Origin of the sequence: Seohaeicola nanhaiensis, from assembly GCF_042654245.1 — a bacterium.
Taxonomy (GTDB): domain Bacteria; phylum Pseudomonadota; class Alphaproteobacteria; order Rhodobacterales; family Rhodobacteraceae; genus Seohaeicola_A; species Seohaeicola_A nanhaiensis.
Genome location: NZ_JBHSGI010000028.1, coordinates 55009 through 109836 on the forward strand (window position 1 = coordinate 55009; position 54828 = coordinate 109836).

Consider the following 54828-nt stretch of genomic DNA (forward strand, 5'->3'; position numbering starts at 1 on the left):
GTCTCGAACTGCAAGAGTACGAGTACGATACGCCAGTTGCCTTGACGAGCAGCGACCCCCATGAGGGGCGCACCTTCTTCACTCGGATATCCAAGACGCTCAGCGAGGTTGATGACCGCTATGATGTGGTCGTAATCGATTGCCCTCCTCAGTTGGGCTACCTGACGCTCACCGCTTTAACGGCATCATCGTCAGTGATTGTGACGGTCCATCCTCAGATGCTGGACGTCATGTCGATGAGCCAGTTTCTCCTGATGCTGGGCGGGATCATGAAGACGATCCGTGATGCTGGAGCTGACATGCGTCTGAAGTGGTTCCGTTACCTCGTAACGCGTTTTGAACCAACGGACGGTCCCCAAAAGCAGATGGTCGGGTTCCTCCAGGCGATGTTCCCAAATCAGATGTTGTCGGCTCCTGTGCTGAAATCAACAGCGATCTCCGACGCTGGGATTACCAAGCAGACGCTCTACGAAGTTGAACGGTCTCAGTTTGTGCGGACTACTTACGACCGTGCGGTGACGTCTTTGAATGATGTGAATGACGAAATCGCCGAACTGATCCACAAGGCTTGGGGGCGAGAATGACTGTGGTTTTGACAGCCGTGCAGAACGCCAGTTTTGACAGCCGTGCAACTTTCGAAATGCGCGCCGCGCGTCGGTTGGATTCTGCCGAAAGGGAGATGGCTTGATGGCTCGCAAAGACCTCCTGAAGAGCGTTATGGCCGGCTCGCCGGAACAGCCCAAGGATTCCGGTCGCTCTGGATACGCAATGCGCGGTGCTTCGAAATCGATGAAGGTCTCGATTGATAGCCTTGCGGAGAACTCGAAGCGTCTCCTTGAAGGCGAAACCATTGTCGAGATCGATCCGGAATTAATCGATGTGTCATTCCTTTCGGATCGGCTTAGCGATGACGATGTTGCTTTCGACGAACTGAAAGCATCGATCGCAGCGGGTCGCCAGGACACACCAGTATTGCTTCGACCGCATCCGGAAGCGGATGGCCGCTATATGATTGTCTTCGGGCATCGCCGTGTGCGAGTTGCATCGGCGCTCGGCCGTAAGGTCCGCGCAGTTGTAAAACCAATGGACGATGTTGCTCACATTCTTGCTCAAGGGCAGGAAAACACTGCGCGCGCAGATCTCTCTTTTATTGAGAAGGCCCTGTTTGCGAAGAGCCTCTTGGATATGGGGCAAGCGAAGGACGTGATCCAGTCCGCCCTTACCATCGATGCGACGTTGCTTTCACGGATGCTGTCGGTGGCGCAGAACGTTCCGCGGCACGTCATCGAACAGATTGGTCCGGCCAAGCAGATTGGGCGTGATCGCTGGGAAGATTTCAAGAAGTTGGCTTCGGAGCCATCGAATGACAAGATCCTCAAGGAAGCTTTGGAGTTCGACGGGTTTCAGAACCTCGACAGTGATGCTCGCTTTGAGTTCCTGCACAGCAAGCTGGCAGAAGCGGGCAGGGCGCCGCAGCGCCGAAAAACGCGTGCCACACCCAAGAAACGAACCTGGACCGCCGGCAAAGGCCGCATCAAGGGCGTCATCGGTCGTTCCGGAAAGGCATTTAGCATTTCGCTTACGGCACAAGATTCAACCGAGTTCGGGGACTTTCTCTCGGGTCGGCTTGATCAGCTGTACAGCGAATTCCTCGCGACGAAAGAGGAGCAGTCAGAACAATGATCTAGGCAAAAGAAAAGCCCCCAAGCAGCGTGGCCTGAGAGCTAATCTGAAAAGTTTGGTCGCTTAGAAGATATCTCTCCCGCGAATCACTGTCAACAAGAACGCCACCGCGGCGAACGGCTTTCTTTTGCCTCCACATAACTGGAGGTGAGAAACAGGCATGAAACATACAGGTTGGCGCAAGCCGACACCGGGTCTTGGCATTGCAGAGCAGCTTGCCCAAGCCGGTGAACAGGTAGCTGTACCCAAAACTCGGGCGTTCGTGGCCGTGAAGCGGGTAGGAGCCTACATTGGCCTCAAGGCCGGAGACATGATGCTCCTCGACACGCTTGGGGCCTTTACTCAGGCGCAGGACTGGGAGGAAGGGCAGCGCCCGATCGTCTGGGCGTCCAACGCCTATCTGATGGAGCAGACCGGGTTCTCGCTTTCTGCGCTCAAGCGCCATGCACGGCGTCTGGCCGAGATCGGCGTGATCTCTTTCCAGGACAGCCCCAACGGCAAGCGCTGGGGCCGCAGGGATGCCGAGGGGCGCATCGTCGAGGCCTATGGCTTTGATTTGTCGCCGCTGTCGGCGCGTGTCGAGGAGTTCGAGGAGCTTCATGCCGATTTGCAGGCCGAGCGCGAGCTCTGTCAGCGCCTGAAGCGCCAGATCACGGTTGCACGCCGTATGATCCGCGCTCGGATCGAGGCGGCCGTCAGCAGCGCGCTGCGCGGCCCCTGGACGCAATTCACGGGTCTCTTCGAGGAGCTTCTGGACCGGCTTCCTCGCCGCCATGAAGCCTCCGAGCAGCTTGCTCGACTGCTCACCTGGTTCAAGGAGCTTCAGGAGCGCGTCGAGGCGGCCTATCTCAAGGCAACTGAGGTCATCCGACCTGTGGAAAACACGTTGGAAACCAAGGATCAAGTTTCTGAGAAGACTCAAGAAATGAACTCCAGGGAGGTCATTTCTGACCCTCATATACTAATTACAAACCAACTTGATCCTGTAACTCGTAATTCCTCAGAAAATGAGGAAGTCGCGGCCGTGGTCCCCAATGCTCAGCCCGAAGATCAGGTTGATAGGGAGCTGGAAGAGTGGGTTGCCGAGGTGCGTAAGAAGCGCGCGGCGCTGGATCTGCCCACTGTCATGCAGGCCTGTCCCGAATTCGCGTCCTGGGCCCGCAATATGGGCGGGTTCCTGAAAGATTGGGGCGATTTGCACCGGGTTGCCGGGCAGCTCAGGCCGATGATCGGGGTGTCCGAGCATGCCTGGAACTTGGCGCAGGACCGATTGGGCAAACAGGTGGCGACAGCGGCGCTGGCGCTTGTTTTCGAGAAGCATTGCGCGGGCGAAGTGTCCTCGCCGGGCGGCTATCTGCGAGGCATGGTCGAGAAGGCCGGGGCAGGGGAGCTGCATCTCGAGCGCAGCTTCTATGGCAGGCTCAGCGGACAGGCGGCATGATGAGGCAGGAGGTCAGAGTCCGGCGGCCTTCGTCAGGTTCACGCGGAACCGGTCGCGGCGGCGCTGGTAGCGGCGGGTCATCTCGGCCGAGGCATGCCCCAGCTGCTTCTGAACGTAGCGCTCATCGACTTCGGCGGAGCTGGCGAGACCGGCACGCAGCGAATGGCCGGAGAACAGCGCCAGGCGTTCCTTTTCGGGCAGCTCGGAACGGATGCCGGCGTCCAGGACTGTGCGCTTGATCAGACGCGCGACGTGCTTGTCGTTGAGCCTCGTTTCGGATGCCTTTTTGCCATCGCGCGAGGTGCCGACGAAGACCGGACCGAAGTCGATCTTCGCGAAGTGCAGCCATTGCTCCAGCGCATGTACAGGGCAGGTCTGATCCTTCGAGCCGCGCCCAACCTCAATCTCGCGCCAGCCGGTCTTGGCATTGAGCGTCAGCAGGGCGCCCTTGTCGAAGATCTCGATCCAACCGCCGGAGTCTGGGGTGTCGTCCTTGCCCACATCGAGGCTGACAATTTCCGAGCGGCGCAGACCTCCGGCATAGCCGAGCAGCAAGATTGCCCGATCCCGCAGTCCGCGCAGGTCGAAGGGAAGGGTGGCCACCATCGCGAGGATTTCTTCTGCCAGGATCGCTTCCTTCTGCACCGGCGGACGCGCATGCCTGCGCTTGATCCCCGCCAGCACCGTGGCGATGTGCCGGTTCTTGCGATCGAGGGTGAATCCCCGCTGCGTGAAGTTCCAGGCGAGGCCCGACAGGCGGCGGTCTATGGTCGAAACGGAGAGGGCAGGGGAGGGGCCCGACCCGGACGCCAGGTCGGCGAGATAAAGCCCGATCATCTCGGGTGACGGTGGCAGCGGCTCGGTGCCTTTCATCCGGCACCAGCGCGCGAAATGCGCCCAGTCATTGGCATAGGCGCGTCGCGTGTTGTCCGAGGCTGCGGCGCGGGCATAGTCTCGGGCCGTGTTCACCAGACGATCGAGCGTCCCGGACCCCGCGACATGGGAAGGCAGGGCGATGTCATCGCTTTCCTCTTGATCTCTCTCGTCGACGCGAGCATCATTCGGCTCATCAGAGGGCGTTGACGTCGATTTCTCGGTCTCTGAGGGCATCTTACCAGTGAATCCGGCGGTGAACTTGAACTGTTTTTCAGCATAGTTTTTTGTGTCCGATAATGCAAACTTATTGGACATCGATAAGACCAGCACAGCGGGGCGGTTATTGCGATATTTTCTCGCATTAAGCGCCGCGCACGTCTAGGCTTTGGGCATGACATTTGCCCGACCGGACCACCCCATCGACCCAGATACACTACCCCGGATCCCTGCCTGGGTCACCTCCGCACGGGCTGAAACCATTGAAGATGTTGCGTTTTTGTCGGGTGCCGCGCTGAACCACCTGCATGTTGTGTTAGGAAGCGCGGAGGTGACCCACGCCTTGTTGCGGGACCGGCTCGCGCTGCGCGCAGCAGAGGCCTGTGTCGCGTTTTCCGGACGATCGGAGCGGGCAAGGGAGCTGCGCGATGCGGTGCATCTGTTGCGGCCCGGCGATTTGCCCCAGCCCAGCCGGCGAAACCTGCCTCGCCTGGCGGCGTGCGGTGGAACTGCCGGTGTCGATCAAGGCGCTTGGTCGAGTCTTGCCGGCCTTCGAGCCGGGCCAGATCGGGACGTGGCTCGATGCCGGGAAAGGGGTGCCCGTGACTCGGGCCGCGATGGTGTTGGAGGCGGTGCGGCAGGCCTATGACCTCGCGCGTCGGGTGACGCACCTGAAGGCGATCGCTCCGAAGCTGCGGGCGGATCGCTCTGACCCTGAACTGGATCGCGAGTTGGCCGACCTGCCGCCCGAGCTGCGCTGGCGGGAATGGATGCGCCGGATTGAGGCGGTCCTGTTTGCCTCTGCCCCGCCGGTCCCGTGCGACGACCTGGCGCGCGTGGTGGGGCAGAGCGCCTCGGTCGATCTGCTGGTCGAGGACCTTGCCGCCGATCTGGAGGGGCGGGCCTTCGAGATCGCGCAGATCGCCGGCGGTTGGATATTCCGTAAGCGCCTCGGCGGTCCCCTACGCGGCGCGGCTTGACGCGGTTCGGAAGTTCCAAGGCATAAGGTCGTCGATGCGGCTCTTGGGGTGTCCGTCGAGCAATGCGCGCAAAGTGGCGGTCAGATAGCTGACCGGATCGGCGCCACACATCTTGCAATTGGCAATCAGGCTGGCGAGCAGTGCCCAGTTCTCCGCGCCGACCTCGTGCCCGGCGAAGAGGGCGTTTTTTCTTGTCAGAGCGATCTTCCTGATCTGGTTCTCGACCGGGTTGGTGTCCAATTCCAAGCGACCGTCTTCCAGGAACCGCGTCAGGCCTGGCCAGCGCGCCAGCGTATAGCGGATGTCCTCGGCCAGCTTCGATGATCGCGGAATGCGCGACAGCTGTGCCTCGAGCCAGGGGCGGAAGGCCCCGATGATCGGTGCGGACAACGCGCGCCGGGCGGCAAGCCGGGCGTCGGGGGCCTGGCCGCGCACGGATTTCTCGACGGCATAGAGCTCGGCGATCTGGCGCAGGGCCTCCTCGGCAATCGGCGAGCCGTCCTTTTCCAGCCGTTTGACGAAGCGCCGACGAGCGTGGGTCCAGCAATGGACAAGCGTCCATGGACCCTCAGGCCGGTCCACCCTGGTGAGCTTGTCATAGGCTTCATAGCCGTCGCATTGCACGAAGTGCCCGCGATAGTCTTCGAGGAAGCGGAGCGCATGCACTGCGCCGCGGCCGGGCGCGTAGTGGATCATCACGACCGGCGGACCGACGCCGCCATAGCCCCGGTCATCGGCCACAATGGCCCAGAAGTAGCCAGTCTTGGTCTTTCGCCGTCCGGGATCGAGCACCGGCGCACGGGTTTCGTCCATGAACACCCGATCCGCGCCTTTCAGCCGCTCCTTCAGGTGATCGGCGATCGGACGCAGGTGGAAACAGGCACGCCCCACCCAGTTGCCGAGCGTCGCCCGGTCCAATGTGAGCCCCTGCCGGGTGTAGATTTCTGCCTGGCGATAGAACGGAAGGTGGTCGCCGAACTTGGCCACCATGACCTGCGCGATCAAAGCCTCGGTCGGCAGACCGCCGGGCACCACATGTTCCGGCGCATGCGCCTGAACCACCGCACCGGAACAGCGCCGGCAGGCGTATTTCGGACGGCGGGTCACCAGCACGCGAAGCTGGGCCGGCACCACGTCCAGCCGCTCGGAGACATCCTCGCCGATCCTGGCCATCTCGCCGCACCCGCAGGGGCACAACGTGCTCTGCGGCTCGATGATCCGCTCGACACGGGGCAGATGCTTCGGGAGGTGCCCGCGGTTCCGGTGCGGCGTGCCGCTTTCGACACGGCCTTGTCCCTTCAGTGCGCGCCGCGCTTTCTCCTGCGCCGCTTCCAGCACGCCCTGCGCGAGTTCCACATCCTCGAGCGGCAGGTTGAACTGTTCCTGATCAAGCTTTTCGGATTTCCGCCCGAACTTTTCCCGTCGCAATTCGCTGACGATGCTCTCCAGCCGTTTCTGGGCCTCGACCGCATCCGCCAGCGCCGCCTCGGTCTCGGCGAGGCGAGCCTTCAGGCGTGCGTTTTCTTCGGCCAGGGCGGTATTCGACATGACCCGGACCAAGCACATGGGTGAAGTCGCCACCACCGACAAAACGATACTGAGTCACTCAGCCGCAGCTATCCCGCCAGTTCCGGTCGCCGCACGCGCTCGGGCCGCACAAGCCGCCAGTCGAGCCCCTCGAACAGCGCCGAGAATTGGGCGGGCGACATCTTCATCACGCCGTCCCGCGCCTTGGGCCAGACAAACTTCGCGCCCTCCAGGCGCTTGTGAACCAGGACGATGCCGGTCTGGTCCCAGACTAGGACCTTGATGCGGTCGGCCCGCTTGGCGCGGAACACAAAGGCCGCCCCGCTGAACGGATCGAGGCCCATCGTTTCCTGAACCAGCAGGGCCAGGCCGTCTATGCCCTTCCGGAAATCCGTCGGGCGCGTGGCCACGTAGACGCGCAACCCGCCGGTCGGCGAGATCATCGCGAGGCCGCCCGGATCGCGCGGATCATCCGGGTCAAGTGCGCTTCGTCGATGTCCGACGCCACCCGCAGGGTCACGCCATCGACCACCATCTCGATCCTGCCGGACCTGACCGCGCCGCCGCTCCGCTTCGGGCTGGGTGTGGGACCCGCCGGCTTCGCCTCAACGACAAGCGCCGCGAACATCGGGGCGTCAGCCGTCTCGGCGGGCAAAGCCAGCGCGCCAGCCATCAGCTTCTTGCGCCAATCGTAGACCTGCCAGCGGGTCACCGCGTGCCGCCGCGCGACGTCGGCGACCTTCGCTCCGGGCATCATGCTTTCCGCCGCGATCCGCGCCCGCTCCGCCTCGCTTCGAAACCGTCGGCCTGACCGGCCCTCGAGAACCTCGATCCTGCCCGCGTAGCCACCCGTCGAGCCGTCCAAAGAGACGTCCATTTTGCCGTCCTATCCTGTCTCACCTCGACAGCAGGACTCGCACAGCCAGCTTCAACGCGGCAGGAGGGGATCGGCGTGGCGCTTACGATATTCCGCACGCGTGCTACCTACGCCCCCGCGATCCGGGCCGCGGCGGATGTCGGGGACCAGTTGCTGGACCTGAGCGAGTTCGACTTCGCGGTCCTGGCAGCCATCGCCTATCACCAGCCGATTACGCGCGATGGGCTGAAGGATATCTTCGGCAAGGAGATCAGCCGCGACCTGATCGGCCGGCTGCATGCGCGCGACTTGATCGGGACCGGGCTAAGGTCGCCTCGGCGCGGCGCTCCCTATACCTTCGTCACCACCGAGCAGTTCCTTGTTGCCTTCGGGTTGGAGAGCCTTCGCGATCTTCCCGATCGGGAGCAGTTGGTGGATGCGGGATTATCCCACATGAGCAAGTAGCGATTGATGCTGTTTCGGATGAAGAGTTGGTTGAACTCTAGTCGCTTAGTTCAACACCCTTGTTCTTGTAGATGCGCCAAAGCCCCAGACGCTTGATGCGATACTCGACAAGTTCAGGGGAGGTGCCAAACCATGCCGCAATCTCAGCGGCAGACTTTCCCGCGGTGACCTGGGATCTCACCTCGACCTCCGGGAGCATGGTTGCTGAAGCGAGGTAGAACGCATCGTGCTCTTCAGTACTATCGTAAGTCCGACCGAACGCGTCGGCGACTTTTGCAATCCGGGTCAGCTTGTGACCAAGGAGGATATGCCAACACTCTTCAAGATATGTAACTTTCTGACGTTCCGGTGTGTGGCTGTCGTTCCTCAGGATTGCCCACCTATCCTCTGTAATGTCGAGAGGAACGCTCATGGCTGACCATTCGCGACCGCCTGCTCCGAGCAAGAACTTAGCGCACTCGGCACCAAGGCCGTGAACATCGGAGACGGTGTAAACATCCACGCCATCAATTCGAATGTTCAGCGCGTCGAGGGGCGCATCTAAGGCAACCTCCAAGTCGTCCCGCAGTCCATTCGCCATTTCTTCCATTTCGGATTTGGACAGTGCGACTGACCCGGCCAACTCAGAGTCGGTTTCGGCGAAGTCCTCGCTGACAGGGAACGCGTTGCTGTTGTTTCGTACGAGTTGTTGTGCCGCCTGCAAGAGGCAGTGTACCGTTTTTGACTGGACGTTCTTCGCTGCGCGGAAGTGAACCAATGCCACACTGTCGAAGGTTAGACCAGCATCTTGGGCATCCGGACCGAGCCACTCGATAATCCGAATCGTTGAATTGTTGTCGGGTTCACCCTCGCCGCGCTCAATCCGAGCCAGCGAGGAAAAGCTGATACCGACGCGCTCAGATAGAGCCCTGATGCTAAGCCCTTCAGATTCGCGCTTTTTCTTCAGCGCTTTGATCAAAGCCTGCTTGTCTGTTTTCATAAGTTAATGCCGTGCTAATGGCACGCCTTGACACGGCGCGCAGTCCTCCCGTAGTGTGCTTTTAACACAGAGTCGCACAACATCAAGTGTCCGGGCCTCGGTCCGAAGGCTTTGGAAAAAGGCGGTAGGAATGAGGAAGAGCATCGAGGACGACCTGAAAGCCATCGGCTTAGGCCTCGACGCCGGCATTCTGCCGACGGTGTTCAATCGGGGGGTCATCCGGCCCGACAACTCCTCGATTGTCTTGAAACCTTCGGGCCAGGAGAAAGCCGATGCACGGCACCAATCGACACGATCCGCAACCAGACCGTGGGAACGGCCCGCCAGATGGCAAGGGACGACCGGACAATCCCGGTCGCCCGCTTCCGGAGCACCGTTCGTCCAGTCAGGACTACGGTCTCGCTATGCGGACGGCATAGGGGAATGCCGGGACGCGTACCCGGGTCTCCTCGCGTTTCCTCAAGAAAGGCAGATGTGGCTCTTCGCTGAGAGCGATCTGATCGAAGGCCTAGGTAGAAGAGTCGCATTTGCCATTCAACTTCCCTACACCACCAGCAGGCCGGTTCGAGCCTGGGGCTTTTGGACCACGGCTGTCAGCAAGACTTGGATCGGGCCGAGGCATACGAATTTTCCCGATGGCTCGATTTGCGCATTCGAGCCACGAGACAAGACATGGCTTCCCGGCGGTTCGGTGACCGGACTGCTCGACCTATATAGCCTCTGGGCCGTGCGGCATCTCTACCTCGAGAAATACGGAAAATGGCCCGGCCGGCAATCTGTGCCGATTGCAGCTGAGAGACTGCTCGAACTCGGCGACGATGAGTTTTGCGGATGTGAACATCCATTCGGGAATTACGCCCAGTGCTGTCGGTCATCTGACCAGAAGAACACCTCCGGCTCTGAGCTACTGGATTTTGCAATGAAGACCCGCAGGCCTCCAGCGGAGGTTCTTCGGTTTGTTTGGAACCCAACCAGCCCTCCGCCTCGGAGGGACCCAATAACACGCCAGACTTGAGAAGGAGAATTCAGATGGCAGGCAAAGGCAACGGCGGGAGCTATCGCAGCGCGAAATCGGGGCGGTATGTGACAAAGGCTTATGGGAAGTCACATCCGCGCACCACGTTGAAAGAAGCGCCTGGCAAGAGCGGTTCTACCGGTGGCAGCTACCGGAGCGCAATTTCCGGGCGCTTCGTGATGGCAAAGCATGGCAAGGCGAACCCGGGTACGACCGTTCGAGAAAAGTGAGTTTACCGCTCGCCCAGAGAACGTGTTAGCCAGGCTTTGTCTTGACGTACGGAAATTCGCCGTACACTTGACATGTACGACGATATGCCGTACATAGCTACGTGTGAGCGGCGCCTTGCCGCTTGACGTCGTTTCGGATCAAGGAGGCAACCATGTTGGCGTTTGAGGATAGCACTATCGCTGTCGACGAGCCCAAGAGCGCTCGGCTGGAAGCGCGTACACAACCTTCGGTGAAGGATGCGATCAGTCGCGCAGCAACCTTGAGCGGTGTTGAGGTAAGCTCCTTTGTTGTGAGCGCTGCATACAAGGCCGCGCAGACGACGATTGAAGCTCACAAGTTGACGGCGTTGGAGAGCGAGGCGGATCGTGCCGCGTTCTTTGGCGCACTTGAGAACCCGCCGAAGCCGAATAATCGGCTGAAGCAGGCTTTTGCATTGCGCGAGACACTGATCGCGAATGCCGACTGACGCCGCCGTAGACACCAAGTTCACAATCGAGCCGTTCGAAGCCAAGAGCCAGGATCGAACGGCTTTTTCCTGTGGTGTTCCTCAAATCGACAATTACTTGAAGCTGACGGCCAAGAAGGGGTCGAAGGCTGATGTCGTCCGAATCTGGGTCGTGCTCGACGAAGACCGAAGCACCCTTGGGTTCTACGGAATCAACATGCACGCCGTCGTCGCGGAAGACATGCCGGAAGAATTGGCAAAGAAGGCGCCTAGGCACGGCATGCTGCCAGCCGCATTCATTTCTATGATAGGCGTCGATCAAACGATGCAGGGAAAGGGCTTGGGCAGCGCGCTGCTTGCTGATGCGCTCAGCCGAATTGGGCGCGTCTCGGACGAGATAGGGACCTGTGCTGTCCTTCTCGATGTGTTCGACTGCGGAAACCCCGGAACGGTGGCACGCCGAAAAGCATACTACGAGTCCTTCGGGTTTATTCCTTTGCCAGATCAGCCTTTGCGCCTTTTCATGCCGATACAAACCGTGCGGACATTGTCGGGCTAAAAGTTCACGGCATGAAGCCGCGATCTTATTTCGCAGTCATATCGGAACGGCGATAAGGAATCCCGTAGGGGAAGGATTAAACTACGTGTTTATTGAAAGACTCACTCTAACGAATTTTCGTTGCTACGGACCAGTTGAGACAAGCGTTGATCTGGGCCCTGGTCTCACTGCTTTTGTCGGCATCAATGGCGCAGGAAAGACTGCCATGATGCAGGCCCTGCAGCGCCTCTTTGGAGTGACGAACGATCAAAGACGACTGCGGCGTGAGGATTTTCACATCCCTACCTCCGAATTGGTCGTGCCGGCTCAGAGGAACCTCGTTCTCGAGGCAATTATTGCCTTCCCAGAGCTAGATGCTGACGGCGGCGATGGCGTGGCAATTCCGGAATTCTTTCACCAGATGGCCGCTGATGAAGCCGGAAAGTTAAAATGCCGCCTTCGACTTGAAGCGACATGGACCGATGATGGTACGCTCGATGGTGCAGTTGAACAGAAATATTGGGCGATCAGAACTTTCGGCGCGTTCACTGACGCTGACTGCATTGATCTGAAGGCAACCGACAGGGCGCGGATCCAAATGCTTTACGTGCCGGCGACGCGAGACGGCGCATCGCAGGTGACGGCATTTTTGCGGGGAAGGTTGTGGCGTGCTATTAACTGGTCGCAAGGGGTACGCGACGCATTCACGAACACCGGCGCAACCTTGAACGGCGCATTTGGGGTGGAGCCGGCCGTTGATGTCATTGCCGCCGCGGTGACTCGGCGGTGGCATGAAGTGCACACTGCGGGAACCGATACTACGCCGGTCTTCCGCCCGCTTGATCTCCGCTTTGAGCAATTCATCCGTAAGGTTGAAGTGGTCCTCCGCCCGGACGAGGCCGGACGGGAGCGAGCTCTTGATGACTTGAGCGACGGACAAAGGTCACTCTTTCACCTTGCTATGACCGCTGCGGCTCTGGATGTGGAAGCCGGTATCGCCGCAGCTCCTGAGGGCGCCGGGTTTCAGGCTGGCGGCGTTCCCCTGCCGGCGCTCACCCTCATCGCGATTGAAGAGCCTGAAAACAATCTTGCTCCCTTCTATCTCTCCCGCATCGTTCGTCAGGTAAAAGACCTGACGAAATCGACACAGGCGCAGGCCGTGGTATCCAGTCATTCTCCGAGCATCCTTGCCCGCGTCGACCCTACCGAGGTTCGACATTTTCGCCTTGATCCTCTTGATCGCACGGCTCACATCCGTCCGATTAAGCTGCCGACTGACGAGGAAGAGGCGTCGAAGTTCATTCGTGAAGCGGTCAGGACCTACCCCGAACTTTATTTTGCGCGCTTCGTCGTGCTTGGGGAAGGAGCATCCGAAGAAGTCGTTCTCCCGCGCCTCGCCGATGCAATGGGTCTCGACATTGATCGTTCCTTCGTCTCGGTTGTTCCATTGGGCGGGCGCCATGTGAACCATCTCTGGCGACTGCTGACCGACCTCGACATTCCATACGCGACGCTGCTGGATCTTGATTGGGGCCGAGCTGGTGGTGGATGGGGACGTATTAAGACTGCATGTACTCAGTTGCTCGCAAATAACGTCGCACCGCAGGACATTTTTGGAAAGCATCTTGACCCAAAGGGACCAGATGCCAACCTCGCGGCTTTCGATGCGTGGGCGGTCGAGGACACTGAGAATATCAATAACTGGATGAATTGGCTGCGCCAATTCAACGTCTTCTTCTGCACGCCCCTCGACCTCGATTATTCGATGCTGAAGGCCCTACCGCTCGCCTACCAGATTGTTGAGCCAGGTCGCAATGGGCCTTCGCCTGCAGGTGAGCCTCGCACGGCGGTGCTCGGCGACGACGGTTTGCCTCATCTCTATGCCACCGACCAGGATGTCTTGATGCGCTGGTATCGCTACTTGTTCTTGGGCCGCGGAAAGCCGAGCACCCACGTTCGGGTTCTGAGTGGACAAGATCCAGCTGCTCTCGCGGCCGCCGCTCCTGAAGAGTTGCGCGCGCTCCTTACCTCGATTGCAGCTCGGCTTGCCCCGCCACCTCCCCCCGCAGCCTGACCATGCGCCTTATTCGACCAGAAGACTGGCGCCCCAGTGGCATTGATGATCTCGAACCAGAGGCATGGAATGCCTTGCGTCACGAAGGCTCGGCTTGCGTCGTCGCTGGTCCTGGCGCTGGCAAGACCGAATTTCTGGCACAACGCGCCGACTATCTGCTTGAGACGGGCCTCTGCCGCGCACCGCATCGCGTGCTGGCGATTTCCTTCAAAACAGATGCGGCTAACAATCTCGCGGCGCGTGTCCGCCAAAGGTGCCCACCAGAGTTTGCCAACCGGTTCGTGTCGGTCACTTTTGATGCTTTCACCAAGAGTCTGGTGGATCGCTTTCTCAACGCTATCCCGGCGGACTGGCGCCCGACCCGGCCTTATGAAATCGCCTTTCCAAAGCACAAGGCGATTGAGGGCTTCCTCACCACCGCCCGACTCCATGCACCGCCAGAATGGCATTCGGAAATCGCTGGCTATGGCCCAAGCAACTTTGAACCCAAGGTCGTTGGTAGTTATCGCCTGCCAATGGGGCCCATCGCGCCTCAAAATGCCGCTGAATTCGCCGTCGCCCGCTGGTGGGCAGCGCAATTAAGGCCTGGGCAAACCTCTTCGCTCACATTCGTTGGCATCAATCGGCTCGCGGAGCTGCTGCTCCGTGCCAATCCCTACATCCGTCGGGCACTTGTCGCCACATATCCCTTCGTGTTTGTCGATGAATTCCAAGACACCACCTACGCGCAATACGACTTTCTGTTGTCGGCCTTCCATGGTGGACAGACTGTCGTCACTGGCGTCGGTGACGACAAGCAGCGGATCATGGTCTTCGCTGGCGCACGCCATGACGCTTTTCAGCGGTTGCAGACCGATTTCGGAGGCGCCCGCTTTCCCCTCCTCTTTAACTTCCGTTCCTCGCCCGACTTGGTCGCTATCCAGTACGTTGTCGCGCGCGCGCTGGATCCGGATGCTGCACCAACGGTCGCTCAAACTGTCTGCCAAGTCGATGGCGACGTGGCTCAGGTTTGGACCAGCCAGACCAAGGAGGCGGAAGCTGCCCACCTGGCTCAATGGATCGCCAACGATATGGTCTCACGCGGCCGAGCGCCGCGCGACTACGCCCTCCTCGTGAAGCAGAAATCCGATGAATACGAGCAAGAAGTCGCGGGAGCTTTTGCGGCTCATGGCCTGCAGATCCGCAATGAGAGCCATGCACTTGGGAAAACCTCTCTTCAGGATTTGCTTTCCGACGAGTTGACCCGCCTTGCGATCTCTATCTTTCGGCTTGGCGCGACCCGCCGTGCACCGGCTGCTTGGCAACTGGTCGCGACGTCTGTCTTGGCACTACGTGCCGTTGGAAACCATGAAGACGCGCGCGCAACCAGAGTCGAGGCTGAACTCACCGCATTTCTCGCTACATTGCGCACCGACATGGCGGCAACTGCCCCATCGAAGCAAAGCGCCCTCGACTTCATCACACGGATATTCGACTACCTGGACCTCGATGCGATCTCTCGCACGTATCCAGAGTATGGCGTTGGCGATCTGCTCAAGATCATACTTGAAGCGTTTTGTATTCATTTATTTGCATCTGTCGACGGTGCGCCGAATTGGACTGCATGCTTGGACGCGTTCGAGGGGGTCAATCAGATCCCGATGATGACAGTCCATAAGAGCAAGGGGCTCGAATTCGACACGATAATTTTCTTGGGCCTCGACGACCGAGCCTGGTGGGCCCATACCCCCGGCGACCCCGAAGGCGTTGCCGCTTTTTTTGTCGCCCTGTCCCGTGCGAAGCAACGCGCTATATTCGCTTTTTGCCAACAACGCGGCCAACGAAACAACGTCGCTGAGCTCTACCAACTCCTCACGGCAGCCGGAGTGCCAGAGATCGCGATATGATGGACACAGAGGTTGTTCAAATATGCGCCGTGCCTTTGATGCCAGCGCTGGCCGCTGTCAGTCTGCCATCTTAATGATTGCGTCCACAAGTGGGCTTTCGTCCCCTGCAAAGCTCGCTATCATTGCCTGCATGAACTCTTCTTCATCAATATTATCCTCGATCATCTCAAGCCCCGCGACCTGCATGAGGATATCGAGTAAAGTAAGTTGGCAACGCCCATTCCCCTCTCGGAACGGATGGACGGCGTTTATTTCGGCGATGTAGTGGGCGGCACGTAGGGCGAAGTCCTGCAAACTGGTCGTGTCGGCTAGGTGGTTCTCTTCGCTGAGTTCGCGAAAAACCCGGTTCATCTCGGTGTCGATGTACTCTGGATAGCAAAACCAATTTCCGCCCTTGGCTGTGCGAATTTGTCGGGGCTGTCCGGCCCAGCTGTAGACGTCTTGGAAGAAATGGTGGTGGATCGCCCGGTAGTGAGCATAGTCGAGCGCGCCTTCCGGCAAAGGCTCTTCGGACCTGGTCAGGAACATAAGTTGCTCGAATTGATCAAGTTCATCTTGATCTTTCAGGTCTGCCTTGTTTCGAAGAACGCCAGTGCCGGGATAACAGAGTGGATCTTCGGAGACGTCGTACCGGCTCATTTTCCTTTTTTCGTCGTAAAGGAGCCGGTAATCGCCGAACGAAGTGCATCGCCTGTGAGCCCGCGATCAGAATAAGACTTGAGTGTCATGGCCGATTTTGAACTGGTCGTAACACCCTCAACCTTGGCAAACTTCGCGGCCTTGCCCTTGCCCAGCGGCTTGGTCGTGAAGCGTCCTGTGGTCGCTGATCTTTTGAGTGCGGTGTTCTTGTTCATGGCATCAACTTATCACGCTCTGAATTGATTGTGTATGAAGATTCCGTCCGGGATCATGCCCGTTGCTTCAGGGATTGCAGGGTCGCGAGATCTGTGTTGAGGTGGTTCGTTCGGGTCGGTCGGGAGCGGAAAGCCTACGGCAAAACCGCTCAAGATAGTGGCCCCACCTTATCTTTTCTCAGACCCAACAATAATTGCGGTACCAGAGTGCGGCATCCGAAGGTTGAAGCAGGTTCATCCGGACCTTGCGTGAATATGCACTGCCTTTGGCCACGACTGATTTGTCGGATAGAATCCAATCCGCATCGCACGGCTTCGGGATGCCTGGCTCGGTGGGGGCCGGGAATTATTCTGCGGCAGCTTGGCCGACGGGTCCGTCGACGATCATCACGGGGCATCCCCGCGAACACCTTTCAACGCGGCTGTCGATACCGTAAAGGCGGCGGATCAGGGCAGGTGTCAGCACTTCGAGCGTTGGTCCCGAGGCGAGGATCCGTCCTTCGCCCAGGGCCAACGTGGCAGTGCAGCAGCGCATCACCTGGTTGATTTCGTGCAGGGCCAGGACCATCACGGCGCCGGTTTCCTCGGAATAAAGCCGAAGGGTCTCGAGCACTTCGTATTGGCGATTAAGGTCGAGCGCCGAGGTCGGTTCGTCCATCAACACGATCTTCGGACGGCTCACCAGCGTCTGGGAGATTGACACCGCTTGCCGTTGCCCGCCCGACAGCTCGTGCAATTGCTGGTCGGCAAGGTGAGTGATGTTGAAGCGGACGAGAATTCCGTCCACGGCGCGCAGTTCTTCGGCCGACAGACGCCAGCCGCCGTTGCCCTGCTTCAGCGCCAGAATGATCGACTCGTAAACTGTCAGCGCCGCGTTCATGCCGGTGTCCTGTGGCATGTAGCGCATCTCGTGGCGGGCAACGCCGTGAAGCTGGATGCGGCCGGCGCCGCGCAGATGCCCGGCGATGCGGCGGAACAGAGTGGACTTGCCGGCGGCATTCGCACCCACGAGCGCCGTCAACCCGCCACCTTGCAGCTCAGCCGAAGCGCCCGACAGGATTTCGCGCCGTCCATACCGCGCGCCGATGTTGTCCAGGCTCAGGCTCACCATGACTTGCGGCCCTTGGTGAGGATGAGTGCAGCGAAGAAGGGAACGCCGACCAATGCGGTGATGATCCCGATCGGCAGGACGGCGCCAGGCAGGATCGCCTTGGACAGCACCGAGGTCGCCGACAGGATCACGGCTCCCGACAGCATCGCGCCAGGCAGGAAGAAACGCTGATCTTCGCCCAGCAAGAGTCGGGCGACATGCGGCCCAACGATGCCGATGAACCCGATCGTGCCGACGAAGGATACCGGAACCGCTGCCAGGACCGAGACCAGCACCAATGCCTCGAGGCGGAGCCGTTTCACCGGCACGCCCATGGCCGAGGCACGGACCTCGCCCAAGCGGATCGCCGTCAGGGCCCAGGCACGGCGGGCGAAGAGCGGCGTGCATATCGCGAGGATGACGGCGGTTATGGCGACCTTGCCCCAGGTCGCCTTGGTCAGGCTGCCCATGGTCCAGAAGACCACCGCCGAAAGCGCCTGTTCGGAGGCGAAGTATTGCAGCAGCGCAAGCGCCGCGTTGAACGAAAAGACCAGTGCGATCCCCAGCAGCACGATGGTTTCCACCGTCACCCCGCGCAGGGTGCTCAACCCGAAGATCAGCAGCGACGCGGCCATCGCCATGGCAAAGGCGTTGATTGGTACCATCAGCGTGATCGCTGCCGGAAACAGGGCCACGCCCAGAACCATGGCCAGCGCCGCCCCGAAACTCGCCGCCGCCGACAGGCCCAGCGTGAAGGGGCTCGCCAGCGGGTTCGCCAGGACCGTCTGCATCTGCGCGCCGGCCAGAGACAGGCTTGCCCCTACCGTGATCGCCAGAAGCGCCATGGGCATGCGGATGTCCCAGACCACCACGCGCATCTGCACGTCGGCGGTTCCCGGCGCGAACAGCGTCTTCAGCACATCCCAGACCGCATAGCGCGCGGGCCCCAGCGACACGTCCATGGCCACTGAAACGACCAGCGCCGCCGTCAGGCCGGCAAGAATCGCGATCCGCCTGGCCACGAGCCCGCGATAGCTTTGCGCGCTCGCGGTTTCAGGGGCGTGAATTTCAACGCTGGTCATGGCCTCTCCGGCAGGGGAAGGCGGTCCGTCATGGCCCGCCCGGTTCTTTTGTGATCGCTCAGTTGGTCGTCGCGTCGCCCAGCGAGACCCAATAGCCGGGATGGTAGTCCACCGGCAGGAAGCGCACGTGAAGCTCCTTCAGCGTCGCTTCGGGATCGAGGTCGGGGAAAAGATCGGGGTGCAGCCAAGTCGCCAGCTTCTGAACTGCGACAATGCTGTAGGGTGAGTTGTAGAACTGGTGCCAGATGGCATGGACCTGGCCGGTCTCGACTGCCTTTACGCCGGTGAACGCGGGCCGTTCGGTCAGCGCGACCAGTTTGCGTTTCGCCTCGGTTACGTCCGACCCCGGGCCCATGCCGACCCAGGCTCCGCCGGGTACATAGGCTTCCCAATTGCCTCCGGTCACGACGATCTGGTCGGGATCCGAGGCGATGACCTGTTCGGCATTTACGGTGCCGAAGGTGCCGGGAATGAATGCGGTTCCCATGTTGGTCCCGCCGGCCAATTCCACGAAACGGCCGAAGTTGCCATCGCCGAAGGACATGCAGCAGTCTTCGGAATAGCCTCCGGCCCGCTCCACGAAGACCAGCGGACGCTGCAGGTTGGCCTGCGCCTCGATCACGTCAGTGACGCGGCCGATCTGCTCCTTGTAGAAGCTGTTGAATTCCTCGGCCTTTTCCTCTTCGCCGAAAAGCTGACCGATGAGTTCCATCGACCGCGAAGTGTTTTCGAAAGGCTTTTCGCGGAAGTCGACATAGACGATGGGAATGCCGACCTTGGCCAGTTTCTCCTCGTACCCCGCCTCTTCGGTAGCGGCCTTGGACTCGAGGTTCATGATCAGCACGTTGGGGTTCAGCGACACGGCCTGCTCGATGTCGAACGAGCCGTCCTTGAAGCCGCCGAAGGTCGGGATGCCCGCCAGTTGCGGGAACTTCTTGGCGTAAATCTCGTAGCTTTCGGGCGAAGCCTGGCGGAAGTCGTCGCGCCAGCCAACCACCCGCTCGAACGGGTTTTCCCTGTCCAGAACGGCGGCAAAGAAGATCTGTCGTCCCTCGCCGAGGATCACGCGCTCGACCGGGGTCTCGACCGTGACTTCTCGACCCGCGATGTCAGTCAGGGTTACGGGATCGGCTTGCACGAGGCTCGCTGCGAAGAGGCTCAGCGTGGAGGCGCAGAGCAGGGAACGAAAGAACATGATATTCTCCTTGGCGAGGGTCTACTGAGGCGGCGTATTATTCCTGACTACTATAGTCAATTATAAAGTTGACAAATTCCTTCAACAAAGCCAATCCGAGCCGAAAAGGCGGGAGTCCGAACCATGAGCATTAGCAACCGTGATCTGCGAGACGAGATCCGTGACTACTGGTCCGATCGCGCGGCAACGTTCGATAACGACCCTGGCCACCGCATCGACGACGGCGCGGAAATGGCTGCCTGGGAGGCACTGTTTCGGCGTCACCTCGGCGATGCCGACGGGCGCGCTCTGTTGGACCTGGCCTCGGGCACCGGCGAAATCTCGCGGCTCTGCCAGCGGCTCGGCTTCCAGGTCACGGGGCTCGACTGGGCGGAACCGATGCTGGCGCGGGCCCGTTCGAAATTGCCCGGAGTGACCTTTCTGCAAGCCGATGCCGAGCGCACGATGCTGCCTGACGCAAGAATGGACGTGATCGTGACACGGCACCTGGTCTGGACCCTTGTCGACCCCGCCGCTGCCTTTGCCGAGTGGTTCCGCGTGTTGCGGCCCGGCGGGACGTTGTTGCTGGTGGACGGCGATTTCGTGTCGCGGGGCTGGCTTGGCCGGATGCTTCAGCGTCTGGTGTTGCAGAATCCAAACGGCGCGGCGACTTCCCATGACGTCCGTCATCGCGACATTCTCGCCCGCGTACATTTCAACAACGGGGCTCGCGCAGAAGCCGTTGCCGAAATGCTTCAAGCCGCCGGTTTCGACCGGATCACCACCGACATGCGGCTGGCCCCGATCCACCGGGCGCAGGCCGCCCAACTTGGTTGGCGCAAGTCGCTCCTGCGCCGCTCGGAACACCGCTATGCCATCAGCGCGATCAAGCCGGCGATGTCCTAGCCAGCGGTTTCAAGAACGTCTCTTCTGCTCTTCCGTCGACGGATACCGCCAATTCACCGGTCCTCGGGCTGTCCGGTAGGGCCGCGCAGTCCGTCAGATGCGGATCCTGTTCCAGAACCCTGCCCGGGGACCGGTTTTGATGGCGCTTACCGGGTCTCGCGACGGCTCCGGAGCTGGCGAGCGTTAATGGCTTGGCGCAGTCGCTGTGGGCCCTGCGTGTTCGGGCTTCGGGATGTCGGATACGGTGATGTTGAGTGGCCCCGAAGTCAGGGGATTGGCCGGCTAGTCCAAAATTAGAGTCGCCATAGGGTAAGCGGTTGCGTGCCGAAGCCCACAGACAGCCACGCCGCGAGATGGGTCATGGGCCGCGTCTTGCTCCGAAAAATCATACCGCGATAGACCGTCAAAAATGGCCAACAGGGAGTTCGATGCGCCACAGGACACGTCCTACCAATTCCCGTCTTCGCGATCTTGGGCCCGCCCGCCACCGGTTATCCGGTCTTCCGTCGGACGCAGGTCGACAGAGCCGAGGTCTCTGACTTGAAAAAGTGAAAGCTGGCCTTTGGTCCTGACGGATCCGGAGAAGGCGGGAAAGGGGTCTGGCAGTGTCCAAGACGGGAACTGCCAGCGACCAGCACTTCTTCCCAAGAAAGACCTCCGATCCGCGCACGGCTGCCGTGCGTTCCCCCAGATATCGGAGACTACCCATGGCCAAGCCCAAGCCGAAATTCGACGCGGCCGCGTCGATCACGAACGAACTCATCGAGATCATCGACCGGGGCGTGCTGCCCTGGCGCAAACCCTGGACCGTCGGCGGCAGTTCCGTGCCACTGCGGCAGAACGGCGAGCCTTACCAGGGCATCAACAACTTCCTGCTGACCATGCGGACAATGGTGGCCGGGTATACCTCGCCCTATTGGATGACCCTCAGGCAGGCGAATGAGCTTGACGCAAAGGTCATCAAAGGCTCGAAGGCGTCGGTCGTCGTCTACTACGGCACCGCCGAGCGCGGACGTCATGAAGACGCACACGACGACGAAATGGACACCGAGGATTCCAAGACGATCCCCTTCATGAAGTCCTACCGTGTCTTCAATGCGGATCAGATTGAGGGTCTGGATGCTCGCTACTATCCGGCGCCAGTTGATCCGAAAGAGTATCCCGAACGCGCGCCAATTCCCCACATGCAGGCCTTTTTTGAAGCGATCGGTGCAAGTGTCAGCTTCTCCGGCCCCGAGGCCTGCTATGTCCCGACGCTCGACAAGATCTACATGCCGCGGATCGAGCTGTTCGAGAACCCGCTCAATTTCTACGCCGTCTGGGGGCACGAGCTGGGTCATTGGACGAAACCCCGGCACCGATTGAACCGCAGCTACGGCGAGGCGCGGTTTGGGAACACAGCATACGCGCGGGAAGAGATCGTGGCCGAGCTCTGCGCGGTGTTCCTGGGGCAGAAGCTCGGGTTTTCCGCGCATACGCTGGAGCAGAACGCGGCCTATCTCGACAACTGGTTGCGCGTGCTCCGATCGGACAAGCGGGCGATCTTCAAACATGCGGCGGACGCGCAGCGCGCCTGCGACTACCTCGTCGCGGCGTCGGCGGCGGGGCAGGAGGAGCAGGCCGCATAAGGCAGAACACGTCGCCACCGAAATCGTCCGAGAAAGGGAAAGCAGGCTTTGGGTCTGGCGGTTTTAACCCATCCGGAAAGGACAAACCCATGAGTAACCCCGAACCCGCCGAATTCTCCCCGCCCGACGCCGCCGCCATCGCCGCGCAGAACGACGCCTTCCGGAGGCTTGCCTGCCTCGGGGTGTCGCCGGATCAACCGATCCAGGGGCGCATGCATGTCACCCGCTCCTTGATGGAGGCCGGCGACGGCTTCATGGCCGACGCGGTGAAAGCTACCGGGGAGTTTGAGACCTTCGAGCCTGAGAACGATCCCGAGGGCTGGCACGATTTCGGGGCGGTCACGATCCGCGGCGAGACCGTGTTCTGGAAAGTGGATCTCTACGAGGCCGACTCTGACTTCCGCTATGGCGCGGAGGCGCCCGACAATCCTGAAACCACCATGCGTGTGCTGACCATCATGATGGCGCACGACTGGTAGGGTTGAGCGCCCAGCCCACTTCAACATCGACAGGCCCGCTGACCCTTCGAAAGGGAATGCGGGCCTTTTGTCCTGTTGGTTCCCGGATCCGGGGATCGGTCAGGCCGCCCGGGAAGTCCGGGTGGCGCAGAACCCAGAGAAGGACATCTCATGACCCAAGCGCTTGAACCCATCTTTGTCGCCATCGGCGATCTCGTCGCCCATCCCGCCAATGTGCGGAACAGGTCTCCGGAGAGCTATGCCTCCGAGAACATCGCGCATCTGAAGGCCAGCATTGCGGTGCTGGGGCTGCTGCAGCCGCTGCTCGTCCAGAAGCTCTCGGCCGGGTTCGGCGTCCTCGCCGGCGGCCGTCGCCACGCGGCGCTCCTGGAGCTGGTCGCGGACAAGGCCGCCAAGGGCTTCACCAAGAGCACTAAGATCGACTGCCGTCTGGTCCCGGACGATTGCGACCTGACCACCGCGCTGTCGCTCGCGGAGAACATCACACAGGCGCCGATGAATGCCATCGACGAGTTCGAAGCCTTCGCGCGGATGATGGAGGTCGACGGCCAGACGCCCGAGACCATCGCCAAGACCTTCGGCACCACGGTGGCTGCCGTGAAAGGCCGGCTGCGCTATGGGCTCATCCACCCCGACATCCGCGCCGCGGCGCGGGTCAAGTCGATCACCCTCGATGTGATGAAAGCCTTCGCGGACCATACGAGCCAGGAGGTGCAGCGCGAGGTCTTCGAGGCGCTGACCAAGGAGGACAACCATGTCCATGCCTATAGCGTCCGCAACGCGCTGAAGTCCCGTGGTGTTCAGGTCAGCGACGATATCGGTGCCTTCGTGCGGAAAGACTACGAGGCGCGGGGTGGCGCCATCGCAACCGATCTCCTGGACGAGCATTCCGTGCTCGAGGATTCCGCGCTGGTCGAAACGATCCTCCTCGAAAAACTCGCCGCTGCTGCTGAAGAAGCCCGCGCCGAGATCGGCTTTGCCTGGGCCGATGCGGTGATCCAGTATGACTATGCCGCCATGGCGGACTACGGCCGGGTCTATCCCGGTCCGGTCGAGCCCGACGAAGAGGGTTCGAAGCGCTTGGACGCGATTACCGCCGAACTCGAGAAACTCGAACATGAGATGGAGAACGAGGAGCTCGAAGACGAAGCCTACAGTGAACTCTACGAACGTGTGGATGAGTTGGAGGCCGAGGCACGGGATCTGCAGGAGGCCTACAGCGCCGAGGATCTCGCGCGATCCGGGGTGATCGCCACCTGGGCGCAGGGCAAGATCTCCCTGCATGTCGGGATGGTGCGTCCCGAAGACAGGGCCGAAAACGCCGGTAAGGCGTCCGGCACATCAAAGGACCCGGGCGCCGCGGACTCGGGCGAAATCACCTATCCCGCCTCGCTGACCGATGACTTGAAGACCGAGCGGGCGATGGCGCTTGGTGCGGCCATGGCCATGCACCCGGAAGCCACGCTCGACCTCACGCTTTTCAAGCTGGTCACCGACGTGTTGGGCCATGGCATGGGTGTCACCCAGGCGATCAAGGTCGATGCGCGCCAGGACTATCGCACGCACGCCAAGATGGACGAGATCGATGGCACCTCGCTCGAACAGGTGGCCGCAGCGCATGACGCGCTCGATCTCTCCTGGGCGGATGATGCGAAATCCCCCGCCGATCAGTTCGCTTTGTTTCGGGCGCTCGATGCGGGCGAGAAGGCAAAGCTCGTGGCCTACGCCACGGCGGCGACCACGCAGGCCTGTTTTGCGCGAGACCGGCAGCGCGACAGCCTGATGCATGATTTCGAGATCGAGGTGATGCCGGACATCCGCGCGCACTGGACGCCGAACGCGGCGCTTTTCAACCGGTTCAAGAAGGCATGGCTCCTCAAAATCCTCGGCGAGGAGCTGGGGCTCGCGCAGGAGGCGGTGACCCTGGCCTCCTCGACCAAGAAGCAAGTCGTCGAGTTCTGCGACAAGCTCTTCGCCGAACCCTTCGCCACCCTGACGGAGACGCAGCGGTCGGCGGTTGCGGCCTGGTGCCCGCCGATGATGCAGACCTCCGGGATTGAACCGGTCGAGGCCCTCGAGGCCGAGCCGCCTGAGACCGCAACGCCCGATGGCAACACAGAGGTCGCAGAAGCGGCCTGACCCTGCCGGCGGCCCGCGGCGCACGTCCGGCGCGGGTCGCACGCCTCCCTCTTACATACAGGTAATTCCCATGTCCCTTCTCAGCTTCACCGCCGCAAGCGTCGCGGCCCAGATCGCGCATGCGCGTGGCTGCTCCATCTTCCTGCCCAACTGGAACGGGCCGGTCGGCAAACCCGCCCTGATCCTGATTGTCGGCAACGGCGTCCATCTGCGTTCCAACGGGATCGACGGTACGACCACCCGGATCGTCACCACCGAACGCGCCGATCCATCTTTCGCCTTCGCGGACGGAATCGACCCGTTCCGGGACGTTGACTGGATGGCGGCCCGGCAGGCGGCGTTTCGCGATCTGACCGGCCAGTTCTACACCGACATTCTCGACGACGTTCAGATGCTCATCGATCGGGGCCATGACACCATCCGGCTGGCGACTGATGGCCACACGATCCGCGTCTTCGCGCGCCGCGCCGCCGACTACCTGATCGGCGGCACCTATGACGTGCCCTCCGGCCTCGGCGGGACCTTCCGGGTGGTCCTTCGGGATGCCACGGACACCCATGCCCTCGTCCAGAACCGCGGCAATTGCGAGGATTTCGATGAGATGCTGCCCTACCGGGTGCCGCTCGACGCGCTGATCGAACTCGATGACCGGAGGGCTGCATAGTGGCCTGGCTCTTCTACACCGATCGCCGCGTAAAAACCTACGCCGACGAAAAGGCCGAGATCGCCCGGCTCTGCACCTTCGAGAGCGATACCCGCAAGACATTGTTGCTCAAGGCCTGCAAGGTCGGCTCGACCTGGTATGCGGCAGCGAAGGTCACGAATGTCGACGGCTCGCCGGTCGAGGATGCGACCTACGTCACCGATGAAGACGGGTCGATCACCTTCGGGGCTGTGTTGCTGACGCGCTACGACGATGGCTGTTGGGGCTATAAGGACATGGAGGAGGCCACCGGGCCGGTGGAGTCGCGGGCACCGCTCGGCCTTCTTAACCTGCTGTCGGAACTGAAAGACTCTGACAGCTATGCCAATGCCTGGCGCCAGCGTTGCCGGGACTGGGCGGCGATCCCGGACTATGACGAGCGTGACAGGATCAGGCTCGCCAGTCCAGTGACGCTGACCGACGGCAGCTCCTGCCAGATCGTGACCGCCACCCATTACCGGCGCGGAGGGAAAAAGCGCCGATGCTACCGCATCGAGGAAACCGGCGGGCTCGTGCGCCTGTCGAAAGCCTCGCTTGCCGGGTCCGAGCTTCTCAGCTCCGCGAAGGGGGACGCGAGCCCCGTTCTGGTGGAGTTCTTCGCTGGGCGGGGCTCCGACGATACGCCCCCTTGAGATAGTGCCCTCGTATCCTGCCTCTTGTGGAGTATTAAGAAATTCTGTATATTCTTGCTAAGACAGAAAATCGGTGGAGAGCCAGGATGAAGCAATTTGCAGCAGGGGATCTGACCCGCAACACGGGCGATCTCTTCGAGGCGGCGACCGTCGCCCCGGTCGCGATCACGAAGCACCGTAAGCCGCGCTTCGTAGTCATGTCGATGGAGCGCTTCCAGGCCCTGACGGCCGGTCGCGCGTCGCAGGTGGCTCTCGATGTGGCCGACATGCCTGAAGAGCTGGGAAGCCTTCTCGACCAGGGCATCGAAGAACATTTCCGTGACCGCTGACTTCCCCGCCGCGGGGCAGGTCTTCGACTATCACTATCTCTGGAAGTGGCAGGCGGATCGCGGCGAGACGGAAGGTCGCAAGAAGCGGCCGAGTTGCGTGGTGATCGTCGTCACCAACCAAGCGGGTCAGCACGTCATGTTCATCGCGCCGATCACCAGCAAAGCTTCGGGTGAGGGGCGGACGGCCCTGGGGATACCCGAGACCGAGGCGCGCCGCGCCAGGCTCGATAGCGATGTGCCACTCTGGGTCATCCTGGACGAGTTGAACGCCGATATCCTCGAGAAGTCATATACGCTAGAAGAGCGGACACCGCGCGGATCGTTCAGCCCGGCCTTCACCGACGCGATCCTGCGCGAGGTGCAGCGCCTTCGCGCCGCAGGCAGACTCAAGCTGTCGCGCCGGACCTGATTCCCGAACGCCGGCAAAACGGATGCGCCGGTCTCGCCCCCCTTTGCGGCAGACCGGGGTCCAATCTCTCTGATCTGCCCACATTCCGAACGTCAAGCCGCCTCCACCTCCTGAAAGGGGAAAGGGGGCTTTCTGTCCTGTCAGACCCGCAACCTGACTGGAAGGACAGACGACATGGCCGATCAAAGACCGAAGCACGGACCGGAGATCCCATCACAAGCCCGCCTCCGGGAGGCCTTGTCACAGATCGCCAGGGAGATCGAAGACCAGCCTCTCAGAAGCTCGTCGCTAGCCCGCATCATGCGCGAGACGTTCGGAGGCAGCGACGCGGGCGGCGCATGGGACTGGCGCATCGCCTATGACGTGATGCAGGCCGCAGCCGTGATGAAGGTTTTGCAGGGCAGCGATCCGGACGCCGTCACATCCGCCAAAATGCTTGCCACGCGGCTCCTGACGGAGACGCGGCGCTCCGAGCAGCAGATCCGGCTCCAGCAATTTTCGACGCCGCTGCCCTATGCGGCCCTGGTTGCGCGTGCCGCGGCCATCCGTGCCGGCGAAACCGTGCTGGAGCCCTCGGCCGGCACCGGCGCGCTGGCCGCTTTCGCGGTTCTCGCGGGCGGCAAGCCCCTGCTCAACGAGATCGATCCCTTCCGCCGGGCGGTTCTCGAGGCGGTGTTCGGGGGCGAGATATCCGGCTTCGACGCCGAGCATATCGACGACCTGCTGACGGTGCCTGAGCTTCCGGGCGTCATTGTGATGAACCCGCCCTTCGCCTCCTCGGTCGATCGGTCGCGGGACAAGCATATCGCTGCCAAGCATCTGATCGGGGCCGCCAAACGCCTGGCTCCCGGTGGGCGTCTCGTGGCGATCATGCCCCTGGGCTTCGCGCCGGAGCGGGATGCGGCGCATTGGGCACGGGCCTCGGCCATCGCAAAGCCTCGGCTGGCACTGTCGATTCCGGGCCATGTCTACCGCAAACTCGGCACCACCGTCGAAACCCGGATCATGGTCTTCGACAAGGTGCAGGAGGAGGTCGAATGCGTCCGCGCGGTTGTCGATGATCTGGATGCGGCACGGCAAATCGTCGATGATGTCGCCGCGACCCGACCCGCCACTCCTACTATCCAGGCCACTGCACAGGCACGGCGTGGGTCGCGCCGGGTCGGTCTCCCTATTACACACGAGCGCCCAATCGCCCAGGCGGCGTCTGCCAAACCCAAATCGCATGCCGCCATCCCGCTGGCCTTCACCTGCCTCGCCACGCCCCGCGAGAACACGCCCGTCTCCGACATCTACGCCCGCTATCGCCCGCAGCGGATCGAAATCGCGGGCGCGCGGGAACATCCCACGCCACTCGTCGAGAGCATCGCCATGGCGTCGGTCGCCCCTCCGGCTCCGTCGCGCGAGGCCGTCGACGGCCTGCGCCTGCCCGGCCGCCTGATCGAGGAGGGCCATCTCTCCGAGGCCCAGCTCGAGACCATCCTGATGGCGAATGACGCGCACGCGCGCGACCTGCCGGGCCGGTTCACCATCGACGAGGACCAGACTCGGATGACGCGTGCCGACGACGATCCGGAGGCGCAGGCCTATCGCCTCGGCTATTTCCTCGGCGATGGCGCGGGCTGCGGCAAGGGGCGGGAATGTGCCGGACTTATCCTGGTGAACTGGCTCGCGGGGCGGCGGAAGGCTGTCTGGATCTCCAAATCCGCCACGCTCATCGAGGACGCGATCCGCGACTGGACCGACCTCGGCGGTTCGCCCGCAGACATCCAGCCGCTCTCCAAATGGAAACCCGATCAGCAGATAGCCATGCGCGACGGCATCCTCTTCGTCACCTATGCGACGCTGCGCTCCGCGGGTAAATGCGGGACGACCCGCCTCGGCCAGGTCCTCGACTGGATGGGCGACGGGTTCGACGGCGTGCTGGCCTTCGACGAGGCCCATGCCATGCAGAACGCCGCCGGGTCCGACGAGGGCAGGGGGGTGAGGCCCTCCCAGCAGGGTCTCGCCGGGCTGCGCCTGCAACTCGCCGCCCCGCGTGCCCGGGTCTTCTATGTCTCGGCGACCGGCGCCACCAGCGTTCACAATCTTGCCTATGCCTCCCGCCTCGGTCTCTGGGGCCAGGGAAAGGAATATCCTTTCCCGAGCCGCGAGAGCTTCGTCTCCGCGATGGAAGCCGGCGGGGTGGCGGCGATGGAGGTGGTGGCGCGCGATCTGAAGACGCTCGGCTTCTATACGGCACGGGCGCTCAGCTTCGATGGCGTCGAGTATGACGTGCTCGAACACGCGCTAACCCCGGCCCAGATCGAAATCTACGATGCCTATGCCGGCGCCTTCCGGACGATCCACCACAATCTCGAGGCGGCGCTCACCGCGACCGGCGTCAACGATGCCTCCGGTCAGACCAACGCCTCCGCCGCAAAGGCCTCGGCCAAGTCGCGCTTCGAGAGCACCAAGCAGCGGTTCTTCAACCACCTCCTGATGGGCATGAAAGCCCCGTCCGTCATCCGTGCCATCAAAGAAGACGTGGCGGATGGATATGCCTGCGTCATCCAGGTGGTCTCCACCGGCGAGAGCCTGCTGAAGCGGCGGCTCGAGGCGATGGACCCCGAAGACGAACTCGTGGAGGGCGCATTGACCCCCCGCGACTACGTGCTGAGTTACCTCGAACAGGCCTTCCCGATCCATGCCCAGAAGTTGGTCGAGATCGACGGAAACATGGTGGCCGAGCCGCTGAGGGATGCGAATGGCGCCCTGGTCGTGTCGCGCGAGGCCGAGGTCTTGCGCGATGCGGCGATGATGGCGCTGATGGCCCTCGCACCGATTCCCGCGGCCCTCGACCAGATACTCTGGGCCTTTGGCGACGAGGCCGTGGCGGAGGTGACCGGGCGCTCCATCCGTCCCCTGAAATCCCGGGACGGTGCGCTCTTCATCGAGAAGCGATCCGCCAGCAGCAATCCCTCGGAAACGTTGGCCTTCATGGATGGCGAGAAGGACATCCTGATCTTCTCCGACGCCGGCGGCACGGGCCGCTCCTATCACGCGGCCCAGACCGCGAAGAACCGGAAGCGGCGGCGGCACTATCTGCTGGAGCCCGGCTGGCGGGCAGACGCGGCAATCCAGGGGCTTGGCCGCACGCATCGCTCGGCCCAGGTCAGTGCCCCCTTCTTCCGGGTCTGCACCTCGGATGTTCATGGCGAGAAGCGCTTCACCTCCACGATCGCCCGGCGGCTCGATCAGCTGGGGGCGCTCACCAAGGGCCAGCGCGAGACCGGCTCGCAGGGCATGTTCCGCGAGGAGGACAATCTTGAAAGTCCGATCGCGCGGGCGGCGTTGCGCGGCTACTACGCCGATCTGGCCGCCGGGCGCGCCGGCGCGATGAGCTACGAGCGGTTCACGGACTGGACCGCCTTGCGGCTGATCGACCAGGACGGCGTGCTGCTGGAAGAGCTGCCGCCGATCCAGCGCTTCCTCAACCGTGTGTTGGCGCTGCCCATTCACATGCAGAACGCGCTCTTCGCCGAGTTCATGAGCCGGATCGCCGATCAGACCGAGCGGGTGCGGGCCGCGGGCACGCTCGATGTCGGCGTCGAGACGCTGCGCGGCGAGATGATCGAACAGGTCTCGGCGGAAGACCTCTGGACCTGTCCGCGCTCCGGGGCGGTGACACGCATCATCGGACTCGAGGTGACGGACCCCGTCCATGTGCTCTCCGCCGATGAGGTTTTGGACCGGAACTCCGACAAGCTGCCGATGATCAATCGCACCTCCGGGCGCGCGGCGCTGATCTCGGCCCGACCCATGCAGATCTATGACGAAGAGATCGTCACGCTCATGCGCAAGGTCTCCCGGCCGACTGGATCGATCTATGTCGAGGAAGGGAGGTTCGAAGGTTCGGCCTGGGAGGAGATCGAACCACCCGAATTCCGCCGCCTCTGGGACGAGGAGGCTCACAGCCTGCCGAAGGTGACCACGACGAAGCTCTATCTGCTGACCGGGCTCCTTTTGCCGATCTGGAAGGACATTCCCTCGGGCAACGAACGCATCTACCGCGTCACGCCGGAGGGGCAGGCAAGCATGATCGGCCGGACCGTCAGCGAGGATGGCGCCGCCGCGCTCAGAGCCCGGTTCATGGTCGGCACACCGAAAACCCCGCAGGAGATGCTGACGGCCGCGCTCGGGTCCACCGCGCCGGTCGATCTGGGCCGGGGTCTCACGCTCACCCGCCGTCGGGTCGCCGGCGCGGCCCGCCTCGAGATCGACGGGGCCGACCGGGGCACGATCGACGGGCTGAAGGCCATGGGGTGCTTCACGGAGATCATCGCCTTCCAGCTTCGGGTCTTCGTGCCGCACGGGGACGGTGTCGATACCGCCGCGATCCTGGGCCGGATCGTGGGGGACGGATCAGCCTCCAAGGCTGATCGCGCCGCCTAGGGCGTTTCGAGTTCCATAGATCGAATAAGTATCAGAATTTGAATGAGAAAGGTTCGAATTCTGATGCGATGCGAACTCGAAACGCCTGAAAGGAAAAGCGGGCTCTCGGTCAGGGGGGAACGCGGAAGGGTGCTTTGTCCCCTCGCGTTCCGCCGCTGTGTCGGGTCTGCGGACCGCTCGGCGCCTTCCCCATCTCAGACACGAGGACAAGACCCATGACCGATCCCCAGATGAACTTCGCCGAGACAATGGCGAGATGGCAAGCCGAGCGCGAAGCCGCGAACAAGGCCGCCAGGGGCGAATTGCTCCCGCAATTGCGCGGCCTCGGTATCACTGAGGTGACCGCCGAATACGAAGGCTACGGCGATTCCGGCAATATCGAGGACGTGACGGTGCAACCTGCGGGGATTGAGCTCCCCGACGATCTCTCCACGAAGCTCGGCGACTTCGCCTGGGCCGTCGCCTATCACCAGCATCCCGGCTTCGAGAACAACGAGGGTGGCTATGGCACGCTGACCTGGGATGTCACCGCCGACAGCATCTCGCTCGATCACGCCGACCGCTATGTCGAGACCTGCCATAGCCATGACGAGGGGCTCTAACATGGCCCATCCTCTGCATCATGCCGAAAGCTCCGCGCGGAAGTTCGGCGGAAAGCCGTCCGACTATCAATGCCTGCATGATTGGTTCGACTCATCCAAAGAGCACCTCGCGCTCTTTGTTCACAGAGCCCACCGTCATCATGCCCTCGGGATCTTCGAACTCGAGCGCCAGTTCGGCCGATCGCTGACAAACAGCGCGGGTCGCGTCATTCCGACCCGCTGGATCGGCGAACAGCATGTCCGCGAGGACTGCCAGGGCTGCATCCCCTCGCTTGGCGACTGGCTCAAACGGATTCAGCCGGAACCCTGGATGGCGAATGGGTATATCGACCGGCAGGCACAAGAGCCCGTCGGCGATCCACGGACGACATGGCTGGGCGAGGTGGCCACCGGCAAGACGATCCTGGGCCTCAAGGACTGGATGGAGGCGAGGGGTTCATGATGCGCAACGTCCGCAGGTTCTACGATTGCAGCACCGCACATCTGCCCGCGCAAACCGCGCAGGACATCGACAACGAGGTCTTCGCCAAGTCGCCGACCATGCGGAACGAGTATGGCTGGCTGTTCTCTGTCCCTGAGACGCTCGCCGATCTGCAGGAAGGCGTCGACTGCGACGCCTTCAAGACGGTCATGGCGTTGGCGATGGATGCAGGCTGCGACTACGTCCTCTTCGATCGGGACGTCCCGCCAGTCCCCTATCTCGTGGTCTTTGACTGGTAGATCGAATGCGGTTGCACAGTGGCCCGATCATCTGATCGGGCCTCCCGTGTTTTTGCCACGAACATTGGAAATGGAGATTCAGATGAACATCGCGGAGATCAAGGCCGCCGTGGATGTCGGCAAATTCGTCCACTGGGCGAATGAGGGATATCGGGTTCACCGGGATGGCCTCGGCCATTACCTCATCACCTTTGTGCGGAACGGCAGCACGATCGGTCTGACCGACCGGAGCGGCCGACGGCTGAACGGGGACGAGGCCGACTTCTTCATTTCAGAGCCGGACCATGGCGCCGCGGCAGAGCAGGGTAGGGAGGTGCGTGGGGCCACGCCGGAAACCTTTTCCAGCGTCGGGCCGGGCTGACGGTCAGGAGAGAAAGGAGAGAAGGCTTTCGGGTTTTGCGATCCCAAGGGGGGTCGAAAAGCAATCCCGCGTGCTCTGGCAGGAAGCCGGGCAGCGGCAAACCCAAGGAGAAGACCCATGTTCGCAGGAACCCTGACCAAAAACGCCGAGACCGCAGCCACCGCCTATTCCGGCATGATCCACTCCACCCGGTTCGATATCGCCATTCAGCTCGAAACCCGGACGAAAATGTCCGAGCGGAGCCCGGACTATGATGTGACGGCGGTGAACAAATCCGGCCGCAAGGTGCGTATCGGCACGGCCTGGAACGAGACCGGCAGTACCACCGGCAATCCCTACATCTCGATGCAGATCGATGTCGGCCTCGGGCCGTTTCGTGTCAACGCCGTGCAGACCAAGGAAGCTCGCGAGTCGATGACCGGCGCATTCGAGATCATCCCGCTCGTTTCGAACGGCACCATGAAATCCGGCTCGATCTCGGGTGAGCTGACCGCGATGGATGCCGACAACGCTTTCGCTGGCTACATCGCCAACATGATGTTCGACCTCGATTTCATGCTCATCGAGAACGAGTTCAAGACCGAGGAGACCCATCCCGATTACCGGATCGAGGTCAGCTCGCCGCGCGGCCACCCGATCCGCGTAGGCTCGGCCTGGATGGCGAAGAGCAACCGGACCGGCAACGACTACGTCTCGCTCCTGATCAACACGCCCGATGGCGATCTGCGGGTGAACGCAGTGCAGAACGAGGAGCAGCGCGGCGGCCAGACCTTCTCGATCATTCCCTTCGTCGAGGGCGCCGGCCAGGAGCGGTCGGACAACACCGGCCTCGCTCTGGTGGGCTGATACACAGCGGTACCGCAGCGAGAGGGCGTCCCGGGCAACCGGGGCGCTTTCGCCCGTGCAGGCCTGATCCTCCTCCCTGGAAACGGCCTGACGGGCAGTGCCGGTCCTGTCTCCGACCGGCCCGTGTCCCCTGCCCGCAAGAGGCAGGTCCCGTGAGGGGAGCCGCGGCAGCGCGGCTCCCCTCTTCTCGTTTCACCCCGACAGAAGGACGACAGCAATGTTCAATCTCTCCCATCCCAAGCTGGTCGCGCTCGCCGAGACCGAAGGTTATTCGCAAGTCGAGGACTTCCTGGAAGACTATGCGCTCGACAGTGTCGTGCCCGCGATCTGCATGGCGCCTGATTGCGATCACACTGCCGATCTCGAACCGGACCAGCGTGCGGGCTTCTGCGAGGCCTGCGGCCGCCCCTCCATGAAGTTGGGCCTCGTCATCGCTGGCATGATCTGAGCGGCAAGGATCGAGGGCTTCCCATGACACAGTGTAGATACACCACGCCCGGCACCCGGCTTACCTGGTCCGACGTCTCAGAATGGGTCGATGTGGCTCACCGGATCGGCAGGCGCCAGCTGAGTGCGGCGCGCAACCGGACCTACGCCGCCCATGCGGCGGCTCTGTCCCGCGACCTCATCGACCGCGAGGCGCATGTCCCATCGCTCGAAGCGGCGCTTCACCTCCTCAAATACGGACATCCCGGCCTCGCCCGACCGCAGCGAGGCCATCGGGCGGATCACCCGACGACGCCGGTCATCATGGATCTGATGAACCGTCTCGCCGCCCTGAAACGCCGGGACCAGTTGCCCGCCGGGGACAATTGGACCGCCATGTTCGGAGGCTCCGATGCGTATTCCGGTTGACATCAACGACATGATCGAGCGCGGCGCCCTCGTGGCGATCAACCATTCCGGCGGCAAGGACAGCCAGGCCATGACGATCAGGCTGGTCGAGGCCGGCATCCCGCGCGACCAGTTGCTCATCGTCCACGCCACTCTCGGCGACGTGGAACGGCCCGAGACCATCAGCCATATCCGGAAGACCACGTTCGGGCTGCCGCTGGTCATCGCAAGACCCCGCCGGTCGTTCTTCGAGATGGTCCGGGCGCGGGGCATGTTCCCATCTCCACGATACCGCCAATGCACCTCCGATCAGAAGCGCGGCCCGATCGAGCGCGAGCTGCGCCGCTATCTCGCGGCCAATCCCCGCTTTGCCGGGCGGATCGTCAGTGCGATGGGGGTGCGCGCCGAGGAGAGCGCCGTGCGTCGAAGCCGTCCCGTCGTCAACCGGAACGCGCGGGGCAGTGTCGCGGGCCGAACCTGGATCGACTGGCTGCCGATCCATGGCCTGACCCGGCGGGAGGTGTTCGACACCATCGCCGCCGCGGGGCAGGATCCGCATTGGGCCTATGGCCGCGGCATGTCGCGCATGTCCTGCAGCTTCTGCATCATGTCCTCGCTCGCGGATCTGCGATGCGCCGCTCGGCTGAGGCCAGATCTCCTTTCCACCTACATCGCGCTCGAAGACGAGATCGGCCACACCCTGCGTCCCGATGGGACGAGCCTCCGCGAAACCCTCAGCCGATTGGACGCAGCATGACCCATCGCAACCCCAATCAGATCACCGAACTGCGCGGGTCCGGTTTCTCCGAGGCCGAGATTGCGACCATCGACGCTGCACGAGATATCCTGCGCAGGCATGCCCGGTCCACCGCCGCGCTGCAGTCCTGGACCATGCTGACTGATTACCTGGCGCTCAATGCCGTCCGCGAACGGGTCGAAGTGTTCCGGGTGTTGCTGCTGGACCGGAAGAACAAGCTGATCCGCGACAGGATCATGACCCGCGGCAGCATCGATCACGTTCCGGTCTATGTCAGCGAGGTTCTCCGTTCTGCCATCGTTCTCGATGCCTCCGCCCTCATCCTCTGTCACAACCATCCATCCGGCGATCCATATCCGAGCCAGTCCGACATCGAGCTGACCCGGAAGATCGTTGAGGCCTGCAGGGTGATGGAGATCACCATCCACGATCACATCATCGTTGGCTTCGGACGGGAGGAAAACGCTTTCAGCATGCGGGCGGCCGGGATGATGTCCGACTAGAAATCCGGGAACATGTACCGGGTGGACGCCAGCCTCATCCAGTCCCGGCCACCGAAGGCCACGAGCGCGAGGTATATCTGGCCGACCTCGACATCCGGCCTAAAAACGATGGTCAGACGATGGCCGGACCCGCCATGTCGCACGAGCCACCCTTCGAGCCTTCCTTCAAGCCGCGTGCCAGTTGTCGGGTTGTCTGCAATCGATTGCAGCAAGGCATCGACCTCATCCAGGCGCCGAAGAGCTGCTCCGGTATCGCCTTGGGTGACTTCGACAATGTGATCGACGATGCCGATGAGGTCCCGCCCGAAGAACGGATGTCGGACAAAGCGCATCAGGTCTTGCGGACCCTCGCGGCCAGATGCGCCCGTGCACCGGCCGTGACATCGGAGGCGTCGCCGATCGGTTCCCATTGGTCGAGCGGCAGAGCCAGACGCCGTTCAAGTTCTGCTTCGAGCACCGCCCGTTCGCGCTCACGTTCTGCCTTGGCCTTTACCAGTTCCCCCGAAACCGCCGCGCTCACATTGGGATATTCTCCGGCTTCGACCAATTCCCGGGCGAAGGCGAAGGCGGTATCGGTGAAGCTGACGGATTGCTTTTGAACGCTCATGGCATACTCCTCGGTGCTCCAATAGAGTACTGGGCTTTGCGATGTATCGCAAGCCGGTCAGCCCGACCGAGGGAACCACCGCATGTGCCTTGCGGCCTCCCCCGCTCGGTACGCCAGGTCCCAGGGGAGATATCGGCCCTTGGCCGATCGCGCATTCGGCCATGCGGCCTCACCGCGGCGTTGCACCCGGCGTCCCGGTTTGCCCGTCTCGCGAGCACGTCGCTCCCCGGCCGCTCCGACGGATTGCGCTTTGGTCTGTTTTGCGCGGCAAAACGATCCCGCCGCTCCATCCGTCTCCCGCGTCCGGTCACGCCGTTTGCCTGCTCGTGTCGGGCAAACCTACCGTCAAAACACACACACATGAGTGCGGAAGCATATCCTCCGGATGGCCCCCAAATCAGCCCGCGTCAAGGATCGCAAAACTTTTCGGCGAGGGCGGGGTGCATGGACAGGTCAGTCCAGTGCGCGCCGTCGCGTTGGCGGCGGCGGTGCGCCTCGAAAACTTTTGCGCCCGGCAAGCCGGCGGCTGCGCCGTCCCTGACCCAGGCAGATTCGGAAGCCAGACGTACGGCCATGCCACCACACTCCCGTGGTGGTTCCCCGAACATCTGGAGACACCAACATGACTTACGACAACGCGAACGCCTATGAGACCATCGAACTTTTCGGCCTGACGGAGAAAGGCGCGGAGCTGCCGATCCCCGAGGATCACATCCTGACCGACAGCATCATCCGCGAAACCTTCGAGGCCCTGCTCGGTCAGCTGCGCGGCACCGGTCTCGAGACCGAGATCGAACCGCTCGCGCACGGGCTCGCCACCATCCTGCAGCGGCGCAAGGTCGCTCTCGGCAAGGAGCTCGACCGCACCGCCGACAAAATCGGTGCTCTGGCCAAATCCCATGACGGATCGGAGATCGCGGAGACGGCCCTCGAAGAAGCGCAGGCCCGCTTCCTGTACCTGCGGGAGATCGTCGCCGCCATCGAGGTGATGAGCGAGGCGGCGGCGGAATGCTACGAGGTAGAGACCGGACATGCCTTCATCCCCGCATCGGGATCGCGGGCGAGCGCTCGCGCGCAGGAGACCGGGGCGGTCTTCGAGGCCCGGCAGTTGCTCGAACAGCACGACCGGGAGACTGCCGCGAGGTCGAAGGTCGAGGGGGTTCCCCTGATCGTATCGGGCGCCACCGACTGGACCGATGTCGACGTCATCTTCTCGACGCTCGACAAGGTTCGGGAGCGGATCCGGCAGAACCGCAACCAGGAGATCTTCCTCTGCCACAAGGGCGGCAAGCATGGCGCCGAGATGATCGCGGCCCGGTGGGCGCGCGCACGCGGTGTCGCGCAGGCGCGGTTCGACCCGCGCTGGTCCGCGCATGGGCGGGCGGCACCCTTCAAGTGCAACGACGAGATGCTGGACGACAAATTCGCGGCGACGGGCGTCGTGCTCTTCGGCGGCAACGGGGTTGCGCTGAATCTCGGGCAGAAGGCGGAAGCCAAAGGCCTAACGGTGATGCGGGTCGCCGATCCGGCGAAGACGTCAGCAGACGAGTGAAGGAGAGAGGGTCGCGCGAAGCGCGGCCCTTTCGTCGTTCTTCATGGTCGTGGTGGTGCCCCCAAATCCTTTTGCCTAGCAGTTTCATGTTTTGATAGGTATATGTGTGCCAAGCAAAATATGGAAATGATTGGCATGACCTCACTCAGCAGCATCGCGATGAGCGCCTATACCGATCTGGTGCGGCTCCTGAAGGATGACGCCTTGTCCGGCGTTGAAGGCAAGCCGACGCTCAAGGAGCGCGGCGACAAGGCCTATTGGTACGCGGCTCGCCGTGTTGGAACCGCGATGCGCTTCCTCTATATCGGCGAAGACAGCGACGAGACACGAGCACGGATCGACCGTATCGAGGAACTGCGCGCGACCGCCAAGGACCGACAGGCCGAAAGGTCTCGGCTCGTTCGGCTTTTGCGCGCGGAAGGCATGACGCCCACCGACCGGGCGACCGGCTCCATCCTGTCTGCCATGGCCGCAGCGGGGACCTTCCGGCTGGGCGGTACCATCGTCGGGACGAATGCCTTCCGGCTCTATGAAGGCGAGCTTGGCATTCGACTCCCCCTGGGCGGTATGGCCAACACCGGTGATATCGATATCGCACAATTTGAGAAGCTCAGCGTCGCATTGCAGGATCAGGTCGATCCGGGTCTGGCCGAGACCTTCTCGGCTCTGAAGTTCGATCCGGTCCCCGGGCTCGACCGGGGGCGGACTTGGCGATGGGCGCAGGGCGGTAGCGGCCAGCTGGTCGAGTTCCTGACGCCGGCCTTTGGAGATGAGACCATCCGGGATCTGCCCGCTCTCGGCGTTTGCGCGCAGGGGCTGAACTACCTCAACTTCCTGATCGCCGAACCGGTCCACGCCGCCGTCATCTATCGGTCCGGCATTCTGGTGCAGGTCCCACGCCCGGAGCGCTACGCGATCCACAAACTGATCATCGCCGACCGGCGCCGCGACGGGGCAGGCAGCCTCAAGTCCGCCAAGGATCGCGAGCAGGCGGCGTTTCTAATCGAGGCGATGGCCGAGGACCGTCCCGATGATCTGTCACGGGCCGTTGCCACTGCCCTTGAGGTTGGCCCGCGCTGGCAGGAGCACATCGGTAACTCGCTGAAGCGTATGCCGGCGACGAAGGCGATCCTCGAGCGCCTCGGCGCGTGATTGCCGAGGCGGCGATGGCCGCCGTGTTTCGTGCCCCCAGCAGACCACTCTTGGAACCCTTGATCGTACTGCTATCCAACACCGCCTCCTCCTGGGGCCTGTGCTTTCAGATCCCCTGCCAGCTGCCCATCCTCGGCGGTTTGGCATTGGGTCTCGTGCCATGCGGACAGCCACACGCATTCATGCCCGAAGCTGGAAGCCGACCTTCGGGTTCAAGAACCCAGCCTCCCAGCAGGCAGAAATTCGGACCCCGTCCCCAGCGCGTGGCGGTGTGAACAAACCGGGCGCGTCATCTCGACATGAACAAGGCCAGTAGCGCCTGCGTGATGGCAGCGGTCATTTGGGTCTCTCCTCCTTGCTCATTGATGTGGATCGCACGGGGTCGGGCCGGCCGTTCCCTCCGCTCACGCTCCGGCAAGCACAAATACGGCTTCCACGCGCAAGCGCGCGGACCCTCCGAATTTGCACTTGCGGCCGGCCCTTGTCCCCCGTGCCGGTCGATCCCCATCGCAAAAAGGAGAGACCCAAATGACCAATCACTACGTCGCCACCGTTCCCGTCAAGTTCACCGACAGCGAAGGTGAGGTGCGCACCCGCTTCCAACGCGTCGGCGCGATGTTCCGCAACACCCGCAACGGAGATGGCTCGGAGTTCTTCAGCCTCAAGCTCGACTTCCCCGTCGCAGTCCAGGAGTTGGTGATGTTCCCGCCGAGCTCGAAGGAACCGCAGGAATGATCCTCTCACGAGGATGGGCCGCCCACGGGCGGCCCTTTCCCCGGTCCGGGGAAGGCTGCGCCGGGTCTGGAGACCCCGGCCTTCGACCGGTGTCCCCGGGAAGGTGTCAGGACCGCGTGCGGTCCTGACGGGGGATAGGAGAGATTGCCTGAAACAGGTCTGCCGGCCAGCCTCAAGGGGGCCATCCGGAATAACAGTCGGGCTGCGCCCGCCGGTTTTTTCGGCAGAGATTTGGCGCGCCAAATCTGGCCACCCTTGACCCTGTCCGTCAGCCCTGTCGGTGAGGTCATGCGCCGCCCCTCGCTTCCGTCCGAACACATGCGTGTTCGGCCAGACCCTCGGGCGCGGGCAGGCGAGAAGGCGGCTGGGTTGCGGTTGGAGATGGTTCGGTTCCTTCGGCCCTTCGGGCCGGTTCTCGCACCTGCGGTGCTCTGCCTGAAGCGGAATTCAAGGTCGCCTGGAGGCTCAATCCAATAATATAGCATTGACCTATATATATAGTTTCGTAAGATGGTGGCGACCTTGAATGAAGGTGGCAGGAAATAGGGGGGCTTTCTTCCGAATGACCCGGGCCAGGAGACTGACAGAAGCACAGCGTGCGGAGATCGTCCGTGAGGCCGCAGACGGAGTCGGGACGTCAGAATTGGCGGAGCGGTTCGGAGTGACGGCACGTGCCGTGCGCTACACGTTGAAGGCCGACGCAGATCGGCAATGCGATGCGGCCATGGCGACGGCCGCGGTAACGGTGAAGCTGACGCCAGATGAGCTTGCCGCTCTCGATGAGGTCCTTGCGTCGGCCGGCATCGGGAACCGCACGGAAGGGGTCAGGCGGCTGATCCAGGCGGCGGGGGGAACCTTTGTTCCGGACGCCGTGCTGGCGGGTGAGCTGGCGCGCTACCGGGCCTCCCTGCACGAGGTTGGCAACGGCGTCGTGCAGATCGCCAAACAGATGACCAAAGCCAACCGGGCAGTACGGTCAGGGGATGATGGCGCTATCGCCGAGTTGTCCGAACTGCGCCTTGCCCAGATGCGCGGGTTGGCGCGGTTCATTCTTGATTCCGCTGATGAGATCGACCTGCTTTTACGCCGCCGTCGGGGTTCTATGCAGCTTTCGGCGACGGCCGCATTGAGGGAGTTCGCCCATGCGGCTGAATGATGCCGTCCATGATGTCACCGGAGAGATTTTCCGGGATGGCTGGAGTCGGATCCGCGGCTCGATGCAGGGCCTGCAGGCCGGTCGGCAGAAGCAACTCGTGCGGGCAGCCGCAGGGCATCGTGCGGCTGTCTTCAAGGCGATCCGAGGAGGGGGCACGCATACGAAATCGCAGCTGATGAACCAGCTCGAATACCTGACCACCAAGTCTTCCCATATCGTCGACTCGAGTGGCTTCCTGGACGGGAAAACGAAGCTCGAGGCGCGCGAGATCAAGGACCTGACAGACCGCTTCGCCAAGCGCTGGAGTGCGGGGTTCAAGCCCAAGCTCGGACAGACGACGCATTTGCTCATGTCCTATCCGATCGGTACACGGGGCCAGGATGTGCGCGATATTACCGCCACTGTCGCGGAGAGGTTCTTCCAGTCCGAAGAGGGGCATTTCGACTACATCATCGCGGTGCATGAGGACCGAGATCACCCCCACGCCCATATAGTATTGAATCGCAGATCGCAGGAGGGAGAGTTCTTCTTTCTCGGCCGCGACCACCGGTTTAACTACGACGATTTCCGCCTCGCCATGGTCGAGGAGGCGGAGAGGTTCGGCGTGCGCCTGGAGGCCACGAGGCGCCTGGATCGCGGCGTTGTCGACTATCCGCCGCGGACCCGCGAGGTCTATTCGGCGAAGGACGAGGGGCGGGCCGCGGAACCGCGGCCACGGGTCGGGGCCGATCTCGACCGAGCCCTCGCAGAAATAGCCAACACGCGGATCGTCTATCACTCGCTCGCCGCGGAGGCCTCCTCCGACAATCGCGAGGACATCGCCAATGCGCTCTTCCGTGCCGGAGAGCTTCTGGCGAAGGGCGGCAAACTCACTCTGGAAGGGGGCGTCTACATGGCAGAGGACCAATCGTTCGAAGACTTGCGAAACCGCTACGGCGAGCAGGTCGAGCGCGTTCAGGACATGATCGCCCAGAAGCCGGAGGCGGAGCGACCGCGCCTCGAGCGCAGTCTCAATGAAATCCAGTCGCGGCTGGCGCATATGCAGCCGCTCGGGCGCAGATCCATGACGCTTACCGAGAAGCCCTCGGATGGCGGGGTCTATTCTGAGACCAATATCGATGCGGCCCGGCTCGACCGGTTGCGCGACCCCGAGGTGCGGGCGCAGGTCGACACCGCGCTGCGCGGAACCGGCATCAGTTCGTCCGTCGTCGTCGCGCGGATGGAGACCGGCGCGCAGAACGCGGCACTCGAGCGGCAATGGATCGCCGACGATCTGGCGAGAGTGGCCGAGAGGGACGGTCTCAACCTCGAGCGCCGCGCGGATCTGGAGACGGCGCGCGAGACCCTCAACCGGGCCCATGTCCAGCTCGGCGTCGCACTGGAGCGGGCAGGGGTCCTGCGCGAAGACGGTGTCGTGGAAGATCGCACCGTCATGGAGAGGGTCCATTATCATCGGGACGCCACTGAGGACATGGAACGCGCGATCCGCCAGGACATGCGCGCGGAAGGCCTGACCGGAGACCAGATCGAGGCCCGGGAGTGGGAGATCGCCTCTCGGGCGGAGCGGCGTATCGAGGAGGAGCAACGGAGCTATCTTGATGCGCATCCCGAACTGCTCGCGCGCCCGGGCGACGTGATCGACCGGTCTGAACCCTACCGGGAGCGGATCACCGACGAGGCCCGCGCGCGCGAGATCGCCCGCGAGGTCGACCGGATCATGGACGGGCGAGATACGAGGACGCCCGTCGCGGACGCCGTCACGGAAGAGTTCCGCCACCGCTATCCCGATATGCCGTCGCATCTCGCCCGCGGGCTTGGCGCGACCTATGCGGCCGTCACCGAGCTGCGCGACACCGAAGCCATCGACCAGGTCCGCCGCGAACACGAGTTGCGGGAGGTTGCGCTCGACCTGCGCGACGGGCGGCTTTCGGGCGAGCGCGAGGGGGAAGCCGTCGAGGGCGCGCCGATTGCCGATCCGGAAATTCGGCGGGTCGTCGACCATGAACGGGCCGGCAATCTGCATTCGCCGTTCCAGGATGACGGTCAACGTCTGAGCTACCGTGACGCGGTCGAGCGCGAGCTGGACGCGGCGCAGATCGACCGGCTGCGGGACGGGGACGCGGATGTGTTGAGGACCCAAATCGAGGATCGCCTCGACCGGCTTTATGCCGCCAAGACCTACCTGCAGTCTGACGCGGCCACCGCCAACAGCGAGGCGACCCGCGCCGTGGTCGAGGAGATTGCCGATCGCGAATACGAGCTCCACCGCGCCGGTCATGTTGATGGCGAGAGCGAGCGCGGAGAGATCCACTGATGGGAGGGTTCGGAAAAGGCCGTCTGGCCATCGGCGTCGCGTTGGTCACGCTCATTGCCGTCGCCATCGGCTATGTCATCGCCTCGGCCGTGATCACCTTCCGCAATCTGGGCTTCCGGGCGGAGATCGACTTCTTCTATGTCGCGCAGAACTACCGGGCGATCGGTGCCACCCGTCCCGACGACTTTCGTCTGATCAACCTGATCATGGGCGGGGCAGGGGTGGCTGGCCTCCTGATGAGCCTGGCGATGTCCGGCTCGGCGCTCACCCGCTTCGGCTACACCCATTGGCAGACCCGCCGGGAGATGAAGCGGAACGGCTTCTTCGGCGAACCGGGCACCGGCTTTGTCATTGGCAAGCTGGGCAAGCCCGGATCGCGTGCACCGTTCCTCTGCTCCAGGACCTTCCCCCACGCGCTGATCGTGGCGCCGACGGGACGCGGCAAGACCACCGGCTTTGTCATTCCGAACCTGCTGACTTGGCAAGGCTCGGCGGTTGTGCTGGATGTGAAGGGAGAATGCTTCGAGGCTTCTGCACGTCATCGCGCGGCGCAAGGCGACGAGGTGTTCCGGTTTGCGCCGACGGATTGGGAGGGAATGCGGACGCATCGCTACAATCCGTTGCTGCGCATCTATGAGCTAGAAGACCCGGCGCGCCAGCAGATGGAACTGCAGCTCCTCGCGACCCTCTTCCTGCAGAATGACAACGACCGGGTGCAGGGACTCCTGAAGGGCGGGATCGATCTCTTCGTGGCGGCCGGGCTCCTGGCCTTCCAGCGCCGCCGGCCGACGCTCGGCGAAATTTACCGCATTGCCGCCTCGGGGGGGCAGAAGCAGAAAGAGTATCTCGCGCGCTCCCACGAAGCCCGCAACGCGGCGGCCCGGCTGATATTCACGCGGCTCGCTTCGACCAACAACGACACGTTGACGTCGTATGTTTCGCTCCTGATGACCTCGGGTCTCGACCAATGGCAGAACCCGGCAATCGATGATGCCACGGCGCTATCGGATTTCGACTTCCGGACGATCCGCAAGAAGCCGTTCAGCGTCTACCTTGTCGTCCAACCCCTCATGGTGAAACCACTCGCACCGCTGATCCGGCTGTTCTTCTCGGATTTGCTTGCCGCGCTTCAGGACAAGGAGCCGGGTCCGGACGAGCCCTGGCCGGTGATGATCATGCTCGACGAGTTCAACCGCCTCGGAAAGATGCCCATCGTTGCCGAGAGCATCGAGGTTCTGCGAGCCTATCGCGGGCACCTGGCGGTGGTCACCCAGACCATCCCGGCCATCGACGAAATCTACGGCGAGAATACGCGGCGGGCTCTGCAAGGGAACGCCGGGATCAAGCTCTACCTGACGCCCTCGGACGAAAAGACCGTCGAGGAACTGAGCAAGGCGGTGGGCAAAACCACCAAGACGGTCGTCACGCGCTCGCGCGTCGTGGGGAAGAACCCGTTTGAAGGCCGCAGTCAATCAGAGAGAACCGAGGAGGTGTCGCTCCTGCCGGAGGACGAGGCGCGCCGCCTGCCGCTCGATGAGATTGTTGTCGTTGTGGATGCGCAGATGCCGGTTCGGGCGAAACGGGTGGTGTATTTCGAGGACCCGTTCTTCAAGGGCATCCATGCCGCGCAGGAGGGGGAGTTGCCCTTCCCGAAGGGGCCGGTCCCTCCGATGGGGGAATTGCCTCTGAGTGTCCGGGCGATGCCGACGGCGCCGAGAGGGTCGGGCCTCTCGGAACGCGATTTCGAGGCCAGGATGGATATTACCGAACTCGGTGGAAACGTCCCCGTCAACCCTATTCCAACGAACGCGATTCGGCGTGTCCGCGCCTCGGTCTTGGCGGGCGATCAGAGACAGCTCGAGATGGATTTGAGCGGTCCGGTGGAACTACTGAACGTGAACCGGTCCGACGATGACGTCGAACAGATTGAGCGGGCACTCGGTGATCTAGAGCGATTGGAAGGGGAAATGACAGGATCGGCGGAAGCTGCTGGAGAGGCTGGCGAGAAACTCGAGGCCGGTTAAGCCATTGGTCTACTTGAGTGTAGAGTATGGCGGAGGAAAGCCCAAAATGACCCAGACGCACAGAGCCAATGTTGCACCTGCAGCGAGTGGAACTCCGTCGCAATCAGCCCATAGCCGCCATTCGAAAGGGTGCCGTGCTGCGTTGCGGCATTCACCAGACCGGCAGTTCGATACCCGGCGCAGCATTTTTGCCGGCCGGGCGGCAGCGACGCGGACTTAGCGGACCCCTGCCGAAGTTCTGTTATCCCGATGCTTGGCTCTTATTGTAAAGCCCGTCTAAGAACGGAGCCTTAGCTTCCAGATATTCCGCAATGCCCGTTCTGTTTTCCATTTCGAGGCGCAGTTTGAGCTCTGCGTATGCCTGGCGGTCAGAAGGGCTTTCTCGCAAGTGGTCGCGTATTCCCACCATTCTGCTTATCTGTGAGTGGCTCGAGCCTTGGCCATCTATTTCAAAAGGCATGACGGCTATATTCGCCAAAGCGAACTCGAGATCGCAGAAATTACTCTTCCGCCCTTGGAAGGATAAGAGACCAAATCAATCGTATGATCTCTGCTTGGTAACGGGCGTCGCTCAAGGCGTCGTGCGTTCCAGAAAGCGCGGGCTTCAGGTGTTCAGAAATTAAGCTGGAACGGGTATTGCGCCATGAGCAACCAGTCGCTCCCATGTACAGTGCCTTGATGTCCAACGCTGTGAACCCGAACGGGTTTTTACCCGCAAAGCGATGGAAATAGTAGTTCACGAAAGACCAGTCAAATGGCGCATTAAACCCCACGAAAACAAGCGTGTCGTTGGGACGAGCCAGAGTCGCCAACCAATCCGAGAACGCTTTCATCGCCACTTCAGGATCGCTTCCCCGATTGTGCAGGTCTCTCATCGAAAGCCCAGTCACTTCCAGCGCCTTCGGATCAAAATTATCGTTTATCGGCTTGAGTTCACAGCTGAAACCGTTGTCCGGGTCGAACACAGGGCAGGCCCCGATCGACAGCAAGCTGTATTCGCCGGGTATCGGCCCCGCTGTCTCCACATCGACCGAAACAAATATTTCACGCGGGCTGCTCATGAGATCAGAGGCTCCGCGGGAACGAGGGTCGGACGGTTACGGATCGCGTTCCAATGCTCGCGGAACGCCCGCCGGCGGTCATCGGCGCTGCCGTTCGCTTTCCAGTGATGACCGGCGAATGTCGTGATGTCGAACGGCAGGTTTGTACCCTCTCGCGCTGTGACCATGGTCGACAGACCGCGTCCCAACGCATAACCCAGTTCGAGAAAGCAGTTTGGCCGGGCACCAGTGATGTCGGCAAGGACAACACTGCTACGATGGAGCTTGGCGAATATTTCCTGATCGATCCGCGCATGGTCATAGGTCTGCCCTCCGTCGATAACGATCAGACGGTAGCCAAGCTCATCTTCGAGCACCGGCTTTGCCACCACGTCGAAGAAATCCTGCACGCTCGCGTAATCTTCATGGTCTGGGTTCAACAAGCGCACGGCGAAGGCCTTGGGGCGGTCAAGAGATTCGAGCAGATCAATCACGGCAGAAACCCGATCGGGAATGCTCTGCCGTTTCGGAAACCCGATGCGGTTGATCCAGTCATGCGCATCTCCGTCATCGGCAATCTGGAACAGGCGGCGCGTCTGGGCACTGGCGAGGCCAAAGGCGTAAAGCCGGCGCGCGCCCTTCGTTTCGGCGCCAGTCGGAAGGTTCAGGGGGACGATCGGCTTGCCGGCATCGTGATAGAGGTTCGCGAGATACAGAACCCCTTCATCGCCTCCGAGTGCAATCAGCACATCGCCGAAACGCGCCTGCGCCTCCATGCGCTTGCTGTTCATGTTCCAATAGGCGGCGTTCTCGATCTTGATCAGTTGCGAAGCACGAAGCTCGTCCCAAAGGTCGAGATACTCGTCGGGAATCTGCTCCTCGGTCTTGTGGTGTTGCACGGCGACGATGAACGGCCCCTGCACGTTCTGGGGGCGGTGGATGAGATTGTCTTTCACCGTCTTCCATACCAGCCAGTCGAAACACACAGGCAGCCCATCAACGTTGCGCTTGGGCTCGGCGTCGACGGGAATGACGAAGTTGACACCACGCTTGACCAGTTCCTTGACCAGCAGGGCAACCAGTTCGCGCGCCGCCTCAACGTCGGCCGTTGGCGCGACCGCCAGATCGTTCACGACGCTGCCGGAAATGTGGATGCGGCGGCCGAACAGAGGAGACCGAGCCATTACTTGTCCTCCATGATTGGAGACGCATGAAGGGTCGACGCCACCGCCGTCAGGTCCGCGAAGCTTAAGGGGCGGTCGGGATAGGCCTTGGCGAGGGCTGCAGGATAGAGACGTGTCCGAATATCCGAGTATGTCCAGGCCGGATGACGATCCCGCGCGCCGGTCAGCCGCGTCAATTCGGCAAGTTGAGGCTGAGCGAGCCCGAGACCGGAAAGGTCCATCTGGAAAAGCTGCTGGCGCTCGGCATCGCTGGGGCGGGCAAACGTCTCGATAATGGCAGCACGCCGGCGCAGGGCGGGATCGAGTACCGACAGGCGGTTGGTGCAGAGGATCACCACAATCCGCCCGCCATACTGCCTGAGATCGTCGATACCCTGGATCAGGGTGTTCACCGCCACCTTGTCCTCATGATGGCTATGATCCTGCGCGCGGGACGCCGCCAGGCTGTCGCCTTCGTCGATGATCAGGATCGCGCGCCGGCTTTTGCCGGCCGACTGCGTGACTTTGCGGAAGGCTTCGGCGATCAGGGTGCCCATTTCGCCGACCATGCCGTTGCCGCGCACCCGGTTCGACAGCTTGAACAGCATCGAATCCGAACTGCGCGCCTCGGCGACCAGACGATTGGCGATGCATTCGGCCATCGCCGTCTTACCGGTTCCGACGTCGCCGTGGAAAATCACAAAAGGATATTGCTCGGCGACCAGGTCGCACAGCGCGAGCTTGCCGCCGTGGTGTTTCCTGTTCCATTCGCCGAGTGCGCCGACGTTCAGCAAGAGACGAAGCTGGTCGTGAACACGGATGTAGCGTTGATCGAAGCCGAGCAGGCTCCTTTCACGCTTGGCCAGCGTATCGTTCGGGAGCGCCATCTCGCTGTCAAAAATGCTGGGCTGGCTCATGCGGCCCAGTCCCTTCTCTGCATCCCGTAGGTGCTGCTGACATAATTGCGGCCTCCAGACGAGCTGAGGCTGGAGTGGCTGGTGTCGGCGTAAGATGTGGTCCAGCCGATCTTGAGCTTGCTCCTCATCGCCTCTCGGGCCGCGTTCGTGTACGCCTTGGTGTAGCTGATCACGATCCGCAGCTCAGCGCCGGCGACGCGCGGCCACAGTACACCGCCGGGACGGCTGGTGCTCAGCGTTCCTGCGTCGGTATCGACATCGAAGCGAGCGGCTTTTAGTTCGATGCCATGCTGCAACAGAGTCACGTCCACCCACGCGAGGTAGCCCGCCTTGGCAAGCACTTCGACATCATGGGCGTAATCGGCAGCCTGCTGAGGCGTCCATGCCCCGGTGCTGTCGGCGATCATGGCCAAATCTGCCTTCACGCGCCGAACGACGTTTTCGATATCGGTTGTCGTATAGGTGGCCGAAGCCGTTCTCGTCTGGCTCATGTCAGTCCTCCACCTTGAAGCCCGGCCCGAAGACCTCTTTCCAGACCGCATCATCGTCTTCGACCGATGCGAAGTTCATCGTCTCCCAGGCTTCCTGCGCCGCTGCGACGATCTCCTGGCGCTCGGCCTCGGAAATCCGGCTGGTGACGTTGTTGAAGCTGTAAACCGGATCAAGGATCACGACCGCGTCGGAGAACGAGCCGAGAGGAAGCGTGTTCTCGGGGAAGCTGATCTGATCTTTTAGGCCGGATTGCGCGATGTAGAGCAGGAAGTTGCGGAAACGCTGTTCAATGCTGCCCTCCTTGCCCTGTGTGGCGAGCACATGCGCCATGATCAGCTCGATGGCGAAGGGCTTGAGCGGCTTGATCTCCGCATAATTGCGCCATTTCTTTGCCATCCGAACCAGCGTGCGGAAATCGCCGTCCTGGTTCTTACGGTCACGAACGAACTGAATCTGGCAGGGCGCGCAGGTCTGGATTTTCGAGCCGTCGTGGATATCGAACTGCCAGCCATAGCCCGGACGGTCCTCGTCCTCGATCACCGGAACGATGTCGACACTCAGGCCTGTCCCTACGAAGGTCACCTTGGCAGCTTTACGTTGAATTTCAAAATCTTCGACTGATTTGTTTGGGTAAATCTGGATCAGCAGATCATGGATCGTCGTGCTGAGGCTGTCGAGCGTCTCCTTGCTCGCGTCGCGGCCGGAAATGTAGAATACCACATCGACATCAACGGGATCGTGGGTCGTCTTGCGCAGGATCGTGAACTTGGCGAAGGAGCCAGCCTTTACAACCTTGGTGATCTTGATCTCGGTCTTGTCCTTGACGCTGATGCGCAATGCTTCGATCAAGCGATCTACTTGGGCGTGGTAGTCTTTGCGCTTGTCTGCAGGCAGGCGAAGTACATTGCTATCGTAGTAGCGGAGCTCGGTGTTGGTAAGCGCCATGGTCTTCTCCATTTAGTCTGTCACTGTTCGCCGCGACCAGAAGCCCCTCTACATCGGCTCAGCTCGGTTTACAAAAACGTCCTCATCGCCGGACGCAAGGCCAAGATGGCGGCCGATTTACGCAATTTCAAGAGGTATCAGTTTACAAAAACTCCAATACATAGTATCTATGTAAACCGATTACCGCAAGGAGGCAGCCATGATCGGAAGAAAGCTCAAGGTCGCACGTTCCGCGTCGGGTCTTTCGCTCCGCGCGCTCGCGGATGCGATGGGCGGGATTGTCTCCGCCCAAGCCATTGGGAAGTATGAGCGAAACGAGGATATGCCTAGTTCGCGTGTCCTGATCGCGCTCGCCAAGGCGCTCCACGTCTCCGAGGAGTACCTCTTGAGCGAGGACGAGCTTTCGCTCGAAGGCGTGGATTTCCGCAAGAAGGTGGGAACGTCGTCCAAGGAGGAAGCCGCGCTGGAGGCGCGTGCCGTTCATCTGCTCGAGCGCTATCTGGCCGTGGAGGACTTACTCCATATGCGAAGCGTCGAATGGGAGCAGCCGCGCAGTGCCCCCCACCCGGTCGCCGATGTCCGCGACGCGGAAGATGCCGCCCGCTCCGTTCGCGAGGATTGGGGCCTCGGAAACGACCCAATACCTCAACTTGCTGAGCTTCTGGAGGAGCGCGGGATCAAGGTGCTCTCGCTCGACCTCGATAGTGTCGATGGCCTCGCCGCCAAGGTGCGGCGCAAGGAGCGCGATGCCGCCCGTGTCATCGTCATCAAGCGGAGCACGTGGTCCGAACGCAAAAGGTTCAACCTGGCACATGAACTCGGCCACATGATCATCGCACCTTCAGGTGGGGTCGATGAGGAGAAGGCTGCACACCGGTTCGCCGGTGCCTTCCTGATGCCGGCCGACGTCCTGCGTGCGGAAATCGGTGCTCATCGGTCATCGATCAGCATTGGAGAACTGGTCGCCCTGAAAAAACGCTTCGGCGTGAGCATTCAGGCTCTCGCTTACCGCTGCAAGGATCTTGGCATTATTAGTCAGCCGGCATGTGCGCGGCTGTTCAAGATATTTGCCGAGCGCGGATGGCGCGCGGCGCCCTATGAGGAACCGGAGAGCTTGGCCCCTGATGTGGAGGAGCCGCGGCGTTTCGAGAGGCTTTGCTACCGCGCGCTCGCTGAAGGTGTCATTGGAGAATCTCGCGCCGCCGAACTTCTCGGCATTTCCGTGCGGGAACTCGACAAGCGACTGGATCAGGTGGCGGTTTGACCTGTGCCCATTCTCGTTTCGGATACATCGGTCCTGATTGACCTCGAAAGGGCGACCCTGCTTGAGGAGATGTTCCTTCTGCCGTTCGAGTTTGCCGTGCCTGACCTGCTCTATGACAGGGAACTTGCCGGTGAACTCGGCGACAGGCTGATCTAACTTGGCTTGCGGATAGAGGAGCTCACACCTGTCGAGTTGCGGCGCGCGACCGCCGTAAACCGCCAGCATAGGCGGCTCTCGGTTCCCGATACCTTCGCGTTTGCCATCGCTGAGTCGCGGGAATGGGGGTTATTGACTGGTGACGGCACGCTCCGCGAACTGGCTATCGCCGAGCAAATCGACATGCACGGTGTCATCTGGCTGTTCGATCAACTCGCCGACGGAAATCATGTAGCCTTCGATCGCTTGCATCGGGGCCTGAGCGACCTATTCGCTCATCCAAGGTGCCGACTGCCCGCAAATGAAGTTCGAAGACGTCTAATGCGGTTCGAAATGCAGTGCGACTGATAAAGGCATTCTTGGCCGAAGTTCTGAAACTCGCTGTCGGAACGCCTAAACCGGTCATTCGGGACGACCGCAGCGAATTCACACTTTCCGCCCATTCTTACCAATCGCCTTCGCAGGCGCGGCGCGCTTTGGGCAATTGCAAGGAGTGAATGGCTTTCTTTCTGCTCGCGCAACGTGTCGAGGAGTTCTAGAAATGTCCCAGACCTATCGTCGTCCCAGCCTGCTCAGCCGTGCCAGTTGCGCAAGCATACGGGCGCCGGTGCCGGATGAGTTGCCGGAACGTGCTGCCGGCGCGCCGCCCGCGGCGTTCGGGCGGGTCGGGAGCGCCTGGACGCCAAAAAACTGCCGCGCCCGAAGCGCGGCATACTCGGCGCCGGTCGCGCCTCCGATGGCATATCGGTTGTAAAGCTGCTGACTTCCTGCCAAGCCCCGGGCGAAAGCATAGCTCCCGCCAAAGCCCGCCGAAAGCGCCGGCATCATGATGTTTCCGGAGACCGACCGGACGATGAAGGGCGTGGCGATGATGAACCCCTTGGCCATGAGCACCATCATGAAGAAGGGCAGGAGGGCGCCGATGTTCGAAGCCCCCTCCGGGTCACCGAGTTCGGCGAGCAGCGCGCGCGAGACCCCGGTGATCGTCGCGAAGACGCCGGCGATGACGATGGGGTAGATCGCGAAGGAGATCAGGGCAGAAAGCCAGCGCGCGAAATAATCCTTGGTCACCTCGAAGAGCGTGAGGAAGATCATCACCGGCGCGATCCCGATCAGAAGCGTGATCATGAGCCTGGACGCGACGACGATGAAGGCTGCCAGCCCTCCGAGGATCGAGAGCAGGAGAACGCCGAGCGTGTCGAGAAGCGCGCCGGCCATCCAGTTGAGTTCGGACCCAGCGGCGTTCAGGTAATCCCCGAGCGCCGCAATGAGCTGATCGAACTCCTCGGCAAAGGTCCCCGACGGTCCGGGCGTGCCGCCGCCGACCGACGCGACCAGCGATCCTGCAATACTGTCGATCCCGCTCAGGATGGCCGATGCGAGGGCGTTGAACTGGACCCAGTTGGTCGCGAATACTCCGATCAGGCCGATTTTCACGGCGAGCCAGAAGGCGGTCCGGCCATCCATGGATCGGTACTGGTAGATCATGTTGAGACAGACGAGGATGACCACGAGCGTCGTTCCGAGAACCAGCAACGTACCGACCGTGGCGGCCACCGCGCCGAACTGGGTCTCGGCCGCCGAGTCCAGATAGCCTTCGGCCGTTTTCACGAAATACGTGACGACGCTCATGACCCGCTACCAGTTGCCGGCCGCTTCGCAAATCGGCATGGCCTGCTTCCGGAGTTCGTTTGCCTGTAGTCGGAAGTGTGACGTCGCCTCGACCACGCCCCAATAGTCCGCCGTGGAATACCGCTCAAAGTAGACCGCTTCTGCGGCCTCCCAGGACGGATACCGGGTGGCGCATGCGCAGCTCTGCGCGTCGACGATGCGTCCCATGCTCTGAAACCGGTAGATTTGCTGGACCAGGAGCCGCTTGTAGGCGTCGCGCGCCTCGGTGTTTCGCATCCACTCCGGCTCGGACGGCTGTTCAGGGCAGACATCGGGTTGATTGTCGAGCGTCGGGACCAGGTTGCGCTCGGCCGTTGCTATGGTGCCCGACAAAAGAAGGAATGAGCAGACGATAGCGGTCGCGCGTGTCATGTCGCCGCCTCCGTCGGCCGGTCCGCGACCTCACGCTTGAGGAATGCGGTATAGCCATAGTCGCCCGCCTCGGCGGAGATCACCTCCCAGCCTTCGGCGCCCCGTTCGTTCAGTGCGCGCCGCATCTCTTCATAGTCCTTCTGCTTCTTCACCTTGCAGAACAGGATGTCGTACTCAAACCGCTTCATGCCTTTTTCCTTTCCTGCAATTCTGTTCCGGGAAGATAGAATTCGGTGATGCCGCGGACGCCGTCCTCGCGGCCGGCCTGTATGATCACGTCGATTGAGCTCTCGATGTACTGGACCATGTCCTGGTAGGTCATGGGGATCTCTGTTTTGAGCGCGGCGATGGCGAGACGCTGGACGGCGAGTTGCGGGGTCTCGGCGTGGAGCGTTGTCATCGAGCCGCCATGGCCGGTGTTGATCGCCTCGAGGAAGGTCATGGCCTCCTTGCCGCGCACTTCGCCAAGGATGATGCGGTCGGGTCGCATGCGGAGCGTCGCGGTCAGGAGCACATCGGCGGATTGGAACTCCGCGTCCCGATTGGCGATCAGGGTGACGGCATTGGGTTGGGCGGGCAGCAGTTCGGCCGCCTCTTCGATGGTGACAATCCGCTCCTCGTCCGGAACGTAGGAAAGGATCTTGCGCGCCGCTACGGTCTTTCCGGTCGACGTGCCACCGGAGACGATCATGTTGAGCTTGTTCGCGACGCAGAAACGGACGGCCTCGGAGATATCACCGGCCGTCACGACCTCGCGCAAGGCACGGTTTTTCTCCTGGCGCAGCTCTTCGAGCTTGCGTTCCTCGCCGTAGAGGAAGCGGAGCTCGACCCGATCGAGCGGCAGGCTCGAGAAGAAGCGCAGCGAAATCGACATGCCTGAAAGGACGGCGGGCGGGGTCACGACCTGGGCACGGATGGGCCTGTTTCGATAGGTGATCGAGACCGAGACGATGGGCTTGTCCTTGCTCATCGCCGTATTTGCGGAGGAGGCGATCTGGTTGCCCAGGTCACGCACCTCGGTGATCGAGAGGCGCTGGTCCAATCCCCGCATGAAGTGATCGCCCTGGAATTCTCCCCAGCAGGTGCCATCCGGATTGATGCAGATCTCGATTACGTCGTCGCGGGCGGCGTCCGGAAGCTTGTCGAGCGAAGTCTGCAGATAGGACAGGGTCACCTCAGAAGATCTCCAGATCGCGGTCGACCATGACTGTGACGCGGGCGCCTTGGTCGACATAGATGACGGGGCCGATGGAGAGGTATTCGCCGATCACGGAATCGGTGGCATCCGCCAGGTCGTCGCCAACGTCTTCGAGCACGTCTGCCGCGGTTTCATCTTCGACCTGAGACGCCGCCGCGCTTGGCGCAGCCGAGATGATGGAAATCAGCGCGGCGGAGCCGAAGCGTTCATCGAAACGGGTATCGACGAAGCCGGTGACACCGGAACGACCCAACTCGTCTCCTCCCAAAGAACTGATCTGAACGGTCTGGTTGTTTGGCAGGATGATCCGATCCCAGGCGATGGTCACACGCTTCTGTGCGATCTCGATCCCGGAACGATACCGCCCTATGAGGCG

The 54828-nt window shown here is 62.0% G+C and carries 59 protein-coding genes and 3 pseudogenes (2 of these 62 cut by a window edge); 38 read left to right on the forward strand and 24 right to left on the reverse strand.

Annotated elements, in window-relative coordinates; all coding sequences use genetic code 11:
• From repA to repC, 3 genes are all read left to right on the forward strand, one after another.
• Nucleotides 1-584 carry the end of a plasmid partitioning protein RepA gene (repA, locus tag ACFO5X_RS19140; protein WP_380719929.1) on the forward strand. The gene continues 628 nt to the left of window position 1, outside the view, so the window shows 584 of its 1212 coding nt (coding positions 629-1212); the start codon falls outside the window, past its left edge; its stop codon occupies nt 582-584.
• Between the two features lie 103 nt (nt 585-687).
• On the forward strand, nt 688-1683 hold the full coding sequence (gene repB, locus ACFO5X_RS19145) for a plasmid partitioning protein RepB (RefSeq protein WP_380719931.1): 996 nt from the start codon (nt 688-690) through the stop codon (nt 1681-1683).
• A 160-nt stretch (nt 1684-1843) separates the two neighbouring features.
• A complete protein-coding gene (gene repC / locus ACFO5X_RS19150) occupies nt 1844-3124 on the forward strand; it encodes a plasmid replication protein RepC (protein WP_380719933.1) in 1281 nt (426 codons plus the stop codon).
• 12 nt (nt 3125-3136) lie between these two features.
• Here the strand turns inward: repC and ACFO5X_RS19155 are convergent, their stop codons facing one another.
• On the reverse strand, nt 3137-4234 hold the full coding sequence (locus ACFO5X_RS19155; RefSeq protein ID WP_380719935.1) for a tyrosine-type recombinase/integrase: 1098 nt from the start codon (nt 4232-4234) through the stop codon (nt 3137-3139).
• Nucleotides 4235-4391: 157 nt separating this feature from the next.
• Between ACFO5X_RS19155 and ACFO5X_RS19160 the strand changes: the two are divergent.
• Nucleotides 4392-4917: pseudogene (locus tag ACFO5X_RS19160) on the forward strand (DUF1403 family protein); the annotation flags it as partial.
• Nucleotides 4909-5166 (forward strand): annotated as a pseudogene (locus ACFO5X_RS19165) (SMC-Scp complex subunit ScpB); the annotation flags it as partial. The pseudogenes ACFO5X_RS19160 and ACFO5X_RS19165, both read left to right, overlap by 9 nt.
• 12 nt (nt 5167-5178) lie before the next feature.
• On the opposite strand, the gene tnpC reads toward ACFO5X_RS19165, so the two are convergent.
• The 3 genes from tnpC to tnpA all read right to left on the reverse strand — a co-directional run bounded on the left by tnpC (nt 5179) and on the right by tnpA (nt 7600).
• On the reverse strand, nt 5179-6744 hold the full coding sequence (tnpC, locus tag ACFO5X_RS19170; protein WP_380719937.1) for an IS66 family transposase: 1566 nt from the start codon (nt 6742-6744) through the stop codon (nt 5179-5181).
• A gap of 68 nt (nt 6745-6812) precedes the next feature.
• Nucleotides 6813-7166 (reverse strand): IS66 family insertion sequence element accessory protein TnpB, encoded by a 354-nt coding sequence (gene tnpB, locus ACFO5X_RS19175; RefSeq protein ID WP_380719939.1) that lies wholly within the window; start codon nt 7164-7166, stop codon nt 6813-6815.
• The gene (gene tnpA / locus ACFO5X_RS19180; protein WP_189683190.1) at nt 7163-7600 is read right to left on the reverse strand and encodes an IS66-like element accessory protein TnpA; all 438 of its coding nucleotides are present in this window, start codon (nt 7598-7600) and stop codon (nt 7163-7165) included. Before tnpA ends, tnpB begins: the two co-directional genes overlap by 4 nt.
• An 87-nt stretch (nt 7601-7687) precedes the next feature.
• On the opposite strand from tnpA, the pseudogene scpB reads away from it, so the two are divergent.
• Nucleotides 7688-8044: pseudogene (gene scpB / locus ACFO5X_RS19185) on the forward strand (SMC-Scp complex subunit ScpB); the annotation flags it as partial.
• Between the two features lie 37 nt (nt 8045-8081).
• Here scpB and ACFO5X_RS19190 read toward each other — a convergent pair.
• On the reverse strand, nt 8082-9023 hold the full coding sequence (locus tag ACFO5X_RS19190) for an ImmA/IrrE family metallo-endopeptidase (protein WP_152467642.1): 942 nt from the start codon (nt 9021-9023) through the stop codon (nt 8082-8084).
• A 1029-nt stretch (nt 9024-10052) separates the two neighbouring features.
• On the opposite strand from ACFO5X_RS19190, the gene ACFO5X_RS19195 reads away from it, so the two are divergent.
• From ACFO5X_RS19195 to ACFO5X_RS19215, 5 genes are all read left to right on the forward strand, one after another.
• Entirely contained in the window at nt 10053-10268 is a 216-nt protein-coding gene (locus tag ACFO5X_RS19195; RefSeq protein WP_380719942.1) for a hypothetical protein, read from the forward strand.
• A 152-nt stretch (nt 10269-10420) separates the two neighbouring features.
• Nucleotides 10421-10735, forward strand: a complete 315-nt coding sequence (locus ACFO5X_RS19200) for a type II toxin-antitoxin system TacA family antitoxin (RefSeq protein WP_380719945.1) — start codon at nt 10421-10423, stop codon at nt 10733-10735.
• Nucleotides 10725-11273, forward strand: a complete 549-nt coding sequence (locus tag ACFO5X_RS19205; protein ID WP_380719947.1) for a GNAT family N-acetyltransferase — start codon at nt 10725-10727, stop codon at nt 11271-11273. The genes ACFO5X_RS19200 and ACFO5X_RS19205 overlap by 11 nt, the downstream gene beginning before the upstream one ends.
• 85 nt (nt 11274-11358) lie before the next feature.
• The gene (locus ACFO5X_RS19210; protein WP_380719950.1) at nt 11359-13326 is read left to right on the forward strand and encodes an ATP-dependent nuclease; all 1968 of its coding nucleotides are present in this window, start codon (nt 11359-11361) and stop codon (nt 13324-13326) included.
• 2 nt (nt 13327-13328) lie between these two features.
• Complete coding sequence (locus tag ACFO5X_RS19215; RefSeq protein WP_380719952.1) at nt 13329-15212, forward strand: UvrD-helicase domain-containing protein; 1884 nt, start codon at nt 13329-13331, stop codon at nt 15210-15212.
• 57 nt (nt 15213-15269) lie between these two features.
• Here the strand turns inward: ACFO5X_RS19215 and ACFO5X_RS19220 are convergent, their stop codons facing one another.
• From ACFO5X_RS19220 to ACFO5X_RS19240, 5 genes are all read right to left on the reverse strand, one after another.
• Entirely contained in the window at nt 15270-15851 is a 582-nt protein-coding gene (locus tag ACFO5X_RS19220; protein WP_380719954.1) for a Fic/DOC family protein, read from the reverse strand.
• Nucleotides 15848-16066: a hypothetical protein gene (locus ACFO5X_RS19225; protein WP_380719957.1), complete on the reverse strand. Its 219-nt coding sequence runs from the start codon at nt 16064-16066 to the stop codon at nt 15848-15850. The genes ACFO5X_RS19220 and ACFO5X_RS19225 overlap by 4 nt, the downstream gene beginning before the upstream one ends.
• A gap of 346 nt (nt 16067-16412) precedes the next feature.
• Nucleotides 16413-17177, reverse strand: a complete 765-nt coding sequence (locus ACFO5X_RS19230) for an ABC transporter ATP-binding protein (protein ID WP_380719959.1) — start codon at nt 17175-17177, stop codon at nt 16413-16415.
• On the reverse strand, nt 17171-18238 hold the full coding sequence (locus ACFO5X_RS19235) for a FecCD family ABC transporter permease (protein WP_380719961.1): 1068 nt from the start codon (nt 18236-18238) through the stop codon (nt 17171-17173). Before ACFO5X_RS19235 ends, ACFO5X_RS19230 begins: the two co-directional genes overlap by 7 nt.
• Before the next feature lie 58 nt (nt 18239-18296).
• Complete coding sequence (locus ACFO5X_RS19240) at nt 18297-19433, reverse strand: ABC transporter substrate-binding protein (protein ID WP_380719963.1); 1137 nt, start codon at nt 19431-19433, stop codon at nt 18297-18299.
• A 123-nt stretch (nt 19434-19556) separates the two neighbouring features.
• Here ACFO5X_RS19240 and ACFO5X_RS19245 point away from each other — a divergent pair, with 123 nt between their 5' ends.
• The 18 genes from ACFO5X_RS19245 to ACFO5X_RS19330 all read left to right on the forward strand — a co-directional run bounded on the left by ACFO5X_RS19245 (nt 19557) and on the right by ACFO5X_RS19330 (nt 35694).
• On the forward strand, nt 19557-20318 hold the full coding sequence (locus ACFO5X_RS19245; RefSeq protein WP_380719965.1) for a class I SAM-dependent methyltransferase: 762 nt from the start codon (nt 19557-19559) through the stop codon (nt 20316-20318).
• A gap of 707 nt (nt 20319-21025) precedes the next feature.
• On the forward strand, nt 21026-21946 hold the full coding sequence (locus ACFO5X_RS19250; protein ID WP_380719967.1) for an ArdC family protein: 921 nt from the start codon (nt 21026-21028) through the stop codon (nt 21944-21946).
• An 89-nt stretch (nt 21947-22035) separates the two neighbouring features.
• Nucleotides 22036-22425 (forward strand): DUF3768 domain-containing protein, encoded by a 390-nt coding sequence (locus ACFO5X_RS19255; RefSeq protein WP_380719969.1) that lies wholly within the window; start codon nt 22036-22038, stop codon nt 22423-22425.
• Nucleotides 22426-22575: 150 nt separating this feature from the next.
• Nucleotides 22576-24564, forward strand: a complete 1989-nt coding sequence (locus tag ACFO5X_RS19260; RefSeq protein ID WP_380719971.1) for a ParB/RepB/Spo0J family partition protein — start codon at nt 22576-22578, stop codon at nt 24562-24564.
• 70 nt (nt 24565-24634) lie between these two features.
• Nucleotides 24635-25228, forward strand: coding sequence for a regulator (locus ACFO5X_RS19265; RefSeq protein ID WP_380719973.1), 594 nt, complete (start codon nt 24635-24637; stop codon nt 25226-25228).
• Nucleotides 25228-25899, forward strand: a complete 672-nt coding sequence (locus ACFO5X_RS19270; RefSeq protein ID WP_380719975.1) for a DUF6927 domain-containing protein — start codon at nt 25228-25230, stop codon at nt 25897-25899. Before ACFO5X_RS19265 ends, ACFO5X_RS19270 begins: the two co-directional genes overlap by 1 nt.
• 86 nt (nt 25900-25985) lie before the next feature.
• Nucleotides 25986-26228 (forward strand): type II toxin-antitoxin system prevent-host-death family antitoxin, encoded by a 243-nt coding sequence (locus tag ACFO5X_RS19275; protein ID WP_380719977.1) that lies wholly within the window; start codon nt 25986-25988, stop codon nt 26226-26228.
• Nucleotides 26218-26637, forward strand: a complete 420-nt coding sequence (locus tag ACFO5X_RS19280; RefSeq protein WP_380719980.1) for a hypothetical protein — start codon at nt 26218-26220, stop codon at nt 26635-26637. Before ACFO5X_RS19275 ends, ACFO5X_RS19280 begins: the two co-directional genes overlap by 11 nt.
• Before the next feature lie 174 nt (nt 26638-26811).
• Nucleotides 26812-31071, forward strand: coding sequence for a strawberry notch-like NTP hydrolase domain-containing protein (locus ACFO5X_RS19285; RefSeq protein WP_380719982.1), 4260 nt, complete (start codon nt 26812-26814; stop codon nt 31069-31071).
• 215 nt (nt 31072-31286) lie between these two features.
• A complete protein-coding gene (locus ACFO5X_RS19290; protein WP_380719984.1) occupies nt 31287-31673 on the forward strand; it encodes a DUF6878 family protein in 387 nt (128 codons plus the stop codon).
• Between the two features lies 1 nt (nt 31674).
• Complete coding sequence (locus tag ACFO5X_RS19295) at nt 31675-32115, forward strand: DUF6915 family protein (RefSeq protein WP_380719986.1); 441 nt, start codon at nt 31675-31677, stop codon at nt 32113-32115.
• Complete coding sequence (locus ACFO5X_RS19300; RefSeq protein WP_380719988.1) at nt 32112-32393, forward strand: DUF5983 family protein; 282 nt, start codon at nt 32112-32114, stop codon at nt 32391-32393. The genes ACFO5X_RS19295 and ACFO5X_RS19300 overlap by 4 nt, the downstream gene beginning before the upstream one ends.
• An 82-nt stretch (nt 32394-32475) precedes the next feature.
• On the forward strand, nt 32476-32754 hold the full coding sequence (locus tag ACFO5X_RS19305; protein WP_380719990.1) for a hypothetical protein: 279 nt from the start codon (nt 32476-32478) through the stop codon (nt 32752-32754).
• 117 nt (nt 32755-32871) lie between these two features.
• Entirely contained in the window at nt 32872-33600 is a 729-nt protein-coding gene (locus ACFO5X_RS19310) for a DUF736 family protein (protein WP_380719992.1), read from the forward strand.
• Between the two features lie 217 nt (nt 33601-33817).
• Nucleotides 33818-34048: a hypothetical protein gene (locus tag ACFO5X_RS19315; protein WP_380719994.1), complete on the forward strand. Its 231-nt coding sequence runs from the start codon at nt 33818-33820 to the stop codon at nt 34046-34048.
• Nucleotides 34049-34071: 23 nt separating this feature from the next.
• A complete protein-coding gene (locus ACFO5X_RS19320) occupies nt 34072-34455 on the forward strand; it encodes a hypothetical protein (RefSeq protein ID WP_380719996.1) in 384 nt (127 codons plus the stop codon).
• Nucleotides 34439-35191, forward strand: coding sequence for a phosphoadenosine phosphosulfate reductase domain-containing protein (locus ACFO5X_RS19325; RefSeq protein WP_380719998.1), 753 nt, complete (start codon nt 34439-34441; stop codon nt 35189-35191). Before ACFO5X_RS19320 ends, ACFO5X_RS19325 begins: the two co-directional genes overlap by 17 nt.
• Complete coding sequence (locus ACFO5X_RS19330) at nt 35188-35694, forward strand: JAB domain-containing protein (RefSeq protein WP_380720000.1); 507 nt, start codon at nt 35188-35190, stop codon at nt 35692-35694. The genes ACFO5X_RS19325 and ACFO5X_RS19330 overlap by 4 nt, the downstream gene beginning before the upstream one ends.
• Here ACFO5X_RS19330 and ACFO5X_RS19335 read toward each other — a convergent pair.
• From ACFO5X_RS19335 to ACFO5X_RS19345, 3 genes are all read right to left on the reverse strand, one after another.
• Nucleotides 35691-36026 carry a type II toxin-antitoxin system RelE/ParE family toxin gene (locus ACFO5X_RS19335; RefSeq protein WP_380720003.1) on the reverse strand — a complete coding sequence of 112 codons (336 nt, stop codon included), beginning with the start codon at nt 36024-36026 and terminating at the stop codon, nt 35691-35693. The two genes, ACFO5X_RS19330 and ACFO5X_RS19335, sit on opposite strands and share 4 nt — an antisense overlap.
• Nucleotides 36026-36301, reverse strand: coding sequence for a hypothetical protein (locus tag ACFO5X_RS19340; RefSeq protein ID WP_380720005.1), 276 nt, complete (start codon nt 36299-36301; stop codon nt 36026-36028). Before ACFO5X_RS19340 ends, ACFO5X_RS19335 begins: the two co-directional genes overlap by 1 nt.
• A 407-nt stretch (nt 36302-36708) precedes the next feature.
• Nucleotides 36709-36876 carry a hypothetical protein gene (locus ACFO5X_RS19345; protein ID WP_380720007.1) on the reverse strand — a complete coding sequence of 56 codons (168 nt, stop codon included), beginning with the start codon at nt 36874-36876 and terminating at the stop codon, nt 36709-36711.
• 47 nt (nt 36877-36923) lie between these two features.
• On the opposite strand from ACFO5X_RS19345, the gene ACFO5X_RS19350 reads away from it, so the two are divergent.
• The 6 genes from ACFO5X_RS19350 to ACFO5X_RS19375 all read left to right on the forward strand — a co-directional run bounded on the left by ACFO5X_RS19350 (nt 36924) and on the right by ACFO5X_RS19375 (nt 45234).
• Nucleotides 36924-37853 (forward strand): DUF2493 domain-containing protein, encoded by a 930-nt coding sequence (locus ACFO5X_RS19350; protein WP_380720009.1) that lies wholly within the window; start codon nt 36924-36926, stop codon nt 37851-37853.
• Nucleotides 37854-38012: 159 nt separating this feature from the next.
• Nucleotides 38013-39005 (forward strand): nucleotidyltransferase family protein, encoded by a 993-nt coding sequence (locus tag ACFO5X_RS19355; protein ID WP_380720012.1) that lies wholly within the window; start codon nt 38013-38015, stop codon nt 39003-39005.
• 528 nt (nt 39006-39533) lie between these two features.
• Complete coding sequence (locus ACFO5X_RS19360; protein ID WP_380720014.1) at nt 39534-39740, forward strand: hypothetical protein; 207 nt, start codon at nt 39534-39536, stop codon at nt 39738-39740.
• A gap of 562 nt (nt 39741-40302) precedes the next feature.
• Nucleotides 40303-40896, forward strand: coding sequence for a helix-turn-helix domain-containing protein (locus ACFO5X_RS19365; protein ID WP_380720132.1), 594 nt, complete (start codon nt 40303-40305; stop codon nt 40894-40896).
• A complete protein-coding gene (locus ACFO5X_RS19370; RefSeq protein ID WP_380720016.1) occupies nt 40883-43210 on the forward strand; it encodes a relaxase/mobilization nuclease domain-containing protein in 2328 nt (775 codons plus the stop codon). The genes ACFO5X_RS19365 and ACFO5X_RS19370 overlap by 14 nt, the downstream gene beginning before the upstream one ends.
• A complete protein-coding gene (locus ACFO5X_RS19375) occupies nt 43210-45234 on the forward strand; it encodes a type IV secretory system conjugative DNA transfer family protein (RefSeq protein WP_380720018.1) in 2025 nt (674 codons plus the stop codon). The genes ACFO5X_RS19370 and ACFO5X_RS19375 overlap by 1 nt, the downstream gene beginning before the upstream one ends.
• Before the next feature lie 241 nt (nt 45235-45475).
• Here the strand turns inward: ACFO5X_RS19375 and ACFO5X_RS19380 are convergent, their stop codons facing one another.
• Genes ACFO5X_RS19380 through ACFO5X_RS19405 form a run of 6 tightly spaced genes read right to left on the reverse strand, consistent with a single transcriptional unit; the run spans nt 45476 to nt 49791 of the window.
• Nucleotides 45476-45694, reverse strand: coding sequence for a GrpB family protein (locus ACFO5X_RS19380; protein WP_380720134.1), 219 nt, complete (start codon nt 45692-45694; stop codon nt 45476-45478).
• Nucleotides 45695-45734: 40 nt separating this feature from the next.
• The gene (locus ACFO5X_RS19385) at nt 45735-46295 is read right to left on the reverse strand and encodes a 3'-5' exonuclease (RefSeq protein ID WP_380720020.1); all 561 of its coding nucleotides are present in this window, start codon (nt 46293-46295) and stop codon (nt 45735-45737) included.
• Nucleotides 46292-47458, reverse strand: coding sequence for a hypothetical protein (locus tag ACFO5X_RS19390; RefSeq protein ID WP_380720026.1), 1167 nt, complete (start codon nt 47456-47458; stop codon nt 46292-46294). Before ACFO5X_RS19390 ends, ACFO5X_RS19385 begins: the two co-directional genes overlap by 4 nt.
• Entirely contained in the window at nt 47458-48354 is an 897-nt protein-coding gene (locus ACFO5X_RS19395; protein WP_380720028.1) for an AAA family ATPase, read from the reverse strand. The genes ACFO5X_RS19390 and ACFO5X_RS19395 overlap by 1 nt, the downstream gene beginning before the upstream one ends.
• Nucleotides 48351-48845 carry an HORMA-1 domain-containing protein gene (locus ACFO5X_RS19400; RefSeq protein ID WP_380720030.1) on the reverse strand — a complete coding sequence of 165 codons (495 nt, stop codon included), beginning with the start codon at nt 48843-48845 and terminating at the stop codon, nt 48351-48353. Before ACFO5X_RS19400 ends, ACFO5X_RS19395 begins: the two co-directional genes overlap by 4 nt.
• 1 nt (nt 48846) lies before the next feature.
• On the reverse strand, nt 48847-49791 hold the full coding sequence (locus ACFO5X_RS19405) for a CBASS oligonucleotide cyclase (protein WP_380720032.1): 945 nt from the start codon (nt 49789-49791) through the stop codon (nt 48847-48849).
• A 199-nt stretch (nt 49792-49990) separates the two neighbouring features.
• Between ACFO5X_RS19405 and ACFO5X_RS19410 the strand changes: the two genes are divergently transcribed.
• The 3 genes from ACFO5X_RS19410 to ACFO5X_RS26305 are packed head-to-tail and all read left to right on the forward strand — an operon-like array spanning nt 49991 to nt 51559.
• Nucleotides 49991-51055, forward strand: a complete 1065-nt coding sequence (locus tag ACFO5X_RS19410; protein ID WP_380720035.1) for a helix-turn-helix domain-containing protein — start codon at nt 49991-49993, stop codon at nt 51053-51055.
• 3 nt (nt 51056-51058) lie between these two features.
• A complete protein-coding gene (locus tag ACFO5X_RS19415) occupies nt 51059-51211 on the forward strand; it encodes a PIN domain-containing protein (RefSeq protein WP_380720038.1) in 153 nt (50 codons plus the stop codon).
• Between the two features lie 36 nt (nt 51212-51247).
• Nucleotides 51248-51559 carry a PIN domain-containing protein gene (locus ACFO5X_RS26305; RefSeq protein WP_465269469.1) on the forward strand — a complete coding sequence of 104 codons (312 nt, stop codon included), beginning with the start codon at nt 51248-51250 and terminating at the stop codon, nt 51557-51559.
• Nucleotides 51560-51763: 204 nt separating this feature from the next.
• On the opposite strand, the gene ACFO5X_RS19425 is transcribed toward ACFO5X_RS26305, so the two are convergent.
• The 5 genes in view from ACFO5X_RS19425 to ACFO5X_RS19445 are tightly spaced (at most 6 nt apart) and all read right to left on the reverse strand, a layout consistent with a single transcriptional unit that may run on beyond the window.
• Nucleotides 51764-52843, reverse strand: a complete 1080-nt coding sequence (locus ACFO5X_RS19425; RefSeq protein WP_380720043.1) for a TrbL/VirB6 family protein — start codon at nt 52841-52843, stop codon at nt 51764-51766.
• A gap of 6 nt (nt 52844-52849) precedes the next feature.
• Nucleotides 52850-53254, reverse strand: a complete 405-nt coding sequence (locus ACFO5X_RS19430) for a hypothetical protein (RefSeq protein WP_380720045.1) — start codon at nt 53252-53254, stop codon at nt 52850-52852.
• Nucleotides 53251-53442 carry a hypothetical protein gene (locus tag ACFO5X_RS19435; protein ID WP_380720047.1) on the reverse strand — a complete coding sequence of 64 codons (192 nt, stop codon included), beginning with the start codon at nt 53440-53442 and terminating at the stop codon, nt 53251-53253. The genes ACFO5X_RS19430 and ACFO5X_RS19435 overlap by 4 nt, the downstream gene beginning before the upstream one ends.
• The gene (locus ACFO5X_RS19440) at nt 53439-54428 is read right to left on the reverse strand and encodes an ATPase, T2SS/T4P/T4SS family (protein WP_380720049.1); all 990 of its coding nucleotides are present in this window, start codon (nt 54426-54428) and stop codon (nt 53439-53441) included. Before ACFO5X_RS19440 ends, ACFO5X_RS19435 begins: the two co-directional genes overlap by 4 nt.
• Nucleotide 54429: 1 nt before the next feature.
• A protein-coding gene (locus ACFO5X_RS19445) for a TrbI/VirB10 family protein (RefSeq protein WP_380720052.1) crosses the window boundary here: on the reverse strand, nt 54430-54828 show its end. Its footprint extends 990 nt past the window's final position; only the last 399 of its 1389 coding nucleotides appear in the window; its start codon lies beyond the right edge, outside the window; it ends in the stop codon at nt 54430-54432.

Bases quoted from the DNA above. Each gene is read 5' to 3' on its own strand.
- repB (WP_380719931.1), top strand. From the start codon at position 688: ATGGCTCGCAAAGACCTCCTGAAGAGCGTTATGGCCGGCTCGCCGGAA.
- repC (WP_380719933.1), top strand. From the start codon at position 1,844: ATGAAACATACAGGTTGGCGCAAGCCGACACCGGGTCTTGGCATTGCA.
- ACFO5X_RS19155 (WP_380719935.1), bottom strand. From the start codon at position 4,234: ATGCCCTCAGAGACCGAGAAATCGACGTCAACGCCCTCTGATGAGCCG.
- tnpC (WP_380719937.1), bottom strand. From the start codon at position 6,744: ATGTCGAATACCGCCCTGGCCGAAGAAAACGCACGCCTGAAGGCTCGC.
- tnpB (WP_380719939.1), bottom strand. From the start codon at position 7,166: ATGATCTCGCCGACCGGCGGGTTGCGCGTCTACGTGGCCACGCGCCCG.
- tnpA (WP_189683190.1), bottom strand. From the start codon at position 7,600: ATGGACGTCTCTTTGGACGGCTCGACGGGTGGCTACGCGGGCAGGATC.
- ACFO5X_RS19190 (WP_152467642.1), bottom strand. From the start codon at position 9,023: ATGAAAACAGACAAGCAGGCTTTGATCAAAGCGCTGAAGAAAAAGCGC.
- ACFO5X_RS19195 (WP_380719942.1), top strand. From the start codon at position 10,053: ATGGCAGGCAAAGGCAACGGCGGGAGCTATCGCAGCGCGAAATCGGGG.
- ACFO5X_RS19200 (WP_380719945.1), top strand. From the start codon at position 10,421: ATGTTGGCGTTTGAGGATAGCACTATCGCTGTCGACGAGCCCAAGAGC.
- ACFO5X_RS19205 (WP_380719947.1), top strand. From the start codon at position 10,725: ATGCCGACTGACGCCGCCGTAGACACCAAGTTCACAATCGAGCCGTTC.
- ACFO5X_RS19215 (WP_380719952.1), top strand. From the start codon at position 13,329: ATGCGCCTTATTCGACCAGAAGACTGGCGCCCCAGTGGCATTGATGAT.
- ACFO5X_RS19220 (WP_380719954.1), bottom strand. From the start codon at position 15,851: ATGAGCCGGTACGACGTCTCCGAAGATCCACTCTGTTATCCCGGCACT.
- ACFO5X_RS19225 (WP_380719957.1), bottom strand. From the start codon at position 16,066: ATGAACAAGAACACCGCACTCAAAAGATCAGCGACCACAGGACGCTTC.
- ACFO5X_RS19230 (WP_380719959.1), bottom strand. From the start codon at position 17,177: ATGGTGAGCCTGAGCCTGGACAACATCGGCGCGCGGTATGGACGGCGC.
- ACFO5X_RS19235 (WP_380719961.1), bottom strand. From the start codon at position 18,238: ATGACCAGCGTTGAAATTCACGCCCCTGAAACCGCGAGCGCGCAAAGC.
- ACFO5X_RS19240 (WP_380719963.1), bottom strand. From the start codon at position 19,433: ATGTTCTTTCGTTCCCTGCTCTGCGCCTCCACGCTGAGCCTCTTCGCA.
- ACFO5X_RS19245 (WP_380719965.1), top strand. From the start codon at position 19,557: ATGAGCATTAGCAACCGTGATCTGCGAGACGAGATCCGTGACTACTGG.
- ACFO5X_RS19250 (WP_380719967.1), top strand. From the start codon at position 21,026: ATGGCCAAGCCCAAGCCGAAATTCGACGCGGCCGCGTCGATCACGAAC.
- ACFO5X_RS19255 (WP_380719969.1), top strand. From the start codon at position 22,036: ATGAGTAACCCCGAACCCGCCGAATTCTCCCCGCCCGACGCCGCCGCC.
- ACFO5X_RS19260 (WP_380719971.1), top strand. From the start codon at position 22,576: ATGACCCAAGCGCTTGAACCCATCTTTGTCGCCATCGGCGATCTCGTC.
- ACFO5X_RS19265 (WP_380719973.1), top strand. From the start codon at position 24,635: ATGTCCCTTCTCAGCTTCACCGCCGCAAGCGTCGCGGCCCAGATCGCG.
- ACFO5X_RS19275 (WP_380719977.1), top strand. From the start codon at position 25,986: ATGAAGCAATTTGCAGCAGGGGATCTGACCCGCAACACGGGCGATCTC.
- ACFO5X_RS19285 (WP_380719982.1), top strand. From the start codon at position 26,812: ATGGCCGATCAAAGACCGAAGCACGGACCGGAGATCCCATCACAAGCC.
- ACFO5X_RS19290 (WP_380719984.1), top strand. From the start codon at position 31,287: ATGACCGATCCCCAGATGAACTTCGCCGAGACAATGGCGAGATGGCAA.
- ACFO5X_RS19295 (WP_380719986.1), top strand. From the start codon at position 31,675: ATGGCCCATCCTCTGCATCATGCCGAAAGCTCCGCGCGGAAGTTCGGC.
- ACFO5X_RS19300 (WP_380719988.1), top strand. From the start codon at position 32,112: ATGATGCGCAACGTCCGCAGGTTCTACGATTGCAGCACCGCACATCTG.
- ACFO5X_RS19305 (WP_380719990.1), top strand. From the start codon at position 32,476: ATGAACATCGCGGAGATCAAGGCCGCCGTGGATGTCGGCAAATTCGTC.
- ACFO5X_RS19310 (WP_380719992.1), top strand. From the start codon at position 32,872: ATGTTCGCAGGAACCCTGACCAAAAACGCCGAGACCGCAGCCACCGCC.
- ACFO5X_RS19315 (WP_380719994.1), top strand. From the start codon at position 33,818: ATGTTCAATCTCTCCCATCCCAAGCTGGTCGCGCTCGCCGAGACCGAA.
- ACFO5X_RS19320 (WP_380719996.1), top strand. From the start codon at position 34,072: ATGACACAGTGTAGATACACCACGCCCGGCACCCGGCTTACCTGGTCC.
- ACFO5X_RS19325 (WP_380719998.1), top strand. From the start codon at position 34,439: ATGCGTATTCCGGTTGACATCAACGACATGATCGAGCGCGGCGCCCTC.
- ACFO5X_RS19330 (WP_380720000.1), top strand. From the start codon at position 35,188: ATGACCCATCGCAACCCCAATCAGATCACCGAACTGCGCGGGTCCGGT.
- ACFO5X_RS19335 (WP_380720003.1), bottom strand. From the start codon at position 36,026: ATGCGCTTTGTCCGACATCCGTTCTTCGGGCGGGACCTCATCGGCATC.
- ACFO5X_RS19340 (WP_380720005.1), bottom strand. From the start codon at position 36,301: ATGAGCGTTCAAAAGCAATCCGTCAGCTTCACCGATACCGCCTTCGCC.
- ACFO5X_RS19345 (WP_380720007.1), bottom strand. From the start codon at position 36,876: ATGGCCGTACGTCTGGCTTCCGAATCTGCCTGGGTCAGGGACGGCGCA.
- ACFO5X_RS19350 (WP_380720009.1), top strand. From the start codon at position 36,924: ATGACTTACGACAACGCGAACGCCTATGAGACCATCGAACTTTTCGGC.
- ACFO5X_RS19355 (WP_380720012.1), top strand. From the start codon at position 38,013: ATGAGCGCCTATACCGATCTGGTGCGGCTCCTGAAGGATGACGCCTTG.
- ACFO5X_RS19360 (WP_380720014.1), top strand. From the start codon at position 39,534: ATGACCAATCACTACGTCGCCACCGTTCCCGTCAAGTTCACCGACAGC.
- ACFO5X_RS19365 (WP_380720132.1), top strand. From the start codon at position 40,303: ATGACCCGGGCCAGGAGACTGACAGAAGCACAGCGTGCGGAGATCGTC.
- ACFO5X_RS19370 (WP_380720016.1), top strand. From the start codon at position 40,883: ATGCGGCTGAATGATGCCGTCCATGATGTCACCGGAGAGATTTTCCGG.
- ACFO5X_RS19375 (WP_380720018.1), top strand. From the start codon at position 43,210: ATGGGAGGGTTCGGAAAAGGCCGTCTGGCCATCGGCGTCGCGTTGGTC.
- ACFO5X_RS19380 (WP_380720134.1), bottom strand. From the start codon at position 45,694: ATGCCTTTTGAAATAGATGGCCAAGGCTCGAGCCACTCACAGATAAGC.
- ACFO5X_RS19385 (WP_380720020.1), bottom strand. From the start codon at position 46,295: ATGAGCAGCCCGCGTGAAATATTTGTTTCGGTCGATGTGGAGACAGCG.
- ACFO5X_RS19390 (WP_380720026.1), bottom strand. From the start codon at position 47,458: ATGGCTCGGTCTCCTCTGTTCGGCCGCCGCATCCACATTTCCGGCAGC.
- ACFO5X_RS19395 (WP_380720028.1), bottom strand. From the start codon at position 48,354: ATGAGCCAGCCCAGCATTTTTGACAGCGAGATGGCGCTCCCGAACGAT.
- ACFO5X_RS19400 (WP_380720030.1), bottom strand. From the start codon at position 48,845: ATGAGCCAGACGAGAACGGCTTCGGCCACCTATACGACAACCGATATC.
- ACFO5X_RS19405 (WP_380720032.1), bottom strand. From the start codon at position 49,791: ATGGCGCTTACCAACACCGAGCTCCGCTACTACGATAGCAATGTACTT.
- ACFO5X_RS19410 (WP_380720035.1), top strand. From the start codon at position 49,991: ATGATCGGAAGAAAGCTCAAGGTCGCACGTTCCGCGTCGGGTCTTTCG.
- ACFO5X_RS19425 (WP_380720043.1), bottom strand. From the start codon at position 52,843: ATGAGCGTCGTCACGTATTTCGTGAAAACGGCCGAAGGCTATCTGGAC.
- ACFO5X_RS19430 (WP_380720045.1), bottom strand. From the start codon at position 53,254: ATGACACGCGCGACCGCTATCGTCTGCTCATTCCTTCTTTTGTCGGGC.
- ACFO5X_RS19435 (WP_380720047.1), bottom strand. From the start codon at position 53,442: ATGAAGCGGTTTGAGTACGACATCCTGTTCTGCAAGGTGAAGAAGCAG.